Annotated in this window: 39 protein-coding genes and 1 tRNA gene; 32 read left to right on the top strand and 8 right to left on the bottom strand. The window is 40.8% G+C overall.

All coding sequences use genetic code 11. From position 1 onward, the window contains the following. Positions 1-174: 174 nt before the first annotated feature. A complete protein-coding gene (locus TT13_RS08575) occupies positions 175-939 on the top strand; it encodes a hypothetical protein (RefSeq protein WP_027699602.1) in 765 nt (254 codons plus the stop codon). Between the two features lie 43 nt (positions 940-982). On the opposite strand, the gene TT13_RS08570 is transcribed toward TT13_RS08575, so the two are convergent. After that, positions 983-1,873, bottom strand: coding sequence for a choloylglycine hydrolase family protein (locus TT13_RS08570; RefSeq protein WP_027699601.1), 891 nt, complete (start codon positions 1,871-1,873; stop codon positions 983-985). Positions 1,874-2,008: 135 nt separating this feature from the next. Between TT13_RS08570 and TT13_RS08565 the strand changes: the two genes are divergently transcribed. The 8 genes from TT13_RS08565 to TT13_RS08530 all read left to right on the top strand — a co-directional run bounded on the left by TT13_RS08565 (position 2,009) and on the right by TT13_RS08530 (position 15,375). After that, positions 2,009-3,316, top strand: coding sequence for a Y-family DNA polymerase (locus tag TT13_RS08565; RefSeq protein ID WP_027699600.1), 1,308 nt, complete (start codon positions 2,009-2,011; stop codon positions 3,314-3,316). After that, positions 3,309-3,701 (top strand): hypothetical protein, encoded by a 393-nt coding sequence (locus TT13_RS08560; protein ID WP_045477039.1) that lies wholly within the window; start codon positions 3,309-3,311, stop codon positions 3,699-3,701. Before TT13_RS08565 ends, TT13_RS08560 begins: the two co-directional genes overlap by 8 nt. Before the next feature lie 45 nt (positions 3,702-3,746). Beyond that, positions 3,747-7,292, top strand: coding sequence for a PD-(D/E)XK nuclease family protein (locus tag TT13_RS08555; protein WP_027699598.1), 3,546 nt, complete (start codon positions 3,747-3,749; stop codon positions 7,290-7,292). Beyond that, complete coding sequence (gene addA / locus TT13_RS08550) at positions 7,292-11,074, top strand: helicase-exonuclease AddAB subunit AddA (protein ID WP_242868531.1); 3,783 nt, start codon at positions 7,292-7,294, stop codon at positions 11,072-11,074. Before TT13_RS08555 ends, addA begins: the two co-directional genes overlap by 1 nt. Positions 11,075-11,205: 131 nt before the next feature. Further along, the gene (adhP, locus tag TT13_RS08545) at positions 11,206-12,252 is read left to right on the top strand and encodes an alcohol dehydrogenase AdhP (protein WP_027699596.1); all 1,047 of its coding nucleotides are present in this window, start codon (positions 11,206-11,208) and stop codon (positions 12,250-12,252) included. Between the two features lie 434 nt (positions 12,253-12,686). After that, on the top strand, positions 12,687-13,133 hold the full coding sequence (locus tag TT13_RS08540; RefSeq protein ID WP_027699595.1) for a MarR family winged helix-turn-helix transcriptional regulator: 447 nt from the start codon (positions 12,687-12,689) through the stop codon (positions 13,131-13,133). Further along, positions 13,133-14,665 (top strand): MDR family MFS transporter, encoded by a 1,533-nt coding sequence (locus TT13_RS08535; protein WP_045477036.1) that lies wholly within the window; start codon positions 13,133-13,135, stop codon positions 14,663-14,665. Before TT13_RS08540 ends, TT13_RS08535 begins: the two co-directional genes overlap by 1 nt. Further along, positions 14,665-15,375 (top strand): DUF4811 domain-containing protein, encoded by a 711-nt coding sequence (locus tag TT13_RS08530; RefSeq protein WP_027699593.1) that lies wholly within the window; start codon positions 14,665-14,667, stop codon positions 15,373-15,375. The genes TT13_RS08535 and TT13_RS08530 overlap by 1 nt, the downstream gene beginning before the upstream one ends. An 82-nt stretch (positions 15,376-15,457) precedes the next feature. Here the strand turns inward: TT13_RS08530 and TT13_RS08525 are convergent, their stop codons facing one another. Further along, complete coding sequence (locus TT13_RS08525) at positions 15,458-16,609, bottom strand: MFS transporter (RefSeq protein WP_052348606.1); 1,152 nt, start codon at positions 16,607-16,609, stop codon at positions 15,458-15,460. A 139-nt stretch (positions 16,610-16,748) separates the two neighbouring features. Between TT13_RS08525 and glpK the strand changes: the two genes are divergently transcribed. Both glpK and zwf read left to right on the top strand, forming a co-directional pair. Next, positions 16,749-18,269 (top strand): glycerol kinase GlpK, encoded by a 1,521-nt coding sequence (gene glpK / locus TT13_RS08520; protein ID WP_027699591.1) that lies wholly within the window; start codon positions 16,749-16,751, stop codon positions 18,267-18,269. 121 nt (positions 18,270-18,390) lie between these two features. Further along, positions 18,391-19,854, top strand: coding sequence for a glucose-6-phosphate dehydrogenase (gene zwf, locus TT13_RS08515; protein WP_027699590.1), 1,464 nt, complete (start codon positions 18,391-18,393; stop codon positions 19,852-19,854). A gap of 53 nt (positions 19,855-19,907) precedes the next feature. Here zwf and TT13_RS08510 read toward each other — a convergent pair whose 3' ends face one another. The 3 genes from TT13_RS08510 to TT13_RS08500 form a co-directional block, all read right to left on the bottom strand. Beyond that, positions 19,908-20,627, bottom strand: a complete 720-nt coding sequence (locus tag TT13_RS08510) for a M15 family metallopeptidase (protein WP_027699589.1) — start codon at positions 20,625-20,627, stop codon at positions 19,908-19,910. A 16-nt stretch (positions 20,628-20,643) separates the two neighbouring features. Further along, on the bottom strand, positions 20,644-21,438 hold the full coding sequence (locus TT13_RS08505) for an alpha/beta fold hydrolase (protein ID WP_027699588.1): 795 nt from the start codon (positions 21,436-21,438) through the stop codon (positions 20,644-20,646). Positions 21,439-21,590: 152 nt separating this feature from the next. Beyond that, positions 21,591-22,964 carry a UDP-N-acetylmuramoyl-tripeptide--D-alanyl-D-alanine ligase gene (locus TT13_RS08500; protein ID WP_027699587.1) on the bottom strand — a complete coding sequence of 458 codons (1,374 nt, stop codon included), beginning with the start codon at positions 22,962-22,964 and terminating at the stop codon, positions 21,591-21,593. A 171-nt stretch (positions 22,965-23,135) separates the two neighbouring features. Here TT13_RS08500 and mreB point away from each other — a divergent pair, with 171 nt between their 5' ends. From mreB to TT13_RS08440, 12 genes are all read left to right on the top strand, one after another. Beyond that, positions 23,136-24,134, top strand: coding sequence for a rod shape-determining protein (mreB, locus tag TT13_RS08495; RefSeq protein WP_027699586.1), 999 nt, complete (start codon positions 23,136-23,138; stop codon positions 24,132-24,134). A gap of 2 nt (positions 24,135-24,136) precedes the next feature. Further along, on the top strand, positions 24,137-24,346 hold the full coding sequence (locus TT13_RS08490) for a DUF2969 family protein (protein WP_027699585.1): 210 nt from the start codon (positions 24,137-24,139) through the stop codon (positions 24,344-24,346). 18 nt (positions 24,347-24,364) lie between these two features. Continuing rightward, the gene (locus TT13_RS08485; protein WP_027699584.1) at positions 24,365-25,558 is read left to right on the top strand and encodes an FtsW/RodA/SpoVE family cell cycle protein; all 1,194 of its coding nucleotides are present in this window, start codon (positions 24,365-24,367) and stop codon (positions 25,556-25,558) included. A gap of 43 nt (positions 25,559-25,601) precedes the next feature. Next, positions 25,602-26,399, top strand: coding sequence for a pyrroline-5-carboxylate reductase (gene proC, locus TT13_RS08480; RefSeq protein WP_027699583.1), 798 nt, complete (start codon positions 25,602-25,604; stop codon positions 26,397-26,399). Positions 26,400-26,505: 106 nt separating this feature from the next. Next, positions 26,506-26,577: transfer RNA gene (locus tag TT13_RS08475), tRNA-Glu, on the top strand. A 129-nt stretch (positions 26,578-26,706) separates the two neighbouring features. Further along, positions 26,707-27,405 (top strand): hypothetical protein, encoded by a 699-nt coding sequence (locus TT13_RS08470; protein WP_027699582.1) that lies wholly within the window; start codon positions 26,707-26,709, stop codon positions 27,403-27,405. A gap of 143 nt (positions 27,406-27,548) precedes the next feature. Then, positions 27,549-29,504, top strand: coding sequence for an ABC transporter ATP-binding protein/permease (locus tag TT13_RS08465; protein WP_027699581.1), 1,956 nt, complete (start codon positions 27,549-27,551; stop codon positions 29,502-29,504). Between the two features lie 37 nt (positions 29,505-29,541). After that, positions 29,542-30,105, top strand: coding sequence for an NUDIX hydrolase (locus TT13_RS08460; protein ID WP_027699580.1), 564 nt, complete (start codon positions 29,542-29,544; stop codon positions 30,103-30,105). Positions 30,106-30,234: 129 nt separating this feature from the next. Beyond that, positions 30,235-31,407 (top strand): N-acetylglucosamine-6-phosphate deacetylase, encoded by a 1,173-nt coding sequence (nagA, locus tag TT13_RS08455; protein ID WP_027699579.1) that lies wholly within the window; start codon positions 30,235-30,237, stop codon positions 31,405-31,407. A 1-nt stretch (position 31,408) separates the two neighbouring features. Further along, complete coding sequence (locus tag TT13_RS08450; RefSeq protein ID WP_027699578.1) at positions 31,409-32,110, top strand: GntR family transcriptional regulator; 702 nt, start codon at positions 31,409-31,411, stop codon at positions 32,108-32,110. Positions 32,111-32,348: 238 nt separating this feature from the next. Continuing rightward, complete coding sequence (gene rpsD / locus TT13_RS08445) at positions 32,349-32,960, top strand: 30S ribosomal protein S4 (RefSeq protein ID WP_027699577.1); 612 nt, start codon at positions 32,349-32,351, stop codon at positions 32,958-32,960. A 300-nt stretch (positions 32,961-33,260) separates the two neighbouring features. Continuing rightward, the gene (locus TT13_RS08440) at positions 33,261-34,997 is read left to right on the top strand and encodes a septation ring formation regulator EzrA (RefSeq protein WP_052348605.1); all 1,737 of its coding nucleotides are present in this window, start codon (positions 33,261-33,263) and stop codon (positions 34,995-34,997) included. A 106-nt stretch (positions 34,998-35,103) separates the two neighbouring features. Here the strand turns inward: TT13_RS08440 and TT13_RS08435 are convergent, their stop codons facing one another. Continuing rightward, positions 35,104-35,706: a TetR/AcrR family transcriptional regulator gene (locus TT13_RS08435; RefSeq protein ID WP_027699575.1), complete on the bottom strand. Its 603-nt coding sequence runs from the start codon at positions 35,704-35,706 to the stop codon at positions 35,104-35,106. 128 nt (positions 35,707-35,834) lie between these two features. On the opposite strand from TT13_RS08435, the gene TT13_RS08430 reads away from it, so the two are divergent. Next, complete coding sequence (locus TT13_RS08430) at positions 35,835-37,424, top strand: MDR family MFS transporter (RefSeq protein ID WP_027699574.1); 1,590 nt, start codon at positions 35,835-35,837, stop codon at positions 37,422-37,424. Between the two features lie 62 nt (positions 37,425-37,486). Here TT13_RS08430 and TT13_RS08425 read toward each other — a convergent pair whose 3' ends face one another. Next, positions 37,487-38,797, bottom strand: a complete 1,311-nt coding sequence (locus TT13_RS08425) for an NCS2 family permease (protein WP_027699573.1) — start codon at positions 38,795-38,797, stop codon at positions 37,487-37,489. Between the two features lie 243 nt (positions 38,798-39,040). On the opposite strand from TT13_RS08425, the gene TT13_RS08420 reads away from it, so the two are divergent. Together TT13_RS08420 and TT13_RS08415 are read left to right on the top strand one after the other, a co-directional pair. Then, positions 39,041-40,330 (top strand): adenylosuccinate synthase, encoded by a 1,290-nt coding sequence (locus TT13_RS08420; RefSeq protein WP_027699572.1) that lies wholly within the window; start codon positions 39,041-39,043, stop codon positions 40,328-40,330. A gap of 19 nt (positions 40,331-40,349) precedes the next feature. Next, a complete protein-coding gene (locus TT13_RS08415; protein ID WP_027699571.1) occupies positions 40,350-40,886 on the top strand; it encodes a phosphoribosyltransferase in 537 nt (178 codons plus the stop codon). Positions 40,887-40,955: 69 nt separating this feature from the next. Here TT13_RS08415 and TT13_RS08410 read toward each other — a convergent pair whose 3' ends face one another. Then, positions 40,956-41,765 (bottom strand): hypothetical protein, encoded by an 810-nt coding sequence (locus tag TT13_RS08410; protein ID WP_045477033.1) that lies wholly within the window; start codon positions 41,763-41,765, stop codon positions 40,956-40,958. A gap of 397 nt (positions 41,766-42,162) precedes the next feature. Between TT13_RS08410 and TT13_RS08405 the strand changes: the two genes are divergently transcribed. From TT13_RS08405 to TT13_RS08380, 6 genes are all read left to right on the top strand, one after another. Next, a complete protein-coding gene (locus TT13_RS08405; RefSeq protein ID WP_027699569.1) occupies positions 42,163-42,993 on the top strand; it encodes a Cof-type HAD-IIB family hydrolase in 831 nt (276 codons plus the stop codon). Between the two features lie 241 nt (positions 42,994-43,234). Continuing rightward, positions 43,235-44,023, top strand: a complete 789-nt coding sequence (locus TT13_RS08400; protein ID WP_027699568.1) for an isoprenyl transferase — start codon at positions 43,235-43,237, stop codon at positions 44,021-44,023. A 16-nt stretch (positions 44,024-44,039) separates the two neighbouring features. After that, positions 44,040-44,825 (top strand): phosphatidate cytidylyltransferase, encoded by a 786-nt coding sequence (locus TT13_RS08395; RefSeq protein ID WP_027699567.1) that lies wholly within the window; start codon positions 44,040-44,042, stop codon positions 44,823-44,825. Between the two features lie 60 nt (positions 44,826-44,885). Further along, a complete protein-coding gene (gene rseP / locus TT13_RS08390) occupies positions 44,886-46,148 on the top strand; it encodes an RIP metalloprotease RseP (protein WP_027699566.1) in 1,263 nt (420 codons plus the stop codon). Between the two features lie 64 nt (positions 46,149-46,212). Further along, entirely contained in the window at positions 46,213-47,937 is a 1,725-nt protein-coding gene (locus TT13_RS08385; protein ID WP_027699565.1) for a proline--tRNA ligase, read from the top strand. A gap of 127 nt (positions 47,938-48,064) precedes the next feature. Further along, positions 48,065-52,378, top strand: a complete 4,314-nt coding sequence (locus TT13_RS08380; protein ID WP_027699564.1) for a PolC-type DNA polymerase III — start codon at positions 48,065-48,067, stop codon at positions 52,376-52,378. Positions 52,379-52,687 lie beyond the last annotated feature (309 nt).

Below are 52,687 nucleotides of genomic sequence, written 5' to 3'. Positions count from 1 at the left end.
TTAAGCTCAGTAGCGCCAAAAGTAGTTGGAGGATCGCCTCCTGCGAGGATAGGACATCGCGATGCAAAGTAAAGGCACCCGCAAGGGTGTCTTTTTGTTCTAATTATTATAGACTTTACCCAGCTGCCTGTTAAAATAGGCTATATGCTACTCGAATGGAAAGGGGGCAGTTAAATGGGAAAATATACTAATGAATATAAGCAAATGATTATTAAAGAGTATTTATCCGGAACAGAGTGGTCGACCATGGAAGCCATTTTTGAGCCAGCCAGAAGCACCATGCAAACTTGGGTTCATGAGTATTTATTAGCTAACCCGGAAGAAACCATTCAACTATATGAAGCGGAACGGGCTGATAAGCAACAATTACTTGAAAGTTCAATACTGCAACTAACGGAGTCATCTGAAGAAGCAGTAGAGCAATTACCTGGTCTTGAAACTACGGAAACTGAGTTGGGTGTCGTAACTGATGATGAAATGTTAGCCGCTCTTAAAAATCATGAGCCTAATGCGACAGTCTATTATCAAGTAATTATGAGTAAGGCTGATCAGCGTTACTTAGGAATATCAGATGATCAAGTGGCTCATTTAGCAAATCTACCAGTAGCTGATACTTTTACCTATTTCCATGATACGGTGGTTGCATCAGCCGAGCAGGTGGTTGAGCTTGAATTACTGGAGCATAATGCATCTGGAACTGTAATTTTGCAAGGCTATCAAGCAAGTGACGAGGATTCACTTGATACTGCTGTGCATATTGATTGGTTATTGGATCAATTTACAAACGATGGACAAGTTGATATACCAGAAAATAATGTCCGGCTAGTCTATAATGTTTTAGATAATTATGCGATTGAAAAATTGAAGCAGAGCTATCTAAAGCGGAAAGCAAAGATATTAGCACATTACCAGGCAACTGGTGAACTAGTTTGGTTTTGAAAAATGCCCCTTTCATTCATCAGAAAGGAGCATTTTTTTATGTCTAATTAAAAGTGTAAGAACTGACATTCAAATCATCATATGCTTGATAGTAGAGACTTCTATTATTTAAGGAATATGCGCAACGATAGATAGTATAGGTCGTTGAACGTTGTGCACTTCGCGGAACAGTTACCGAATTTAAAATGTGCCAGGTCTCAATTAAATTAGCGGCTTCATCTGCCGGGGTGATAGCATATTCCTTTAGCAGCGTTGCACGGATAAACCGTGCCGTCGGTGTAAAACCGCCTGGGAGGCCCAATTTACCACTGAAATTACCACTTGAAATTTGATTGAGATTATTAGCCGGACTCGAAAAATCCATGTATTGGTTTAGCTTAGAAATTTCACGCTCAAAATTAGGTGCATTGGTAAGGAGGCCAATTTGGTTAACCTTAACTTCTAAACGGCCAGCAAGAGGCTCAATATTAATCATGGCACCAGTTTTATCAGCAAAAGCAAAGTGTAAATCATTACGGCCAAATTTAAAAGTTGCATTTGTGTCGGTCATTAGTTGGATTTGAGCAATATTTTCAATGATTTCGGCGACGGATTTAAAATTACCTAAAACCCAAAGGACAAATTCAAAGGGAGCGAGTTGTTTTAACTGGGGATTAATCGTTTGGCTATAAACTGAGGCATTTGAGAAGGTTAATTTTTGCCCAGCCAAGCCAAATTCATTGATACCATCTGAGAGGTCAGCGTGAATATTTTCAATGTCATGTCCAACGCCAAGGATAGCATATTTATTTGTAAATACTTGGTTCTGACAGACACCCAACCATTGATAATTGCGGGGCAAAATGATTGGCCTAGCTGGAAAGGTATGCCAATCCATGGTGCGGGCTAAGAGCAGACTACCATCCACGGCTTGCATTTTGATACTGGTACACATAGGCGCTCCTCATAAAGTTAAAATTTACTTATCATAAGTATAGAGGATATGCGAGAAGGTTAAAAGCCACTTGAAAGGAATTAATTTTCGCGTTATATTAGCTTTAACTTAATTTTCAAAAGGCAGGCTCCACTTATGCGATTATTTCCCGCAGAAGAACGTAGAAAAATTTTAGCAATTGATTCAAAAAGCTTTTATGCCAGTGTTGAAGCAATTGAGGCTGGCTTGAATCCATTAACTGCGGTGCTTGTAGTTATGTCAACAGCAGAAAATGCCGGCAAAGGCTTGATTTTAGCAGCATCGCCGATGGCTAAAAAGTTATTTGGTATTTCTAATGTATCAAGAGCATATGAGGTACCAGTCAATGATCCTCGCCTGGTAATTAAGGAACCAAGGATGAACTATTATATTGCCGTGAATAAGCGGGTAAATGATATTTTCCGTGCCTATGTTGCAGATGAAGATTTACACATTTATTCGATTGATGAATCCTTTTTAGATGTAACGGATTCTTGGACCTATCTATGTTCACAATATGGTGCTGATTTGACTTTAAAAAAATTAGCTAGAATTATTCAGCAACGATTACGTCAAGAAATTGGGTTATACCTATCAGTCGGTGTAGGCGATAATTTAACAATGGCTAAACTAGCGCTAGATTTAGAGGCCAAGGGAGCCCATGATTTATTTGCTGAATGGCATTTTGAGGATGTCCCTAAAAAATTATGGCCGATAAAAAACTTAGATCAGGTATGGAGTATTGGTAGTCGAACAGCTAAAAGGTTACATCGATTAGGCCTTATGTCAATGAGGGACTTGGCTTTAGCTGACCCCACAACTTTGCAGGCTGAATTTGGCGTGAAGGGCGAGGCTCTGTTTGCACTAGCATGGGGAATTGACCGCAGTCGGATTACTGAAAAACACGGGGTTAAACAGCGCTCTTTATCAAATGGTCAAGTATTACCCAGAAATTATCAAGATCCTTTGGAAATAAAAAATGTAATTCGTGAAATGGCTGAACAAATAGCTGCGCGGCTAAGAGCAGAGCACCTAATTTCTGGGCAAGTGACATTGACTTTGGGTGGTAGTTGGCAAAATTCGACTAGTGTTAGGGGACAATTTGGCTTATCACCAACTAATCAAACAAGTAAACTTGTGGTTGCTTTTGAAACGATTTTTGAGCAAATCTATCAAGGTCAAAGTATTCGAAATATCTATGTAGCCGCCCAAAAAGTTCAGGCAAATAAGCGTGAACAACTTGATTTATTTGTTGATTATCGACAAGATGATAAGCAAAAACGTTTAGATCAAGTTGTTGATATGCTTAGAAAGCAATATGGTGTAACTGCAATCATTAAATCTAATTCATTAGGTGCCGGGGGAACGATGCTTTCAAGGGCCGGCCTGGTTGGCGGCCATCGAGGTGGAAACGCATATGGATAAGCAGCATCAGCAAAACATAAGTGCTTATCAGAAAGCGCAAACTTTTTTTGAAGAAAGATACTATGACCGCGGTATGGTCAAATGGTTAGGCTACTATTTATCAGATCATACGGAGCAAATTGCTAAAGAACAAGCTTACAATACACAGATTAAGGCGCGTAGTTGGCAAACAGCAATGACAGAAATTGAGATTACTGCCCTATTATTTAAGGCATATCGGCAGCGGTTAAAGGTTGACCTTCAAGTTAAGCTACAGAGTATTGATGGCACTTTGCCGGCATTAGTTAGTGGTATTGTACAGGGGTACGATGAAAATAACTTCGTTTTTATTGGTACAGACGCTATAAAGATTGATGATATTCAATGGGTCGGTTTTCATAAGTGATTTTTGATAAAATTAAAGTAATTAATTTGAAACGAGGAAGGAACATTGGCACTATCATTACTCTTTGGACAAGCAAGTGTTGATCATGAGCTTGCCTTATTAAAAGAAATGCAAGCATTAAGGCAACAAGATGCCCAGGCAGAGCTCTTTTATATTGTTCCTAACCATATTAAATTTGAATCAGAAATCAAAGTATTAGCACGCCTTGCAGAACTTGATGGGCGACATGGTGCTGCTTTAGTGACACCCAAGGTTCAGGTTTTTTCATTAAGCCGGTTATCTTGGTATTATATGAAAAATGACCCACTCTATCAGCAGGCAAACCTTTCAAGTAATGGTATGGTCATGCTAGTGCAGCGTTTACTAGTTGAGCGAGCAGATCAGTTAGAGCAGTATGCCGGTCTACTAGGCAAACAAGGGTTTATTAAACAATTTGCTAAACAATTATTAGAGTTAAAGGAATCTGGTTTAAGTTGGGACGAAGTAACAGCAATGACTGCGGCGTTAGATGGGCAGGTGGTACTTCAACATAAATTAAATGATTTAGCTTTAATTGGTCGAGCACTTGATCAAGAATTAAAGGAGCGAAATCAATATCTTTCAAGTGAATTATTGACCGCACTAGGACTTTTTCTTAAAACTGACCAGATTGATTTGAGCCAGCAGCATTTCTTTATTAATGGTTATTCGCAGATGACGACAAGCGAACGCGGTGTCGTTGAAGCGTTGATTGCCAATGCAGGTAGCGTAACCATTGCGCTGCCCTCGGATGAGGGAGCTGCTAGTTTGCTACAAAAGGAGCTTGTAGATTACGATTTATTTTATAAGCCAAAACGTTTGGCACAAAAGTTACAAAATTTTGCGCAAAGCAACAATATTAGCGTTCGCGCTAAAAGTATTACCGATAAGCGTAAAATGTCTGATACTTACTTGGCACTTGAAGATTTTTGGATTAACTATGTTCAACATGGTATTGAAAAGACTCAGGCAAATCAACAGGTACCGGATTTAGAAATTCTAGAATTAACATCACGTTACCATGAAGTCGAACAAATGGCCCGTATAATCCGCCGAGAAGTGGCAATGGGTCGGGCGCGTTATCGGGATTATATTTTATTGACGCGTGATTTAGGTCAGTATGAGAATATTATTCCAGCTGTTTTTGCTAAATACGACTTACCGATTTTTATGGACTTAGACCGGCCGATGGCCCTGCATCCTTTAGTTGCCTTTATTCGTCAATTACTTAGTTTGGCACCAAACTACGCTTTGACCGATATTATGGCCTTATTAAAGACAGAATTATTGATACCAGCAGAAGTAAATATTGATGATTATCGAGCTGCCTTGGCCTTGACCGAAAATTATGCCCTGGCGAAAAATTACTCTGGTTGGCGTTGGACAGATGCAAAGCCATGGCAATATGATTATCGGGTTACTGAGGATGATGATGAAACGGTGCGCTTAAGAGCGGCAGCCCAAGATGCACAATTAGCGATGATACATGAACAGATTAGTACACTCGTAAAGCCCTTTTTAGACCAATTAAAAGCAGCCACTGATGCCCGTGAGATTGCTCGCCTTTTGTATGCGTTTTTGATTAGAGCTGGGGTTGATAAACGGATATTAGCTTGGCGTGATTTGGCAATTGAACAGGGGGATTTGTGGTCAGCTCAGCAACCAGAGCAAGTTTGGCGTAACTTAATCGCTATTTTAGATGATTTCGTGGCAGTCTTTGACCATGAGCAGATTGACTTAGCCGAATTTAATGACCTACTAGGAGCTGCCTTCGACAATGCCAAATATAGTGGTATTCCAGCAACAATGGATCAGGTAAGAATCTCTGAAAGTGGTATTGTGCAAAATAAAGGTTATTGCACCGTGATGATTTTTGGGGCAACAAGTGCAAATATGCCGGCAACGATGAAGCAACATGCTTTATTGCATGACAGTGACCGAGTTCATTTACAAGCTGTTTTACCAAACGAAATCGCACTTCAAGATACTGTTGATCAAACCATGGCAGATGAAGAACTGTTAATTTACAATGCGATGATGATTGGGACTAAACACCTTATTTGGTTATACGCAACAAGTGATGGCGAGAGTGCGCAGCAGGCTTCTACATATATTCTGCGTTTGAAGCGAGCTTTCTTTGTTGAAAGCAAAGTTTTGCCAAGCTTGCCCAATTTTAATGCCGATGCAAAAACAGTTGATATTTGGGTTGGGTCACCAGCAGCAAGTGCCGCTAATGCACTGGTTGCTGCTAGACTAGCACAAGTGAACCATGGAGTTTTGAGCCCTGCCTGGCAATCCTTGATAGGTTTAGTTCGACAAAATGACTCAGCCTTAATGGAACGCTTATTTGCAGCTTTAGACTACCGCAATCAGCCGCAAAAATTGAAAAATGATTTAGTTAAAGCGTTATTTGGTGATAATTTAAAAACTTCTATCTCTAGGTTGGAGAGTTATGCGCGCAATCCATACGAGTTTTTCTTGAAATATGGACTACGGTTAAATGAACGCCAAGTTTTAGCATTAACCCCAGCTGAAAAGGGTACGTTAATGCACGGATTACTTGAACGTTCCTTTAGAGGAGTGATTAGTCGGGCGGAACCTCTAGGAAAGCTAACGCAAGCCGAAGTTTCAGCGACCGTTAAAGCAGCTTTAGCAAATCTATTAGCATCAGATGATCCAACCTATGATATTTTTAAATCAACTGCACGCATGAAATTTTTGACTGGTTTGCTTAGTCAAACTGTTGAACAAGCACTTTTGAGTATGCAGCGCGGTCAAACAATTGATGGATTGACACAGAGTTTAGCAGTTGAAACTGGTTTTGGATTAGGGCAACAGAGTTTAAAGCCACTTGTACAACATTTACCATTAGGTGAAGTTACTGTGCGTGGAAAGATTGATCGTTATGACCAGGTTGGTCAAGATTATTTAGTCGTTGTTGACTATAAATCAGGTAATAAGTTGTTTGATTATAATCAAACCTTAGCAGGCTTAGAACTACAATTACTGACATATTGGGATGCGATGGTAAAGAATGCGCAAAGTTTGGCTAATAAACAAATGGCTGCAGCTATGTTTTGGTCACTAAGTACAACGGTGATTAAAGCTGAGGACTTAAATGCAAACTCTTTTGTAGATTTGCAGACGCAGGCACTAGCAAGTACCTATGAACAAGGTAAGTATCGTGGCTTGATTTTGAATCAAGACGATTTTATTGAACAACTAGCTGGTTCAGATGAAGAAAATAGTCCTTTTGCAATCAAGCGCAAAAAGTCAGGTGAATTTGCGGCCAGCGCTGATGTTATCGATCAAGAAGAACGTGATTTGTTATTAGACTTCGTTGCAGCTAAAACGGCGTCAATTGCTGGTCAAATTTTACGTGGTGAATTCCCGCTTGCACCATACCGGATGGGAAATAAGAGTGCCTTACAATATTCTGAATATAAGGCAATTATGCGTTTTGATGCAATGATGGGTGACCACTATCATGATTTAAATGGTGGTTTAAAGAAAGCTGATGCTTTAGCTGAAATGCAGCGATTAATTGATCAAGTAAAAGGGGCAGAGAACTAATGGCAATGGATTTTACTGAAACGCAGAAAGCTGCGATTGAAACCAATGACAAAAATATTTTAGTATCGGCTTCGGCTGGTTCTGGTAAAACTCGTGTCTTGGTTGAACGGGTTATCCAAAAGTTACTTGCAGGGCAAGATATTGATCGTTTTTTGATTGTTACCTTTACTGAAGCTGCTGCTGCTGAGATGAAAGACCGGTTAGAACGTACCCTGACCAATGCATTGCATACTAGCGATGAGGGTATGAAACCTCACTTACGACGCCAGTTAAGGCTGTTAAAAGTGGCCAATATCTCAACATTACATGCTTTTGCTTTACGGTTAATTGAGCAATATCATTACGCAATTAATTTAGATCCACAATTTAGGTTAGCTGATGATGCCGAGTCAACTTTATTAATGTTAGAGGTATACCAAGATGTCTTAGAGCAAGCCTATGAGAATGATTCAGATGGTCACTTTAAGCGCTTTGTACGTCAATTTGCGACTAGTAGTCAAGAAGACCGCCCATTACAGGATGCTGTTTTTAAACTCTTTAATTTTGCAATGGCGCGATCAGATACTGATGAATGGCTTGCTAGTTTATCAAGCAGTTATCAAATTAATGGTGATTTTGGGCAAAGCCAATTTTTCAAAAATCAATTAGCACCGGAAATCACTAAAAAGTTAGATAGCCTAATCATTCAAAACCAAAGCTTACAAGCAGAAGCGATTGTTGATGAAGCCGATGCGGGAACCAAAAATCGTTTTGAAAATTTGTTACATGATGGACAGTTATTGGATCAGATTCGGCAACAGTTTAATTTACAGACCGATTTGACTTGGAATCAATTAGTAACGGTGATTCAAGCACAAAGTTTTGATGGTTGGGGCAAAATTGATGGTAAAGGTAAGAATTTCAAAAAAGATACCGATACAAGCATCAAAAGTAGTTGGGCCGCAATCAAAGAACGCCGAGATGTAATTATTAGCGAATTTAATCAACTTAAAAAAGCTTATTTTTTACTGGATACTGAAGGTTTAGCTGTTACATTAATAGGTGCAAGGCAGGTTATAGAGGATTTAGTTGCTTTAGTACAAACATTCCGGCAGCAATTTTTAGCAGAAAAACTACGGCGGAAAGTTCTAGATTTTAACGATTTGGAACATTTTGCTTTAGCAATTGTTGAGCAAGCACCAATCGCAACTGAATTACGTGAACAATATACAGAGATTATGGTTGATGAGTATCAAGATACTAATCAGCTACAAGAGGCAATTTTACAGGCATTTGCACGATCAAATAATGTTTTTCAAGTTGGTGATATTAAGCAATCAATTTATAAATTTCGGCAGGCTGACCCAACCCTTTTTAGAGAGAAGCTACAGGCTTATCCGCAAACAGAAGCTAGTACGGTGATAACACTGCAAGAAAATTTCCGGTCACGACCAAATGTAACTAACTTTATTAATTACTTATTTACACAGCTAATGAGTGAGGATTTAGGCGATGTTGACTACGCTGGTTCGCATAAGCTAGTTGCTGGAGCCGATTATTATCCAACTGAATTACCCAAACATGCCGAATTGTTGGTTTATCTAAATAACAAAGCTGATCAAGATGAAGCTAATCAAGAGGACTTTGTCGATGATGAAGGTTATACGGCAACGACCGGGCAGATTACTTTGATGGGTTTGAAAATTAAAGAACTAATGGCAGAGGGGATGTTGATTTATGATCGTGAACAACAAAAGCAACGCCCATTAACTTATGGCGATATTACAATTCTAGTTCCTGCTCGTGGACAAAACCTAGATGTTCTATCCGTTTTTCGCGGTTTAGCAATCCCAATTACGATTAGTGGGGCTGAAAATTTCTTCCAAACGATGGAAGTATCAATTATGTTAAGCTTGCTACAAATAATTGATAATCCCCAGCAGGATATTCCTTTGGCTGCGGTACTTCGTTCACCTATCTATAATTTAGCGGAAAATGCCTTAGCGTTTATTCGGGCACAAAAAATTGATGGTGATTTCTTTACAGCGGTAAAGCAAACGGCAGCTGAAAATACAATTTTATTGGCAACAGATGCGCTATCAACAGCGGACGTTGAAACAATTATCACAACCCTAAGGCGCTTTTTAAATGATTTGGCTGCATTCAGGCAATTAGCTGTGCAAAACCAAATTGTTAGCTTAATTTGGGAGATTTACCGGCGAACAAATTGGTTAGATTATGTTGGCGGGCTACCAGCTGGTGAACAGCGACAAGCGAACCTACATGCCTTGTATGAACGAGCAGCGGCTTATCAGCGGTCCTCTTTTGTTGGTTTATATCAATTTATTAATTATGTTCAACAAATTCAGGCGCAAGATAAAGATTTGGGTGTCGCAGATGCAAATGTGCTAAGTGATGCCGTGCAATTAATGACGATTCATCATTCCAAGGGCTTGGAATTCCCAGTTGTTTTCATGCTTAATACAAGTCGTAAAATGATTTCTGGCCAAGACACAGCTGGAAGCATCATTTTAGATGCAAAAGCGGGGGTAGGCATTGATTTTACTGATGTTGAGCATAATTTACGTTTGCCAACGCCGGAAAAAGCTTACGTAAAAGAGGCGATTCGACGAGATGCCTTTGCTGAACAATTAAGAGTGCTCTATGTAGCCTTAACGCGGGCTGAACAGCATATTTTTATGGTTGGGACATATAAATCAACTGAAGAAGTATGGAAGAAATGGTCAGTTGCAAAATATGGGAGCCAAACAATGTTACCTGACTGGGCACGTTTACAAGGTAACTCATATTTAGATTTAGCGGGGATGGCCTTACTAAGGCATCCTGACAGTCAGACCAAATTAATGGCGAATGATGATTTTGATTTTTCTGAATTTACACCACTTGCACCAATCAATGATTTTGACTTTGATTTTACAATTGCAAATAGCAGTGATTTGGCTAAGCTGGCTACACAGATTAGCGCTAATGATATGCGTCAAGCTTCAAACGATTTAGATTCAATAAAAGATGGGGAACTTGAAAAATTAGTTGGGGAATGGCAGCAAATTTTCAAGTACAATTACCAGTTTGCTAATGTGACTCGGGCAAGTAATTATCAATCTGTTTCCGAATTAAAACGTCTATTTGAAGATCCAGATATTGTTGATGGTCAGCCAGGTGTTGACCGGCGTTTAGTTGGTGATGACTATGCTGGCTTAAGATTTAAGACAACTGACTTGCCCGAACCAAGTTTTATGCAAGTAGATACAAATCAAGTTAGTGCGGCTGCAGTTGGTACGGCTACGCATCTACTGATGCAGCAAATTGATTTGACGCAGTCCGGTGATTTGATGCAGCGGCTACAAACATTATTGAATAAATTAGTTATTGATGGAATTATTGAGCCTGCAGTTGGTCAAAAAATTAATCTTACGCAAGTCGTTGAATTTTTCCAAGATTCAGAGCTGGGCTTAAAGATGCAGGCCAATCTTGCGACCTTAGAGCGGGAAGTTCCTTTTTCCTTGTTATTACAAGCCGATCGCTTATACCAAGGAGTTGATGCAGATGAAAAAGTTTTAGTTCATGGAATCATGGATGGCTATTTTCTGGTTGGTGATGAAACGTGGCTTTTTGATTATAAGACAGATTATATTGCGGCAAACGAAGATGCAAAAGCAATTTTAAAACAACGGTATCAAGCTCAACTGCGGATTTATGCGCAAGCATTAACAGCAATGGGGAAAGTCAACGTGCGAACCTTCATTTATTCATTAAATCAAAATCAATTAATAGAATTGTAAAAAGAGCTTAAGCAAAGAGATTGTAAGTTAATCACTTATAATCTTTTTTTTGCTTGTTTTTGTTTGTGAATTGTTTTACAATTTATCCGATAGAGAAAAACAAATTTCTAATTCCATGAAGGAGAAAAATGATGAAAGCAGCTGTTGTACGCGAGAACTTGGATGGATATGTAGACTTAATCGATAACTGGGAGCCCCGCGCATTAAGTTTCGGAGAAGCTTTGGTTGATGTTGAGTATAGTGGTCTATGTCACACAGACTTACACGTTGCTGGGGGCGATTTTGGTGATCCATCAACAATCAACCCACGACCTTTCCGTCGTGTAATTGGTCACGAAGGTGTTGGTCGGGTTACTAAGTTGGCAGAAGGGGCTGATGACTATTTGAAGATTGGTGATCGCGTTTCAATTGCTTGGTTCTATGATGCCTGTGGTAATTGTGAGTATTGTAATTCTGGAAATGAAACTTTCTGCCGTAAGGTTCGTAATGCCGGCTTTTCAGTTGACGGTGCTATGGCACAACAAGTCGTTGTAAATGCTAAGTATGCTGTTAAGGTACCAGAGGGCTTGGACCCAATGGAAGCTTCATCAATTACTTGTGCTGGTGTAACGATGTATAAGTCATTAAAGGTTGGTGAAACTAAGCCTGGTCAGTGGGTCTCAGTTGTTGGTGCTGGTGGTCTTGGAAACTTGGCAGTCCAATATGCTCACAATGTCTTCGGTGCTCACGTTGTTGCAGTTGATGGAAACCCTGATAAGCTGGCTGCTGCCAAGGAAATGGGCGCTGAATTGCTAATTAACCGTAAGACTGAGGATGTACCAGCTGTAATCCAAGAAAAAGTTGGTGGCGTGCATAATGCGCAAGTTACAGCTGTTAATACAACTGCTTTTAACCAATCAATCGCTTCTTTGCGCCCAATGGGTAAGTTGGTAGCTGTTGCTTTACCATCAGGTGATATGGGCTTGAATGTTGTTAAGACTGTTTTGGACGGAATTGAAGTACGTGGTTCTTTGGTTGGAACTCGTGAAGATTTGAAGGAAGCCTTCCAGTTTGGTGCTGAAGGTAAAGTTAAGCCAATCGTAACACGTGCCGATATTCGTGATATTAATGACGTAATTGATGAAATGAAGAATGGTAAAATTACTGGTCGCATGGTCTTTGATTTTACTAAAATGTAAAAATAGCAAGGTTAAATTGGTCTGCAATTTAACTTAGCACGAAAAAAGGTCTACCAAGTTGGTAGGCCTTTTTTGTATAGCTTGCTTTATATGGTAGTAATTAAAAAGCCTCTCAGATGTAGCTGCTTTGATTTTACAAATTTATAAAACTTAGCATCTTTGATTACCATAGCAAGAACAATAGCAGTGGGCTTATCATCATGCCAGGATAATAAGCTCAAAATCATGTATGATTTGTTGATTTTTGAAAAGTTTAGAACGCTGAGGAATGCTTCGACGTTTTTTGTTAGTACTACTTAAGTAGTACTAACAAATTAGCACCAAAAACACAATAAAAACGTTTACATTAAAAAAAGCTATTGACCTTATAAAGGTAACCCCCTACAATAGCTAACAGTGTTAATTAATTTGGGGAGCAGATGAAAGGAGCGGACATGGAATATCAAGAACTAGCAGAACGTTTTTTTGCTTGTGTTAAGAACAAGCAGACTAAAGGGGTAATGATGCGCCTGAGTGAATACGCGCATGGTGAGCAAATGATTTTAACTTATTTGTACAAGCATGCTAATGAAGCAGTCGTACCAAGTGATTTAGCTGCACATGCACGGTTAAGTAGTGCGCGAATTGCCACAGTTTTGAATGGACTTGAAGAACGAAACATGATTAAACGCGAAATTTCTAAAACTGATCGCCGTAAAATCCTGGTTACTTTGACACCATTGGGGCAAGTTGAAGTGAAAAAGGCAATTGAAGTGGCTCTTAGTCGGGCAGCGCATATCTTTGAACAAATGGGTCCAGAGAAAGCAGCAGCCTTTGTTGAAGGTCTTGAATTGTTTTTAAAACTAGGAATTGAAGTAGAAGAAGGAAAAGAGGAAGTCTGATGGCAGAAGTAGAAAAGGCTCAAATGCTAGACACACATGGTAAGCCTTTTAATCGTGGTGCAATGGTACTACTGATTTTGATTGCTACCTTTGCTGGTATGTTGATGCAAACGGTTCTAGGAACCACATTACCTGCTTTGATGAAGGACTATAACATCACAATGGCAACCGCCCAACAAGCAACAACTTGGTTCTTGCTTGCCAACGGTGTGATGGTGCCCGTCTCAGCATATTTAGCAACAAAGTTTTCAACTCGTAAGTTGTACATGGTTGCATTTTTAGCATTATTTATTGGAATTTTAATTTCATTTTCAGCACCAGATCCTAAGCCATCAACTTGGTGGATTTTCTTGGCCGGACGGATTATCCAAGCTAGCGCGGTTGGTATCTCAATGCCTTTGATGCAAGTTGTTTTCGTTAACATCTACACGCCAAAGGAAATGGGAAAGGCGATGGGAATGGCCGGCTTAGTTGTTGGCTTGGCACCAGCCGTTGGACCTACCTTTGCTGGTTGGATTTTAAACCAAAACCACGTTATTTTGGGTTTGACGCTTTCAAATTCATGGCGCACGATTTTCTTGTTGCCTTTGGTTGTTTTGGGCTTGGCTTTGTTGGCTAGTCCATTTATCTTGCACGATGTTTTGCCTAACAGGAATGTTAAGCTAGACATCATCTCATTTGTTGAAACAATTTTAGGCTTCGGTCTATTCTTGCTTGGCTTTACTAATGTTGCCTCAGACGGTTGGGGTAACCTGACAACAGTTATTGCACCAATTGTTGCTGGTATTGTAATTATCATCTTATTTGCCTACCGACAATTGCATATGGAGAAGCCTTTCTTGGATTTGCGCGTCTTCAAGATTAAGCAATTTACTTTGACCACAATCGTGACCGCCTTGATTATGATGGCCATGATGGGTGTCGAAATGATGCTACCTTTGTACATGCAAGAAGTGCATGGGTTGACAGCCCTTCAATCAGGCTTGGCTCTATTGCCCGGTGCTTTGATGATGGGAATCATGTCACCAATTTCTGGTATGGCCTATGATAAAGTTGGTGCCCGTCGCTTGGCCTTAGTCGGAGCTACAATTTTGACCATTGGAACGCTACCATTTATGTTCCTAACGGCTGAAACATCAAATATCTACATTACCGTGCTATATGCGGTTCGGATGTTCGGAGTTGCCATGGTCTTCATGCCAATGACTGCTTCGGCGATGAATGCTTTGCCACGTGAGAGTGCAGCTGATGGTACGGCTTCAAATAACACGGCACGTCAAGTAGCGTCAGCTGTTGTGGTGGCATTATTATCATCAGTTGCGCAAAATATTATCACAAATTCAGAACCAGCCAAGCATTTGAAGGTAACCAACCCATTGCAATACGCTGATAAGATGATTACGGCAATGTTGAATGGTTATCATGCATCATTTATGTTGGGAACCGTCTTTGCGCTCTTAGCATTGATTATTGCAATGTTCTTACAAGGTAAGCACAAGCCTCGTGATTTGGCAAAGGAGGATGTTGCATAATGATTATTTTATTAATTGTTCTATTTGCGATTGCAACCTATGTAAGTTTAGTGGTTGTTAAACCACTAAGCGGCCGTATTATTGCAGGAACTATCTCATTGTTGCTACTCTCCGGCTCAGTTTTAATACTGACGATGCATATCTCTCAAAACTGGGGTATGAAGGAAGTTACAACAACGACAACTAAAAATATTTACACTGCTGGTGAGACATCAGCACCATACGGTATGATGATTAAGGCTGAAATTGGTCAGGGCACTAATAATTACGTGCTAATTTATCGAACATCAGCTAACGAAAAGAAACCATCAGTTAATTTCAAACCTAATGCTAGTTCAATTGATAAGATTGTGACTGCGGTTAAGAAATCAGCTACCTATAAGTTGACAGATACAACGACGGCGAAGGCGGTTACCAAAACGACCAGATTGACTTATTCATCAGCAATGACGAAAGCCTTATTCGATTGGGGAACTGAAAATCATCGTTTGGTTAAGCAAGCAACTGTAGTTGAAGTACCAAAAGACACTTGGCTCGTTTTGACAGCCGGACAAGTTGCTAAGTTACAAAAGCTTGCTCCACAGATGCAAGCACAAGCAGCGGCTGACCCAGCGAAGGCTGCGCAAATGCAAGCACTAGCTAAATCAGATCCAACTGCATATGCTAAGTTGCAAGTTTCAGCAATTAAGCAAGCTTTGGGAATTAATTAATTTATCAAAAGTCCACCAGATAGGTGGGCTTTTTTGTAAACAAAAAAAGCCAAATCCGTGGACTTGGCTGAAACTTGCTGGGCTAATTTAGTTTTGGCTTGGATAGAAGCCAGGCCAAACCAATGAAGGCAGTAATAATAACAAAAATTGAAGCAAAGAGGATGTTGTAAGAACCGTGGTCAATCATCAAGCCACCATAGACTGGGCCAAGCGCGCGTCCAAGTGAAATAAACATGGTGATTAAACCTTGGGCTTGCCCCCGAGCTTCCGGACTACTAATTCGATCAATCCAAGCGGGAACTTGTGGCGAAACAAACATCTCACCAATGGTTAAGATAACAAAGGCGAAAATAAAGTCCCAATAACTGTGGGCAAAAATTAGCCCGATAAAAGAGATTGCGAACAGAAAACTACCACCTAAAACGGAAACTTTGAATGGAATTTTAACAATCACACGGTCAAGTAAAATACCACCAGCAATAATAATTAAACCATTTAGGGTCCATAGGAAGGAATATTGTTCAGTTGAAAGCCCCATTGCCACCATATGACTAGCAACGACGGTTTCCCAAAGGACATAACCCATATAAATAGCGAAAACCAAGCCCAATAAAGCATACACTAGACGTGGCCAGTGCAATTTAAGTCGTTTGGTGTGTGCTGTTAAATTGGCACGCCGTTGAAGTCCTTCAATTTTGAAATAACGGATAACCATATATAGAAATCCAATGTACATTAAGCTAGCCGCTGCAAAGACAAAGGCAATACCATGGTTGAAGATAAAGCCGACCCCAGCCGTACCGACTACCACACCTACGTTCAAGAAAAGGTACTGCATGTTGAAAACTCGGCGCAAATCAGTTGATTTGATACTAGCAGCAAAGGCGTTTAGGAGAGCATAAATAATACCGTCGGTAAAGCCAAGCAAACTAAGTAAAATGGCAAAAATGGGCCAGTCATGGAAAAAGGTTAAGGCAATTAAATCAAGTAAAGAAATAGAAACAGCAAACACCATTGAAAGATAGGGGTTCCAGCGGTCAAATAAACGGCCCCCCAACCAGGAACCAAGCATCATTAATAATGACATAGCCATTAAAACGATACCGGCATTGGTCATGCTTTCGCCTAACTCATTGTGCATATAAAGGGTTGTGATTGGCCAAAGTAGCGAAGCACCTGTGCTTTGAATTAAATTTGCAATGTATAGAACAGGGGCTTTAATTTCGCTTTGCATTTTGGGCGATCTATCAGCTTCCGATAATTGAGACATAAATCCTCCGATTTTTAGTTAAGATTATAAATTTGAGTTTAGCATAGTTTTACTTCTTGTTATACTTAAAAAGTGAGCATGTTGAGTAGGAAGGTAATTGAGGATGGCAATAAAGAAACCTGAGTATATTTTGGCAATTGACCAAGGCACCACCGGAACGCGGGCAGTGGTTTTCAACCATAACGCCCGGCGAGTTACGACGCAAACAACGCCGTTGACATCGCTTATTTCACAGACTGGTTGGTTAGAACAACGTCCCTTAGATATTTGGAGTTCTGTCCAAACAGCGATTGCAGATGCGTTAATCCAAGCTGGAGTACGTGGTGATGAAATTCGAGCAGTTGGGATTGCTAATCAACGTGAAACAACGATTATTTGGGATAAACGTACTGGACAGCCTATTTATAATGCAGTTGTCTGGTCTTCGATTCAATCACAAGAAGTTGCAGAAGCTCTTGCTGATCAAGCACATATGGATTTGATTCGCGAAAAAACGGGGTTACCACTATCAACATATTTTTCAGCAACCAAGATTCGATGGATTCTTGACCACGTAGAAGGTGCACAAGCACTGGCTGAAGCCGGTGACTTACTCTTTGGTACGGTAGATACTTGGCTAATTTGGAATTTAACAGATGGCGAAATCCATGCTACTGATATTTCAAACGCTTCAAGGACGATGCTGTTTAATATTAATACGCTTGAATGGGATGACGAGCTATTGGCATTATTTAATATTCCTAAAAGTATGCTACCTATTGTTAAGCCGAGTGGCCAAATTTTTGGCAATACTAATCCGATGCGCTTCTTTGGTGGTAGTGTACCAATTGCCGGTGTTATTGGTGATCAAAACGCATCGCTAGTTGGTCAATTAGCTGTTAAACCGGGGATGATAAAAAGTACTTATGGTGCTGGTGCTTTCATGATGCTTAATACTGGTAGTAAACCTGTAACCTCAAAGCGGAATTTGGTTACAACAATTGCTTATCAAATAGGTGATCGGCCGGTTTATGCTTTAGAAGGGTCTGTTTTTGCGGCTGGGACGGCACTACAATGGCTGCATGATGAATTGGATATTATTGATACTCAATTAGATGCTTGGGAGGCCGCGGAGGCTTCGACAAACGAAGATGAAGTTTACGTTGTTCCGGCATTTAATGGTTTAGGTGCACCTTACTGGGATCCGAATGCGCGTGGTGCTGTCTTTGGGATGACTAGAGGAACTAACCGGAATGATTTTATCAAAGCAACCTTACAGTCAGTGGCCTACCAAACGGCTGATATTTTGGAAATTATGGCCGATGAGTACACAGGAAATATTCATACAATTATGGCTGATGGTTCAGTTGCACGTAATCCATATCTAATGCAATTTCAGGCTGATGTAACTGGAGTGACGATTAAGCGTGCGACAGACGAAGATACAACGCCTCTAGGGGTTGCCTTTCTAGCTGGTTTAGCGATTGGCTATTGGTCATCACTTGAAAATCTACAACATTTGATTGATGATGGTCGTAAGTTTTATCCAGCAATGCCGATTCAACATCGGGATAATTTAATTGATGGTTGGCAACGGGCAATCCGGGCAACCCAATATTTTGGGAATAATGATAGTAATCGATGAAAAATATTTACATGGATATAGCTTATTTTTGAAAAAAGTTTTATAATATAGCTGTTGAACGGAAACGTTTACATTTACTTAATGATTTAGATTTTGCATAAACGCACAGAGGAGAAGTAACATGCCCGCAGAGATTACGACGTTGTTGACATTTTTCGGTGGAACAGGTGATTTAGCTAAACGTAAGCTATACCCTTCAACCTATAACCTTTTTAAAAAGGGCTTTTTGCAAGAGCACTTTGCGGTAGTTGGAACATCACGTGCAGACTTGACTAAAGAAGAATTTCATCAGGTTGTCCGTGAGTCAATCGCCAGCTTTGTTGAAGATGAGGCTAATGCTGAGGAATTTATTTCACACTTCACTTATATTAAGCAAGATATTACCGATCAAAGTTCATATGCAGCAATGAAAGCTTTAAATGATGAGCTAGATGCTAAGTATGAATTACAAGGTAACCGTATTTACTATATGTCAGTTGCACCACGCTTCTTTGGAACGGTTGCTAAATTCTTGAAGTCAGAGGGCTTGATTACTGAGAACGGTCAATTTAACCGCTTGATGATTGAGAAGCCATTTGGTTCATCTTATGCAACTGCCGAAGATCTACAAAATGAATTGTCACAAGCCTTTGATGAGGCGCAAATTTTCCGAATCGATCATTATCTTGGTAAAGAGATGGTTCAAAACATTGCAGCGGTCCGTTTTGGTAATCCACTATTTGATGCAGCCTGGAATAAGGATTACATCCAAAATGTACAGGTTACTTTAGCTGAAGTTTTGGGTGTTGAAGAGCGGGCTGGTTACTATGACACAATTGGTGCTTTGCGGGATATGATTCAAAACCACACTATGCAAATCATTGGTTGGTTAGCAATGGAGAAGCCCAGTGAATTTACTGACACGGCAATTCGGGCAGCTAAGAATGCAGCTTTCAATTCATTAAAGATTTATGATGCTGCTGGCGTTGAAGAGAACTTTGTTCGCGGTCAGTATGGTGAAAGCGCTGATGGTAGTCAAAAAAAGTATCTTGATGAATTGGATGTACCAGCTGACTCACAAAATGATACTTTTGTAGCTGGAAAACTACAATTTGCTATGCCTCGTTGGGAGGGCGTACCATTTTATATCCGCTCAGGTAAGCGTCTAGCTGCTAAGCAAACACGTGTAGATATTGTTTTTAAGCAAGGCTTGAATATCTTTGGTGGTGATGTTAAATTAGGTAACCCAGTCCTATCAATTTTGATTGATCCTAAGGGTAAGATTGAATTTAAGCTTAATGCTAAGGATGTAACTTCAGAGTTCTTGACGCGTATGATTAATTTGCAGTGGCAAGTTTCTGAAGAAGACCAACGAGTTACACCAGAACCATACGAGCGTATGATTCATGATGCCATGGATGGTAATGGTTCTAACTTTGCTGATTGGAATGGTGTGGCAATTGCTTGGAAGTTTGTCGATGCAATTCAAGAAGCTTGGGATGCAAAGCATGAAGATTTCCCTAACTACGTTTCAGGTTCAATGGGACCTGATGCAGCAGATGAACTTTTGGCGCGTGACGGAAATGCTTGGGTCTTTAAAGGCTAATCAATAATAAGAAGAAAGGTCAACCACTTGATATAGTGGTTGACCTTTTTAATTTACCAAGGGAAGTTAGGTTGCGTTGCACCATAAATTGCCTGATTTTGTTGACTTTGATAGGCCCAATTTTGATTACCAAAATCATAGTGCCACCATTCTTCAGGATAATTAGTAAAACCCGCAGCAAGCATTATCTGGTAGAGCCAGCGCCGATTATTGCGGGCTGTCACTTCACTTGGGCTGGTTGGTTGATTTTCTTCAAAATAACTCGTTTTGGCATAGTTGCTAGTATCATCAAAAGGTGAGGCCATCTCCAACAAACGGCCTTGTGGGTCGACAATTGATAGGTCAATTGAACCACCGGTATTATGCGGGGAAGGCTTGGTGGCTAAGGTTGATGGTAAGGCGACAATGCGCAAGGTTGCTACTTCAAGTTGACTAGCTGACCAAGTTGGATTAGCTTTGGCAAGTTGCTGTTGATAGCTGTCAAATAAAGCTTGTTGTGTAGCAATCGAGCGCCAAGCATCAAAAACGACCAGTTTATAACCAGTAGGCAGGCTATGTGCGGCCTTGACCAAGTGTTTAAAAGCACCAGAACGTAAGAAAATTTCAGGTAAAGCGCCTGCAATGCCTTGAATAAAATACTGCGGACTAACGATAATCTTTTCTGGTAAATAACTGACGGAAACTAATGACTCTGCTTGTTCATTAATCGGTAATGAAAAAATTGTCTGACGATTCCAAATAGTTTGCACTGGAATAGCTTGCTTAATATCCATGGTTGCCTCCTACATTTTATAATTTTGCTAAAAAGTTGAGTAGCGTGGTATTAAATAAGTCAACATTTTCTAAATGGGGGATGTGACCAACATCGGGGATGATTTTAACTTCTGATAAGCTATTTTTTTGTAATTGGCAGGCGGCGTTAGCATGTTCAGCTGGGTAAAGCGGTGATTTTGCCCCCGCAATAAAGAGGTGTGGGATGCGTTCTTGTGACAGCGTAGCCCGCCAGTCTGCTGCAATGGTATCTAATAGGAGCGTTTGACCCACTTGAAAATTAAAAGGCATATTGTAGGGCTGCATTGTTAGCTTCATAGCCTGTGATAGGGGGTGGGCCATTAAATGTAATTGTGGGAGGCGTTGCATGAAATCGGGGATTTCAGCAAAGGTTAAGCCAGTTTGACCATCGAGCCAATTGGTCTTTTGCAAAATGGTTGGTGTTTGGTCTTCTGTGATAACAGCCCGTAAACGTTGGTCGGTGAATAGCGTTTCATAAGTCATGGCAATGACAGCACCCATTGAATGGCCAACTAAAGTTACTGTTTCTAAATCAAGTACATTCATTAATTCATGTAAGTCGACGGCTAGGCGAGCAGCCGTTAGTCCATAAGTTACCTGAGAGCTATGGCCATGACTACGATGATCATAGGTAATCACCCGATAATCAGCAGCTAGCAAGGGTTCGATTTGATAATACCAGGTAACTTCGCTTGATGAATATCCAGTCAGCAAAATAACTGCAGGTTTAAGTTGACCGCCATAATCATGATAATGGATTGTGACCTGATCGCTGGTTATAAATTCTGGCATGCTGGGGCTCCTTTATTTTTATCTAAGTGCCTCTATTCTAGCGCAGTTGGGTATAATTAGCAGTAAAAAAAGACCGACACAAGCCTTGTGTCAGTCTTTTGATTGAATCGTATTTTATTAAAATTTTTGTTATCAAGGTTACGCGATACAACTTAGCGTTCGATGATTTCACGCAGAACTTCTTCTAAATGAATTCCGTGGCTAGCTTTAAGTAGTAGCATATCATCACGGGTCAAGACCGCCTTTAATTCGCTTACCAAGGCAGATTTTTCATCATTTGCATACAATTTAACTCGGTCAGCTGGATACTTATCGGCTAGCTGTTCGGCCAAAGCTTTAATAATGTCACCAACTAAGTAAACTCTTTGGATACGTTGTGGATCAAGTGAATCAGCCAAGCTTGCGTGAAGTTTAGGCCCCACACTACCTAGTTCGAGCATATCACCTAGGACAACAACGTGGTCGCCATCAGTTGGCACTTCGGTAAAGAAATTGAGGACCTCTTTGGCAGCAGTTGGATTTGAGTTATAGACATCAGACAAAATTTTCCCACCAAAACTACCATCAACCCATTCGGTGCGGTTTTCAGTAATCGGAGCATGTTGGAGGCCCAATGCAATCTGGTCGTAATCAATTGCTAGCTGGCGACCAACTGCGATTGCAGCTAGAGCATTAGCGACGTTATAGCGACCAGTAAGTGGAATCGAGAAACGACGGTCACTTTGGTTAGTTTGGAAAGTTGTTTGGACGGGTGACATATCCATTTCGCTAGCAAAAAAATCATCGTGGTCATTCAGACCAAAGGTAACGCTTTGTAGGTCTGGATGTTGATTAACCCGCTCTTGAAGCAGTGGCTCATCCCCGTTATAGATTAAGACCCCATTGGGCTTCATGCCATTAATAATTTCCATTTTTCCATCGGCAATATGGGCCCGGGTTTTGAAAAATTCGATATGAGCTTCACCAATCATAGTCAAAACGGTAATGTCAGGATGGACTAACTCTGATAAGTGGGTTAAATCACCTGGTCGGTCCATACCAAATTCAATAACTAAAAGCTCAGTATCAGTAGGCATTGATAGAATCGTCTTAGGGACACCAATTTCGTTATTGAAATTAGCCGGGGTTTTAAATGTTTTGTAGGTGGTGGCACCAATAGCGGCTACTAAATCTTTGGTAGTCGTTTTACCGTTAGAACCAGAAATTGCTACAACTTTAGGTGCGACTTTAGTCAGATAGTAAGCGGCTAAAGTTTGATAGGCAACCAATGTGTCGCTAACAATAATGGTGGGTACATTTTTAGGTGCTTGAGCCAAATGATCACTTTGCCATAAGGTTGCTATGGCACCTTCAGCTACAGCAGCTTGAATGTAATTATGCCCGTCATGGTCAGCAACCAACGGTACGAAAAGACTACCGCTTGTTGCTTTACGGGAGTCAAAAGTTGTGTTGGTTATTTCAACAGGCTTTTCATTAAGTACTTTAGCATGTAGGACATCTTTAATTTCAGCTAGGCTTAATTTGATCATGGTATGCTTCCTTAATTATCTTTGATTAGTTTAATTTTACGGGTTTATGCTAGTTTGAGCAAATGAAAGGTTAAAATATGACAAGGCTCTGCTATAATTGAAAATAGCGGCCACTCTGCATTGTGACCAGATATGAAGTTATTAAATAAATTTAGGGGTGAGTAGATCATGGCCAAGGAAATCGGCATTGATTTAGGAACGGCAAATGTCCTTGTTTACGTCGAGGATAAAGGTGTTGTTTTAAATGAGCCATCAGTGGTGGCAGTTGATACAAAGACGGAAAAAGTTTTAGCAGTTGGAACCGAGGCCTATCAAATGGTTGGTCGAACACCTGATAATATTCGGGCCGTTCGTCCATTAAAGGATGGAGTTATCTCTGATTTTGACATGACTGAGGCAATGTTAAATTATTTTATTGGTAAGCTTGGAGTTAAGAGTGCGCTATCACGGCCAAACATCATGGTTGCTGCACCAACAAATATTACCGAAATTGAGCGCAAAGCAATTATGGAGGCCGCTGAAAAAGCCGGCGCAGCTAAGGTTTATCTAGAATATGAGCCAAAAGTTGCTGCGATTGGTGCCGGTCTTGATATTTTTGCACCAATTGCCTCAATGGTGATTGATATGGGTGGTGGTACATCAGATATTGCAGTACTATCACTTGGTGATATTGTCTCATCACGGTCAATTCGGGTTGCTGGTGATCGACTAAATCATGATATTGCTTCTTATGTGAAGAATGAACATGGGTTGCAAGTTGGTGAACGGACGGCTGAACAAATTAAGATTGAGATTGGTACAGCGATTCCTGAAGAGGAACCGCAGAAGATGGAAGTTCGTGGCCGTGATAATTTCACTGGTATGCCACGTTCGATTGAACTTGATGCAAATGAGATTGAGTTAGCAATGCACGACACTTTAGCGCAAATTATTAAAGCATCACACGATGTTTTGGCTGAAATTCAACCAGAACTAGCCTCAGATATTATTGATCGCGGAATTGTGATGACTGGTGGTGGTGCGCTTTTGAAGGGGATTGATACTTTGATTGCCGGAAAGCTTGGCGTTCCAGTAATGATTGCTGATCATCCTTTGGATAATGTTGCCCGGGGTGCCGGCGAACTTCTTGAGAATATGAAACAGATGAAAGAGAGCAAGCGGAGGTAATCATGGCAAGAAATAATAAACCAGTAGCCGTTGAAATCAACGAGTTAAGTAATGATTTAAGCGAAGTAATGGTCAATAAGGTACGCTTAGGAACAATTAACGAAGCTAAGACACCCTTGCAAGTAGAGTACGCTGACAAACGCCTAGCAACTGCTAAGTCTTTCGATGAAGCGGTTAGTTTGCTGATTGCCGAGTACAACTTGCACCATTAATTGATAAGGTGGGGCATTATGTTTAAACGCTTTTTTAAAGCAGAAGGTGAGATTGATTGGGGGATTATCTTCGTCGTAATGATGTTGGCCTTAATCGGTTTAACCTCCTTGTTTGTTGCTGCTTCGCATGATTCACAAGTTGTGAGTGTTGCGCGGATGGTGGCGATGCAGGGGATTTGGTATGTATTAGGAATTATTGCCATTTTGGTAATTATGCGTTTTGATTCAGAACAGCTCTGGCGAATTGCACCATATATTTTCGGCTTTGGTATCTTTTTAATGTTGGCGGTCTTAGTCTTTTATTCAAGAGCTTATTACGCTACAACTGGTGGTAAATCGTGGTTTGCGATTGGTTCGCTAACCTTTCAACCATCCGAAATTATGAAGCCGGCGCTAATTGTAATGCTAGCGCGGGTAATTGCTAAGCATAATACTCAGTATGCAGAGCATACTGTTCAATCAGACCGTAAGTTGCTTCTTAAAATTATTTACTGGGTGCTCCCAGTGATAATTTTGATTTTGGCGCAACATGATTTTGGAACGATGTTGGTTTTCTTAGCAATTACTGCTGGGATGGTCTTAGTTTCGGGAATCACTTGGAAGATTTTAGGACCAATTTTTGGTGCAGCCGGTGTCTTAGGGACAGTCGTGATTTTGTTGGTTACGCAAAATTGGGGTCGCCGGATTCTTGGTGGCCTTGGTTTTCAAGCCTATCAATTTGCGCGTGTGGATGCTTGGATGAATCCAAGTGCTGACACCTCAAATTCAGGTTATCAATTATGGCAAGCCATGAAAGCAATTGGTTCAGGTGGTGTTTACGGGACGGGCTTTAACGTATCGCATGTCAATGTGCCGGTCCGCGAGTCAGATATGATTTTCTCGGTAATTGGTGAAAATTATGGCTTTATTGGGTCAGCTTTATTGTTGCTACTATATATGCTGTTGTTTTACCAAATTTATCGGGTGGTACGTGATACATCAAATCAGTACTATGCCTACATTGCAGCTGGAGTAATTATGATGTTACTCTTCCATATTTTTGAAAATATTGGTATGAACATCGGGTTAGTACCGTTGACGGGAATCCCATTGCCATTTATTTCACAAGGTGGTTCAGCTTTAATTGGTAATATGATTGGAATTGGCCTGATTATGTCAATGCGCTATCATCATCGAACGTATAGTTTGTCAAACCAAAATGGTTTTGCTTAACTAAATACAATTTAACAATGGGGAATAAGCAGGAGGAGTTAGCATGTTAACAATTGGTTTTATTGGTGCGGGAAACATGGCACAAGCAATGATGCGTGGATGGAGTTCAGTTGGTGAAGAACTAAGCCAATTAGTTTATTCACCAAGGTCAGCACAAAAAGTGGCCGCTGAGCTTGAAGGGGTAGAAGCAGTTGCTAGTCCAGCTGATTTGGTGGCAAAGGCTGATATGTTGGTCTTAGCAACACCAGTTGAGGCATTAGAGAGCGTTGCTGCTGAGATTAAGCCACTGTTGGCGAACAAGCCGGGTCTTATCATTGCCTCGGTTTTGGGCGGTGTACCATTGAATAAGTTACATGCTGCTTTGGGACAGCAAGCCCTAATTGTCCGCACTTTGCCAAATGTTAATGTTGCCGTTGGCGGTGGTTATACGGCCCTAGCTTTTGGTTCGGCTTTTGATGATGAGACTCGTGGTGCAATTGCAGGACTATTCTTGACTTTAGGCCGAGCTGAGGAATTACCAGAAGCTCAATTTGGGGCAGTTTCCGCCTTAGCTGGTTCAGGGCCTGCTTTTGTAGCTGGCTTTGTTGATGCTTTAGCCCAAGCAGGGGTAGCGAATGGTTTAGCCAGTCAGACGGCATTAAATTTGGCTAAGCAAACCATCTTAGGAACCGTTGAACACTTAAATACTTTGCAGATGACACCAACGCAACTAGCGGATTCAGTTATGACACCTGGTGGCTCAACGGCAGCTGGTTGGGATGCAATGCAAGCTGGTAATTTCAACGAATTAATCTTGCAAACTATCCAAGCAACGATGCAAAAAAACGCGGCAGCTGAATAAAAAAACTTTTATTAAAATAAAATCAATAAAAAGCTTGCCAAGGCTAAAAATAGCTGGTATTATAGATTTTGTTGTTACGGCGCAAGTCGTTAACACAAAACCTAATGGCCCTTTCGTCTAGTGGTTAGGACACAGGATTTTCATTCCTGCAACAAGAGTTCGATTCTCTTAAGGGCTATGACTAAAATCTTCTAAGTACTTTAATTAAGTATTTAGAAGATTTTTTTGTATTTAATTTGAGTCTAAGGTATAGCGCTAAATATGTTAGAATTAGGCCATTAAACTAATGAATTATGAGGTTGGACTGATGCGGAGTGAAAAGAATCAGCAACGTAAGCACAAACGATTGATTATTTGGTTGAGCATCTTAGCGATAGGTTTAGTAATTATCGTGAGCGCAGTGTTGCTTAATCAGCATCAGACCGCTGAAAAAAGCCGAGAAGCGGCATCTGCTAAGCGCAGCTCGCAACGTGCTAGTGAGAAGCAAGTTAGTGAACGTTCTAAGGCTAAATCAGAATCAAGTGCTAGAGCCAGTAGCAAAAAGGCCGAGCAGCAGGTGAAAGCTAGTAGTTCAAAAAGCAGTGCTACATCAAATAATTCGGCTTTTGAGAAGCTAGGGCAGCGGAGTCAGTTGGCAATTTTAACTCAGTGGGCTTGGGGCGGCAATGCAGATCCAGCCGCAACTTTTGCCGTTGCTGAGGGACAAAGTGGTGGCGTTATCTATATTCGGACGACGCATGGCGCAGGTACAGCTAGTCTTGGTGGCTGGATTAATGATACACGTAAGATTATTGATAATGGTGATGAGACCTTTACGATTTATACACCACAATATAACGGGACGCTTGATGGTAGTCCGATTCCTCTAAGTGCTGTTACTTGGGTAATGGGCGGGACAATTAGTGCTGAACAATTGTTGGCAAATTATCAAACTAGTGGCGCTCAACTAACTAATAGTATGGACTTATCACAACTATCAACTGCAGACCCAACCTTGTTAAAGTAGCTACCGTAATGGTGGCTTTTTTAGTATTCAGATAAATTACAAATATTATTAGCTTTTGTTTGCTTTGCCTTATCAGAATGGTATAATCACTCCAAGCTATTAGCTATATTAAATAAAAAACGAGTTTGATCTGGAGGCAGGAAATGGCTTTTTTGACTTTACGAGATATTCAAAAGTCTTATTTTTTGGGGAAAGAAGAGTTCCCAGTTTTAAAAGGTATTAACCTAGAATTTGAATTGGGTGAGTTTGTTTCGATTTTGGGTGAGTCAGGTGGTGGAAAATCCACTTTGATGAACATCATTGGTGGTCTGGACCGTGAATTTGATGGTGAGGTAACTTTTGAAGGAACCTTGTTAGATCATAAAAAAGAGAAGCAACTTGATGAGTATCGTCGTGGAACGATTGGTTATATTTATCAAGCCTATAACTTGATTAGTCATCTTACAGTTTTGGATAATGTATTGGTTTCTCTGGAAATGACTAACCTAAGTCAAAAGGAACGAATCAATCGAGCAACTGAGTTGCTTGAAAGAGTCGGTCTAGGCGACCAGATGAAGAAGCATCCAAATCAACTATCAGGTGGACAAAAGCAACGTGTGGCGATTGCCCGTGCACTCGCAGCTGATCCCAAGATTATTATTGCTGATGAGCCAACTGGAGCCCTAGATTCACAAAACACAGCTGAAGTTTTGACCCTATTAGAAGAAATTGCTAAAGAAGGCAAGTTGGTAATTGCGGTTACGCATTCCCAAGAGGTTGCTAATCATGGAACAAGGATTGTGCATTTAGCCGATGGTAAGATTGATGGTGACCAACGCTTAAAGCCAGCCTACCCAGTACCAACCGATAATGTGCAAATTGCTGATCGACCATTAAAGGCTAGCGCTTCATATAGTAATGCATTTAAGCATCTGCGGTATACTTTCTGGCGCAATTCTTTAATTATGTTGGGGACCGCAATTGGTTTGTTCGCTGTAATGCTCTTCTCTGGACTAGGTAATGGAATTAAAGCCTATATTGCCGACCAAGTTAATTCATTGGCTAACCCAACGGCGGTAACGGTTCAACGTTATAGTAAAAATGCAAATAGCCAACGTCCTGGTCAAGGTGAAGGTAGTTTAACAATTTCGAATAGTCAAGTTAAGCAGTTGGCAGACCTAACCCATGTAAAGCAAGCTGAACCAGGCTATGTTTTGGCAAATGGTCAGTTCCGCCTTGGAACAACGACCTATGCTTTGAATAACATGTCAACTTGGTCAGCCTCATATCAAACTAAAATCATTAAGGCTGGAACTAAACCTGGTAAAGATGAAATGGTTGTTGATAAAAATACTGTGGCTAAGCAGTATTCAAGCAAGGATTGGAAGTCAATTGTTGGTAAAAAGGTTACAGTTACCTGGGTCGCTGCTAAAGCTGACGGTACTCCAGTGCCTGTATCACGTGAATTGACTATCTCAGGGGTTGCTGATTTTGGACACAACCAAGTTACTAATTTGACGACCTATCAAACGGTCCAAGCAGCTAATAAGTCCGTTGGTGCAAGTACAGATGCAGCAATGGTGACCGTTAAGGTTAATGATGCTAAGAATGTTGATAGTGTTGCAAAGAAAATTAATGCAATCAAACAGGATGGTAAGCGACAATTTAATGCAATTACGATTGGTGATATCTTAGGAACAATTAACACGATTGTGACACTAGCAACGACCGTTCTTGCAGCAATTGCTGGAATCTCATTGGTTGTTTCAGCTTTGATGATTATCGTAACTATGTTTATGTCAGTTTCAGAACGAACTAAAGAAATTGGTATCCTACGTGCCCTTGGCGAAAGCAAGAAGGATGTGCGACGTCTATTTACAGCTGAGTCACTTTTGATTGGCTTCTTCTCATATATTTTGGCTTTGATTTTGGCCTTTGGTTTGGGTGCAATTTTGAATAATGTTTTGTACAAAATTGCTAAGTTTGATATGATTCAGCTTTCACTAACTAATATTATTACAACGTTAATACTAGCGATTGTAATTGCCTATGTTGCGGCACTTTTGCCAGCACGACGGGCAGCCAAGTTGAATCCTATTGATGCACTTTCAGCCGACTAAAACCTTAGAATATAGGCAAATAAAGGGGTGGATTTTGATGACAAATGATGACTTGCAGAGCTTATTGGTGAATTATCAGCCACAATCAGAACAAGAGCAGGCTGATTACCCATTTTTTCTAAAAGCAGCGCAAGATAAACAGAGTTTGACACGGAATAGCTTGGCTCATTTTACAGCCAGTGCCTTTGTTTTAAATCAAGCGCACGATCATGTGCTAGCCGTTTTTCATAAAATTTATCAAAGTTGGGGTTGGCTGGGCGGTCATGCTGACGGGAATCCAGATTTGTTAGCAGTAGCAAAAAAGGAGCTCTATGAAGAAAGTGGTTTAGTGGCTGTTCGACCATTACAAACAACTCCAATTTCTTTGGAAATGATTACAGTAGCAGCACATCGGCATCGGAGTCGTGGTTATGTATCGGCTCATTTACATTTGAATGCTACTTTCCTTTTTGAAGCTGATGATAGTAATTCACTGAAATTGAATGCAGATGAAACGGCAGGAATTGCTTGGCTGAGTTTGGAAGAATTTTTGACCAAAACAACTGAGCCTGAGATGCAAGTAATCTACACTAAAATTATTGAGCGAATAAAAAACAATTAGTTGTATAGATAAGTTCTTCTTAAATAAGAAGGACTTATTTTTTATGCGAATTAGGTGGGATAACTTGATAAAATTGGACTAGACCATTACAATTAAGAGTATAAAATCTTTAAAAAAGAGGCAAATGAAATGACAACGGTTTTAACACATGCAACGTTCTATACCGGTGAAGCTGATCCAGCCGTAATTAAAGATGGGTACGTACGATTCAATCAACAAATTGAAGCAATCGGTACCATGGCTGACTATGTGCCAGCTGCGGGGGATGAAGTCATTAACCTAACGGGGAAGGTAATTGTACCTGGGTTTATTGATGTACATACACATGGGGCGTATGGGTTTGACACTATGGATGGTAATCAAGACGACCTAGTTAAAATGGTGCGCAGTCAGATTACTGAAGGAATTACAACCGTTTTTCCAACAACAATGACGCAATCAACAGAATCAATCAGTCAAGCAATGCGGGCGATTAACGCAGCAGCGGCTGAAGAGCCCGCAATTGTCGGGGTTCATTTGGAGGGTCCTTTTGTTAGCCCGCACTATAAAGGAGCACAACCAGAACAATATATTATTGCACCTAGTGCCGACTTGGTTGCACAATGGAATGAATTATCTGGTAATCGGGTGCGCTTAATCACCTACGCACCTGAGGAGGCAGATGATTTGGCGGGCTTTGAAGAATACCTATTAGCGCATAATATTATTGGTTCAATCGGTCATTCAAATGCTAGTCGCGAGTTTTTACAGAACAATTCAAAGGCAAATCACATTACTCATTTGTATAATGCGCAACGGCCAATGAAACATCGTGATCCTGGTGTAACTGGGCATGCAATGTTGGAGGATAGTATCCGGACCGAATTAATCGTTGATGGGTTCCATGTAGCCCCTGATATGGTGAAGCTAGCTTATAAGTTGAAGTCGGCAAAGCGGATTGATTTAATCACTGATTCAATGCGGGCCAAAGGCCTGGGTGATGGTGTATCTGAATTGGGTGGCCAGACGGTTTATGTGAAAGATAAGCAGGCACGTTTGGAAGATGGTACTTTGGCTGGGTCAGTGTTAGAATTTGATGATGCCTTTAGAAATATAATTAACTTTACAGGTGCTTCGATACAAGAAGCAGTAGAAATGGCGGCAGTAAACCAAGCGGTTGAGTTTGGTTTGACACAAAAAGGGACTTTGCGGATTGGTAAAGATGCTGATATGAATGTATTTGATGGGAATCTAAGTTTACTGGCGACCTATTCAATGGGACGGCATTTTTCAAAGCAGGACCTGGTAATAAAGGAGGCCTAAAATGGCAGCACCCATTTACATTTCGATTCATGATGAGATTCGTGAAGCGATTGATGCCGGACGTTGGGCACCAGGTGATAAGATTCCAGCGGAACGTGAATTAGCGGAACAATTTGACGTATCACGGATGACTTTGCGCCAAGCAATTATGCTATTGGTTGAGGAAGGTGTTTTAGATCGTCGTGTGGGTTCAGGGACTTACGTTGCGGAACAAAAAGTACAAGACCGTTTGAATGGTGTGATGTCTTTTACAGAACTGATGAAAGTAGCCGGTAAAAAAGCCAGTTCAAAGACAATTACTTATCATATTGGGAAAGCCTCTGCTTCTGAAGTTGCCCATTTAAATTTAGCTGAAAACGCTGATGTATTAAGAATGGAAAGAGTTCGGTATGGTGACAATGAAGCAATTGCATTTGAAGTTGCCTCAATTCCGGCTGCCTTGGTAGAGGGGCTGACCCGTGAAGAGTTGACCAGCTCTTTGTATGAAACCTTGGGACAAGAACGCAATATTCATGTAGCTCGGGCGCAACAAACCGTGACGGCGGCGGCAGTTAATGAGCGAGTGGCCGAATTACTTGATATAAAGCGAGCCGATCCGGTTTTAATCATGCGACAAGTTTCTTTTGATGGTAATAATCAACCTTTTGAGTACGTGCGGACACAATACGTTGGTTCAAGATTCGAATTTTATTTTGAACATTAAACGTAAATTGACGAAAAGCTTGCGTAAGAGTTTACTTGCGTAAGCTTTTTTGTTACCATAGTAAAAGTGTTGAAAACTGCAGCGGGGTAACCGTAAGCTCGTCAACAATTTATCATCAATGTTTAAAAGCATTAATAGGTACTAGTACCCGCGCTGCAGCGGTGAACGTTCGATAAATTGCACGAATACGAGTTAGCTCTCTAGAACTCAACAAAATAAATTCTGGAGGACATTTTATATGTCACGTTATACTGGACCTAAGTTCCGTATCTCACGTCGTTTAGGCGTATCATTGTCAGGTACGGGTAAAGAAATTGCTCGTCGTAACTATGCACCTGGAGACCACGGTGCCGGCCGTCGTGCAAAGATTTCAGATTATGGAACACAATTGCGTGAGAAGCAAAAGGTACGTTTCTCATACGGTTTGACTGAGCGTCAATTCCACAATTTATTCAACAAAGCTGGTAAGATCCGTAAGGGAACTCATGGTGAGAACTTCTTGGCTTTGTTGGAGCGTCGTTTGGATAATATTGTTTACCGTTTGGGCTTGGCCTCAACGCGTCAACAAGCACGTCAATTGGTTAACCACGGTCACATTTTGGTCGATGGTAAGCGCGTTGATATTCCTTCATACGAAGTAAAGGTTGGACAAGAAGTTTCTGTTCGCGAGAAGTCAGCTAAGAATGTTTACATTCTTGCTTCTGTTGAAGCACAAGCTGGTGTATTGCCATTCTTGTCAATGGACAAAGAGAACCTTAAGGGTTCATTGGTACGCTTGCCAGAGCGTTCTGAAATCGATGGTGACTTTAACGAAAGTCTTATCGTTGAATACTACAACAAGTTGGGATAATTCTTTATCACTACTTGCTTGTTAAAAAAGGCCATAACTACTTAGGTAGCTATGGCCTTTTTTTAACATACATACAATATTTGGGTCATTCTATCGGACAATGAAGTCGTAAAAGATGATTTTTATGCCTAGTGTTCAAATTGTTGCGTTTAGTATTATTAAGTAAATATTAAACTCCCAAAGCAAGCACTAAGAATTTTTAGAAAATAACGCAGTAAGTGGCAGGCGTGATAGGCTGTATTTAGTATTATTCCGAAGTAAAAGGAGTTGTGGTCAGGGGACACCACTAGAAAAATGTATATGACACAAATAGGACATATTGTGATTGGCGTCATCGTGATCGCGGCGGCAATTTACTTAGCAATTTTTATATCACAGCGTTTGACTGCCCGTAAGGTAGCTAAATGGTTGGCACATAAAGCTGAACTAGCGGAAATTCCAATGCGTGACCGCTTAGTTGAAGGTCGTAAGATGAGCTTGACCGGACAAACGCTTAAACAATTTCAGACATTAGAAGACCGTTATAATAAATTAGAATCTGCTGGTTTCAATGCAATTGATAATCAAGCGAATGAAGTTTTATATGAATCACAAGGCTTAAATTTTGTAAAAACCCGTCGTGAAATGCGGACATTACAGGACTTGTTGGCTAATGCTGAGTCAACTATTGCAACTGTTACCCAAGGCTTGCAAGATTTAGCTGAATTGGATCAAGCGCATAAAGAAGCTGTTAAGGAGCTTGAAAGTAAGTATCAAGCACTTCGTAAGACACTGCTGTCACAGAATTTTAATTTTGGCCCAGCGGTTGAAAAACTAGAAGAAATCTTAGGTTCGTTGGAAGATGATTTTGCTGATTTCTCACGTTTGACCGAAGAAGGGGATCATGCGACCGCTTCTGGCATCTATGAAACGTTGGGGATGGAAACGACCCAATTGGAAGAGCGGATTGAGAGTATTCCACCACTTTTCGAAGTGTTGGATCAAAAGATTCCAGCCCAACTTGATGAAATCCAGAATAGCTATGAAGCTATGCTTGCAGCTGGCTTCCGTTTTGTAGAAGATATTTCAGATGAAATTGCGGCGATAAAAAAAGACCGCGACCAAAATTTGGACTTACTTGCCGAGTTGACTTTAAAGAAAGTTGCCGAGCGTAACAATCAGCTTGAAGCACGAATTGAAGATCTCTATGAAATTCTTGAACGTGAAGGCAACGCCCAACGCGAAGTTTTGGCTAATCAAGAAAATTTGCGCGCTTATTGGCACCATAATAAGCGGCAAAATCATGATTTATATATTGAGCTAGATCGCTTAAATCAAGATTTTGTTTTTTCTAAAGATGAAGCTGGTTTGGTCCGTTCTTGGGATATTCAACTGACAAATGTTGATAAGCAATTAACGCAGATTGAAAAGGCAATTAAGAAGCACGATGCAATTTATTCTGAGATGTTAGCCCCACAAAATGAAGCAAATGAGCGCTTAACAACGATTGAGCAAGAACAGCTTGAGATGTGGCAAACCATGCAGGAGTTGCCAAACTTGTTAAAGCAGACCCGAAATCGAGTGATGGTCTTAACTGATAAGTTGCGACAGATTCAGCGTAATGTTGAGCGTCAAAGCTTACCTGGTGTACCAGATAGTTATTTAAGTGCTTTTTATGCCGCTAACGATGAGTTGCAACGTTTGAAGCAACAGTTAGCATTGACACGGGTTAATGTTGATGACGCCCAGCGTCAACTAAGCATTGTGACTGCTGATATGGATACTTTGAAGGAAAAAACGGATAAGCTAATTGAGGATGCAGCGGTTACGGAACGTTTGGTAAGACGTGCTTTGGATTACCGAAATCATTCTGAAGTTGTACAGGCAACGCAACAGGCTCGTTATTTTTATGAAAAGCAATATGAATATGATCGTGCCTTGGCTACTTTGGGAACGGTGTTAGAAAACTTTGAGCCTGGAATTGTTGATACAACAATTAAGATTTATCGTCAAGAACAACAAGCATTAGTCGCTGGTTTTCAAGAACGTGATCAATAAAGTAGAAAATAATTGAATCAAATAAAACCCCATAAGTTGTTTTTTCCAACTTATGGGGTTTTAATTTGCTTTCAAAAAACATTTACCGAAACTATGGAAGCGATTTTTAATCTACTTTTTGGTAGAGGGGTAGAAGGATTTCATCAACTAAATTTTTAGTTTCATCATCTGTCATGGCCTGCCCTTCAAACATAATGAAATAGCGGGCTTGCTGGAAGGGTAGCAGTTTGGCACTTTGCGGAATGTCTTCACGTGCTTCGCCGCGTTCCTGGGCCCGAGCAAGGATGCGTTCGATAATAATAATATTACCGGTAGTGATGCCACCAATCTGTTCAGCTAAGGCTTTTCGGCCTTGCGTTTGTTGCCAAGCGATAAAGGGTAAGAAACCCTTAGGGAAACGATGGGCGTTTTTTCGAGTAAAGGTGAGCATATCAATTAAATCCTGCCGTAAGCTACCAGAATTAAAGGTAGCGTCCATAACAGTTCCTTGCCAGTCAGGGCTTTGCTGCGCATACCAGTGAGCAGCTTCATAGATTAAAGTATAAACATCGTCCCAATAACGATAAAGGACACTTCGAGTTGTGTGCGCACGGCGCGCTACATTTTGGAAGGTAACCTTTTCATAACCTTCATTTTCTAGTAGCCAGGTGGCAGCTTCATAAATGGCGGCTTTTAAGTCTTCGCCGCGTCTTCTTTGATTGTTTGTCATAAGTCTATTTTAGCCTAGCTTTTAAGGTAAATCAAATTAAAAGATACATAATGTCCTTTAATTAGTTGACCTGCCTTGTTTCTTGATATAAAATACATTTTGTATCTAAACGGAAGAAGGAAAAAATAATGGCAAAGCAAGTAGCGGCAACAAAGGAAAAGCTACCTAAGGATTTAATGACATCGGCTTGGATTCTCGCCTTAGGGGCGATTCCACCGATGCTTGATTCAACCATGGTTAATATTGCAATTAATAAGCTACAATTTGACCTTAATACTAGTCTTAATATGATTCAATGGGCAATTACTGGTTACGTCCTAGCACTGGCGGTAGCGGTACCAATTTGTGGTTACTTGGTTAACCGCTTTAATGGTAAAAAGATTTTTCAATGGTCTTTACTAGCTTTTGGGTTGTTTAGTTTTCTATCTGGCATCTCTTGGGACATCACGAGCTTTATTGTTTTCCGTGCGGTTCAAGGTTTCTCGGCCGGGTTTATTACGTTATTGATGACGACCTTACTAATGAAGATTGCACCAGCTGACAAACTTGGTCAATTGATGGCAATCATTGGTACGCCAATTATCATCGGACCGATTATTGGCCCAATCATTGGTGGTGCAATTGTTCAGTATGCCAACTGGCATTGGATTTTTTATGTTAATGTGCCAATTGTGTTAGTTTCGGTTATTTTAAACATTAAGTTCTTACAAGATTTTGCTCCTTTCAACCCTAAAGCTAGACTGGATTGGTTTGGTACTTTGTTACTTGCTGCTGGATCAGTTGGTTTAATTTATGGCTTGATGAAGGGGTCCGATAATGCGCGTCACTTCTTTAACGGTCAAATGATTACCTTTGTGGCACTTGGATTAGCAAGTTTTGTAGGCTATGCAATTTACAATGCAGTTCGGCATAATGATACTGTCTTACCACTAAGGTTCTTCAAATCGAAGCACTTTACCGCTGCTAATGTTGGTATTTTTATGGCCGGGATTGCTTCAAATGGTCCAATGTTACTCCTACCACTTTATTTTCAAAATACGCGGCAATTCTCAGTGATTCAGGCAGCATTAATGTTGATTCCACAAGGCCTTGGTCTACTAATTGCTCGCCCAATTTTGGGACGGTTGATTGATCGCTTAGGCGCGCGACCAGTTGTTTTGGTCAGTGTCTTAATCTCATTGGTTGGTACCTTGCCATTTGTTTGGATTCACTTGGACAGTAATTTATATTATATTGAGCTCTTACTCTTTGTTCGGGGAATTGGGATTGGTGGTTTGCAAATGCCAATGATGACGGATATTTTTATCGGCTTAGCCAAGCAAGATATTCCAGGCGCTTCAGTTGGTCAACGAATTATTCAAAATGTTGGTGCCAGTTTTGGTTCAGCTGTTGTGAGTGCGATTGTCACAGCAATAATTATTAGTCAAAATGTTTCCGATAAGGTGCGCACGCACGCAACCCATTATGCTGCGCATTTGATGGCGCAAATGCAAGCTCATGTGGCAGCAACGCATACGGCGCCAAATGCTTCAGCCATTGCGGGCCTTAAACAAAACGTCAGTACGAACGCTAGTCAATATGCGGAACACGTATTGCGCCTTGCTCAGCTACAAGGTTATCAAGTTGCCTTTTTAGTTAGTTCGGTAATGTTATTGGTAATTGCCATCTGTGCTTTGTTTATGAGTAGTAAGCTTGGCCATAAGACTGTAATGGCATAAATTATAAAAAAGCCAACCCTTTGGGATTTACTCCTAAAGGGTTGGCTTTTTTAGCTTGATATTTATTGACGTGTAATTACAAATAAGAAGAAGAGGAAAATTGCAGCTAGGGCCCACATGAATGGGTGAACTTCTCGCGAACGCTTATTTGAAATCATCATGATTGGATAGAGAATAAATCCAAGGGCAATTCCATCAGAAATTGAATATGTCAGTGGCATACCAATTACGATTAGGAAGGCTGGGGCAGCAATTGAAAAATCATCCCAGTGAATGTGACGTAGATTCTCAGCCATCAAAACACCAACCACAATCAAAGCTGGGGCCGTAACTTGTGAAGTAATCATCCCAAGGAGGGGTGAAAAGAATAGACCGAAGATAAATAGCACACCAGTTACGACAGAAGTGAAGCCTGAGCGACCTCCAACGGCGATTCCGGCTGATGATTCAACATAGGCTGAAGTTGGTGAAGTTCCAATAATGGCTCCGATGGTCATACCAATTGCATCGGCAGATAGGGCTCGACCGGCACGAGGAAGCTCACCATTCTTCATGAAGCCAGCTTGCGTTGCCAAACCAATCATTGTACCGGCTGTATCAAAGAAAGTGACGATTAAAAATACTAAGACAACTGTAAATAGTTGGAAGGAGTTAATATCCCCTAGATGAGCAATACTTTTACCAAAGGTTGGGGCTAATGATGGAACTGCAGAAACGACTGTAGTTGGTAATTTGATTAGGCCGGCAAAAAGGCCAACAATTGTTGTCAAAATCATTCCGATGAAGATGGCAGCCGGAACACGACGAGAAATTAGAATGAAAGTTACGATCAACCCAAAGACGGCTAACAAAACGGTTGGCGTTGTAAGTTGGCCGAGCGACACCATTGTGTCTGGATTTTTAACAATGATGCCGGCATTGGCTAGTCCGATAAAGGCGATGAACAAACCAATCCCGGCTGAAATGGCGATTTTTAAATCTTGGGGGATTAGATTAATGATTTTTTCACGAACCTTAAAGAGGGTCAAAACTAAAAAGATGATTGCGGCAATCAAGACACCGGCCATGGCAGTTTCCCATGGGACCTTCATGGCGATTACTACTGAGTAGGTAAAGAAGGCATTAACTCCTAAACCAGGTGCGATAGCCATAGGGTACTTAGCGACAAGGCCCATAAAGATGGTTGCAACGGCGGATGAAATTCCAGTGGCAACGAAGACGGCACCTTTATCCATTCCAGCGGCCCCGAGGACGGTTGGATTGACAAAGAGGATATAACACATTGAAACGAAGGTGGTTAAACCAGCGATGATTTCTGTGCGAAAGTTCGTCTTTAACTCATCAAATCGAAAATATCTGGCGATACTGTTCATGAAAATAATTCCTCGCAAAAATATAGACTTTTAAAAACAAAGATAATTATAAGCTATAAATTGAATAAATCAAACGTAAAAACGAACTAAATATCCAAATTAAAAATAAAACATCTCAAAAAACGAACTTTTAACTTGTTTGGGTAATGATATTTAGCTATAATACTAATTGTTGAAAAAGTTGATTAAAGTTCGGCTTTACCAAAAAATATCTACACCTTAATAGGTAGAGAGGTTGCAAACATGTCAGGAATTGTAGTAGTCGGAAGTCAATGGGGTGATGAAGGCAAGGGGAAGATTACGAATTTCATTGCTCAAGAAGCGGATGTTGTTGTTCGTTATCAAGGCGGGAATAACGCTGGCCATACAATTTATGTTGATGGTAAAAAATTTGAATTATCATCAATTCCATCAGGAATTTTTAATCCGAATAAATTGGCGGTCATTGGAAATGGTTCAGTGGTCAATCCTAAAGCTTTACTTGAAGAGCTACACGCCATCCAAGCCCAAGGAATTCCAGCTAAAAACTTGCGCATTTCAGACCGGGCTCATGTAATTTTTCCCTACCATATTTTATTAGATAAATTGGCTGATCAACGTAAAGGTGCCGGCAAAATTGGCACAACGGGCCGTGGGATTGGCCCAGCCTACATGGATAAAGCAGCGCGAACGGGGATCCGCGTTGTTGACTTGCTAGATAAAGCAGTTCTACATGAGCGTTTGAGTACTGTTTTAGCCGAGAAAAATGAACTGTTAGTTAAAATTTACGAACAAGCGCCTTTGGAGCTTGAAAGTTTAGTTGATGAATTTTACGGTTATGGTCAGGCATTAAAAGATTATGTGGCTGATACAGCTGTTTTAGTTAATGATTTTTTGGATCAGAATCGCCGGGTATTACTTGAAGGTGCGCAAGGTGCAATGCTAGATATTGACCATGGTACTTATCCATATGTCACATCTTCTTCACCGGTTGGTGGCGGTGCAACAATTGGTGCTGGTATTGGACCAACCAAGATTAGCCGCGTGATTGGGGTTGCTAAGGCCTACACTTCACGGGTTGGTGATGGACCTTTCCCAACGGAATTATTTGATGCCGTTGGTGACCGAATCCGCGAAATTGGGCATGAATATGGAGTGGTTACCAAGCGCCCACGCCGGATTGGTTGGCTTGACACCGTTGTTTTGCGCCATGCCGCACGGATTGGTGGCTTTACGCATTTGTCATTAAATTCATTAGATGTTTTATCAGGACTTAAGACCGTTAAAATTGCGGTTGCTTATGAATTAGATGGTAGCCGGATTGAGCATTATCCAGCATCATTGAGTGATGTACGGCGGGCAGTACCAGTTTATGAAGAATTGCCTGGCTGGGAAGAGGATATTACGCAAGTTAAAAACCGGGCTGACCTGCCAGTAAATGCGCAAAATTATCTAAAGCGACTAGAAGAATTAATTGGGGTTCCTCTATATACCTTTGCGGTTGGACCATCAAATGAACAAACAAATATCCTTTTTGATATTTGGGCTAACTAAGTTATTGGAGATTGATTAAATGGCGATGACATTGGACCGAGTAGTGGTTACCACTGAGGAAATTAATGCGATGGTTGCCCGGGTCGCTGATGAACTACGGGTCAAGCTCACTGGTGTAGAGCGACCTTTGTTTGTGGGTGTAATGGCCGGTTCTTATATTTGGATGGCCGATTTACTACGTAATTTGGCCTTTGACTTTGATATTGATTCGGATTACATTGACGTTTCTTCTTATTCAGGTGATGCCTCAACGGGAGAAATTAAAATCGTGCAAGATGTCCAACGCGATTTGGCTGGGCGGACGGTTGTGATTTTAGATGAGGTTATTGATACTGGTTTAACTTTGCAGTACTTAAAAGACAACTTCTTAGCTCGTGGCGCAGCCAAGGTATATATTGCGGTGGCAGCTGATAAGGGACTTAAGACCGATTTTATGGATTTTGAGCCGGATTTTGTAGGAACAAAGGTACCAAATGAATTTTTAGTTGGCTATGGTATGGATTATAATGATCATTACCGTAATCTACCAACAATATCAGTACTTAAATTGGATTAAAGGTTCTTCCTTTAGCACTTTAAAGTTAAGTTGTTAAAAATTAAAAGACCACCCAAAAATGGGTGGTCTTTATTTTTGTTGTAAAAAGATTAACATCACGGTAATCATTTGTAAGACAGCGTAAACTCCAAAGCGATAGCGACGCTTTAAATTAAGGTTAATTAGCACCATCCAAGTAAACAAGATAATCAATGTTGCTAAAATTGTCCAGACATTCCAAGGCAGTGAAAGAACATTTAATAGGAGCATAATCCCGAAAACTAGGGCGGTTAAACGCATCGAACGGCCTTGGGTAATAAATAAACTACTCATATAGAAAAGATATGATAAAAATAAGGGCAATAGACTGAGTAGAAAGGGAATCGTCAAATAAGTGTTTTGCTGGTAAAAAATTGTTACTGGGAAGGCTACGGTCGCAATTGCCGAGAACATAATCAACCCTAGAATGTTTTGCAAATTTAGCCAGCGGACTTGAATTAAAACCATTGCGATTGGCAAGAGGGCAACCAAGGAAACTTGTTGCCCGGACATACGTTGATAGAGAAAATATAGCGATAGAGCTGGAATTAGCAGGACAAGATAGTTTTTCCAATCTTCAAATCCATGTCGGAAAGTCCAAAAAATTACCAGGGCACAAAGTAAACTGTAAGCTAGTAATACCGGATTTTCTTGCCAACGTCCGCCCTCTAGATTTTTAGAATAGATTAATGGGTAAACCCACCAAATTACTAACTGGGCGATGGTTGCCAAAAACATTGAGATATAAGGGAAATCGCGCCAGGTAAATCTGACTTTAGGATTTTGCAAGTCAGGCTGATTATTTTGTTTGTGAGGTATATTGTTACGCTGCGTATTAGGAATGCTAAAATTATTATCCATATGAACTGCCCTTCTCTTGAAACTACTTATGACATTTTAGCAAAAATAGCCAGGTTTACCTTAAATTTGCTATAATACTTTATTGAATTATATAGAAAAGTGTTCTGAATACAAAAATCTAGGTTGATTTAAAGACTATCTTCTTATTAAATTAATAAAGTGATTGAAATACTAGTTATTATATTTTAGTAGGCGCACTTAATATTTCTGACTGTGGTCGTTGAGTTTGGCTAAATGGTCAGTTGCTTTACGGGCATTTTAGGGAAGTAGTGGCCTTTGGCAAGTAAATAGGCACCTTATCTTTGATATTAAGATATATGTTTTGCGATAAAGGTGGCATGTGTGACTGGTTATGTTTGGCGAAGCGACGGATTTTTCGTAGCTGGAAGGGGGAAAAATGACATTAAAATTAATTGCAACGGATATGGATGGAACTTTATTGCGCGATGACCGTACCTTTGATTACGACCGGATGCGCCGTTTGTTAGATGAAATGGACGCGCGGGGGATTCGCTTTGTTGCTGCTTCAGGTAATCAATTGGGACAGTTAAAGAGTTACTTTGCTGAAGTTGGTGAAGAGCGGGTAACTTATGTGTCTGATAATGGCGCCTTAGTAACTGATCATGGTGAAACTCTAGCCGAAGCTACGTTGACTCGGGCCCAATTGGCACGCGTGATTAACTGGAACAATGAGCATTATGCTAAAATGGAAAACTTGATTATTTTATCTGGAAATAAAGGAGCTTATATTTCTAATAATGTACCAGCAGAACTTAAGGCGGGAACAGCTAAGTTCTTTACGAATTTACATCAAGTTGAAAAGTTACTGGAAATTGATGATGAGATTTTCAAATTGTCTTTGGTCTGGCCACCAACCGTTTCTGTCTATGAGTCTGTGCGTTCTTTACGACAAGTTTTTGAAGGCGAACTACATGCAACTGGTTCAGGTTTTGGTTCGGTTGACATTTTAGCAGCAGGGATTAACAAGCAGACCGGTTTAGCCGAATTAGGTAAGACTTTTCAAATTCGACCAGATGAAATGGCAGCTTTCGGTGATAATGCCAATGACCTTGAAATGTTACGCTTTGTTAAGTATCCTTTTGTCATGCCAAATGCCGAGGCTTTCATGCATGAACGAATCAAACAAGATGCGTTAGCTGATAACAATGATAATGGTGTTTTAGCAACCATTGAGGCTCTACTTGATGGGCGTTTATTAGACAGATAAAGGTATGGAACCTAACATTTTAGGAGTTTAATCAGGTTGGATGTTTTTTTGATAAAAAAACCTAAATACTACGGATAAAATTAAGTCCTTTTAATAAAAATGTTATAATATGGTAACGATGAACATGTGATTCTACGGTCGCATGTTTTTTTTATGATAAATGGCGTTAATGCTAACACTAACAGTAAAAATCAACCTAGAAAGCTAAAGCGTTAAGTAGAGAAAGGTGGAGGGCCTATCCGTGTTCTTTAAAAAGCGAATCAAAAAGGAGACTCCGGTCACAACTAATTTGGATCGGACACAATTACCAAAACATGTTGCGATAATTATGGATGGTAATGGTCGTTGGGCCAAACAACAGGGCTTACCGCGGGTTGCTGGTCATCAGCGTGGTATGGAAGTCGTTAAGGATATTACAAAAGCAGCCAGTGACTTGGGTATCAAGGCATTAACCTTGTATGCGTTTTCGACAGAAAATTGGAAACGACCAAGTAATGAGGTGTCATTTTTGATGAAATTACCAGGACGGTTCTTCGATACCTTTGTACCAGAATTAAATGCAAATAATGTTAAAGTTCAAGTGATGGGATATATTGATCAGCTACCAGCAGATACGCAACGAGCGGTCAATGACGCGATTGCACAGACTGCCCAAAATACTGGCATGATTTTGAACTTTGCCTTAAACTATGGAGGACGAGCCGAGATAATTACTGGGGTGCAAGCCTTGGCAAATCAAGTAGCTCAGGGTGATTTAGCACCTGAACAAATTGATGAAGCGGCATTAGCTAAGCAACTAATGACTGCGCCTTTAGGCGAATTGGCGGACCCAGACTTATTAATCCGGACTAGTGGTGAAGAGCGCCTGTCTAACTTCATGTTATGGCAATTAGCCTATGCGGAATTTGTCTTTATTGATGCGCATTGGCCGGCCGTAACGCCAGAAATTTTTGAACAGGCACTACTAACTTACCAAGGAAGACACCGACGCTTTGGTGGCTTAAAAGAAAATAATAGTGATGTAAAGTAGGCAGATAGGGGGTTTTATGAAACAGCGTGTTATTACGGCGGTTGTCGCCTTAGTTCTATTTATACCAACGATTCTTTATGGTGGTTGGTTACTGCAGTTGGTGATGGCATTATTGGCCGCCATTGCGGTTGGTGAAGTTGCGCAAATGCGCCGCATGTTATTGGTGTCTTTTGGTGCGATTTTAGCCATGTTAGGTGCAATGTTGGCGACCTTTCCAGCACATTTTTTTGCTGGTTTACCTAATATCTTGCATCCAGCCGGACTACTATATGTCTTTGTCCTATTAATGCTTTTCCATACAGTTTTAGCTAAAAATGCTTTCTCTTTTGAGGATGCTGGTGTCTTCACCCTAGCGATGCTTTATATTGGTTTAGGATTCCATTTCTTTATCAGCGCCCGCAATACTGGTTTGGATACACTTTTCTATATGTTATTAATTGTTTGGATTACCGATTCAGCTGCCTACCTCGTTGGGCGTAAGTTTGGTAAGCATCCGCTGACAAAGATTTCACCCAAGAAGACTTGGGAAGGTTCAATTGGGGGTACTGTGATTGCTACGGTTATTTTGGCAATTTATTTAGTGTTCTTCCCACAGGCCTATGATTGGCCTTTGATGGTACTGATTACGGTGATTTTGTCAATTGCTGGTCAGTTTGGTGATTTGATTGAATCAGCACTAAAGCGTTTTTATAAAGTTAAAGATTCTGGCACGATTTTGCCAGGACACGGTGGTATTTTGGATCGCTTTGATTCGATGTTAATTGTCTTACCGTTGATGTTTTTGCTAGGTTTATTGAATTAATTGAAGGGGTTAGCCATGGCGTAAAACTATGACTAACCTTTTTGCGCAAAAGGAGGAGTTATGACAGGAATAATTGCCTTTATTATTGTTTTTGGCGTATTGGTGGTTGTACATGAATTTGGTCACTTTTGGGTGGCTAAGCGTGCGGGGGTACGGATTCGCGAGTTTGCAATTGGCATGGGGCCTAAATTGTACCAAGGACATAAAAATGGGACGGCCTATACTTTACGAGCCTTGCCAGTTGGGGGTTACGTTCGAATGGCTGGCCGTGGTGATATTGAGCCTGATGAGCTACCAGCAGGTTTAGCGGTAAATTTACAAGTCCAAGATCAACAGGTCTTGCGTATTAACCTATCTGATCAACCAGATTTGCTTGCTGACCGAACCTTTATTATTGACCGGGCTGATTTAGTTGATGATTTAGTGCTGTCAGGCTACTGGGAAGAAGACGATCAAACCTATGTGACCTTAGCCGTTAATCATGATGCAGTTAAGGTTGAAGCAGATGGAACCGCAGTTTTGATTGCACCAAGGGATACACACTTTGAGTCGGTAAAATTATGGCAACGTGCTTTGATTTCAATTGCTGGACCGGTGATGAATTTTGTTTTAGCTTTGGTTGTTTTTATTGGCTTGGCCTTTACACTACCTGGTGTTGCAACCACTACAATTGGCACGGTTCAAACTCATTCACCAGCCGCGGTCAGTGGTTTGCGGGTTGGTGATCGGATTCAAGCCGTTGATGGTAAGCAAATCAATTCTTGGAATCGATTACAAGAAGTAATTCAGAGTAAACCAGACCAAAAAATTACGGTAACCTTAGCTCGGCAGAAAACGACAAAGACCATTACTTTATTGACTAAGTCAGTGTCAGAAGGTGGACAAAGTTATGGGCAAATCGGAATTGTGCCTAAAGAATCTGGTGCTTTAACTGATCGACTAGCTTATGGCTGGTCCTCAACTGGACGCGCCTTTACGACGATAATTGATGCGATTAGAAATCTTGGTCAGGGTGGTTTTAGCTTGAATAAATTAGGTGGCCCAGTATCAATTTATAAAAATACCGCTACGGTTGCTAGCTATGGGTTGTTTTCATTGTTAGCCTTTATGGCTTGGTTATCGGTCAACTTAGGTTTAATGAATCTTTTGCCGATTCCAGGTTTAGATGGCGGAAAGTTACTCCTAAATCTAGTTGAGGCAATTATTCGTCGGCCAATTCCAGCTAAAATTGAGACGACAATCACTGTAGCTGGTGGTGTTTGCCTAGTTTTGTTGATGCTAGCTGTTACGGGAAATGACATCTTGCGATATTTCATTCGCTAGGCGCTGGCAATGTGGTAGTATTAAAGTTAACGAAAATTTTTACAAGAACAAATGAGGTTTAATCATGAAGCAGTCCAAAGTCTTTATTCCAACCTTACGTGAGACACCAGCTGATGCGGAAGTTATCTCGCATCAAATGATGTTACGGGCAGGGTATATCCGGCAGGTTACAGCCGGCGTCTACGCTTATTTGCCTTTGGCACAACGGGTATTGAATAAAATTAGTAATATTATGCGGGAAGAAATGGAACGAGTTGACGCCATTGAGATGACAACTCCTGTCCTTTTGCCAGCTGAATTGTGGCAAGAGTCTGGTCGTTACGAATCTTACGGACCTGATTTGTTTAAGCTACGTAACCGGCATGAGCGCGATATGATTTTGGGACCAACGCATGAAGAAACGATGACCGCTTTGATTCGTGATGATATTAAGTCATATAAGCGACTACCATTGACGGTTTATCAAATTCAAACGAAGTTACGTGATGAGCGCCGCCCGCGTTTTGGTTTGCTCCGTGGCCGTGAGTTTATCATGAAGGATGCCTATTCATTTTCAATTAATGAAGCTGGCCTTGACCAGAGTTACCGCAATATGGAAGCAGCCTACATCAATATTTTTGACCGGGTTGGTTTAAACTACCGGGTTATTGTTGGTGATGCTGGGGCAATGGGTGGCTCTGATTCTAAGGAGTTTTCAGCACCAGCTGAGGCCGGTGAAGACATCATTGCCTATTCTGATGAATCTGAGTATGCAGCTAACTTGGAAATGGCACGTGATTTATACACAGCCAATAAGTCACACGCTCCATTGGCAGAGTTAGAAAAGATTGCGACGCCAGAAGTTAAGACAATTGATGAATTGGCAGCTTATATCGAAACAACAGCTGATAACTTGGTTAAGACAATTTTGATGGTTGCTGATGATGCACCAATCATGCTGTTGGTTCGTGGCGATTATGAAGTTAATGAAGTTAAGGTGCAAAACTTACTACAAGCAACTGAATTACGCATGGCAACTGATGAAGAAGCTCAAACGATTCTTGGGGCACCATTTGGTTCTCTAGGACCAGTTGGAGTTGGTCCCGAAGTTAAAATCATTGCTGATGAATGGGTTACTGACATGGTTAATGTTAGTGTTGGCGCTAATGAAGCTGGCTTCCATTTCCTAAATGCCAATGTAGACCGTGATTTCAGAATCGATCAAGTAGCCGATATTCGGACTGCGCGTGAGGGCGATTTGGCAATTGATGGTAAGGGACATTTGAAGTTTACCAAGGGGATTGAAATTGGCCATATCTTCAAGTTGGGAACCCGCTACTCAAAGGCAATGGGTGCACAAGTATTAGATGCCAATGGACGGCAAGCTGATATTATCATGGGTTCTTATGGTATTGGAGTTTCTCGTTTGCTATCAGCGATTGCTGAACAAAATGCTGACGAAAATGGTTTGGCTTGGCCGACCGCTGTTGCCCCTTGGGATGTCCATTTAGTACCAATGAAATATAAGGATGAAATCCAAGGTGCTTTAACTGATCAATTGGTGCAACAATTAGAAACGGCTGGTTTCGAAGTTTTGCTAGATGACCGTAATGAACGACCTGGTGTTAAATTTGCTGATTCAGATTTGATTGGCCTACCAGTTCGTGTAACAATCGGTAAGAAAGCTGCTGAAGGAATCGTGGAAGTAAAGATGCGCAAAGCCGATGAAGCGATTGAAGTACGTGCCGAAGAATTGGCCAGTGTGCTAGAAATTCTATTGCACAGTCAAAATGAGGCAAGTCAAAACTAATAAAATAAGCAACTCTGGTCATGATTAATCGCCAGGGTTGCTTTTTAGTTTGAGAAAAATTTAGGGATTTACGCAAGTTGACGTTTTATCGGTATAATAGAGCGAGATATAAAAATAGGAGGACGCTATGGCGATAACAGCGCAGGAACAATTTCAAATCCTAATGCAACAAATTGGCGCAAAAGAAGTGCCAACTTCGATGCAGGGGGCAGCAATTAACAAGCTGACGGTGCACGAAACAAGTAAAATCTGGCAGTTTCATTTTGCGATGAATACACTACCTGCGGTTAATGAGTTAGCGGCCTTATTGCAAGCAATGCAAACAACCTTTGCTGGTTTAGCTCAGATTGACTTTACTTTAACGCTTGCAACAAAGCCAACGGCTAGTTTAGCGCAGGCTTACTGGCCATGGGTTTTGCAACAACATCAAAATGAGCCAGGAGCCTTTCGAAATGCCTTTACCAATGTTTCCTTGGAACTGGTCGACGAGCAAATTGTACTAGCCTTTACTTCGCAAGCTTGGCAAAGTTTTGCCAAGCGAACGGGGCTAGCCGTTATTTGTGAAACATATAAAAAATTGGGTTTCGAAACTGATGGCCTATTTACAACCCGGGTTGATGACCAATTGGCCGCTGAATCAATGGCGCAAATTCAGGAAGCACGGGCACAACAAGATCGCGAACTGGCTCAACAAGCGGCGACACAAATCGAACAAAGTCAAAAGCGCCGCGAGCAGACAACAAATGTCGGTAACGGCCTAGACCGTTTGGGTAAAAAGATTGCTGACAATGTCGAGATTACTAAAATGATTGACATTGAAAGCGAAGAACGTTCAGTTGTGATTGAAGGTTTTGTCTTTGATGTTGAGGTTCGGACTTTGCGTTCAGAACGTAAAATAATGACAATGAAGGTAACTGATTATAGTTCATCATTCATTTTAAAGAAGTTTTCACGAGATGAAGAAGATGAGGCCTTCTTTGATAATATGCAGGCAGGTATGTGGATTCGTGCCCGTGGTGCTATTCAAGAAGATACTTACGTTCGCGATTTGACGATGAATGTTTATGACATGATGGTCGTTAAACATGCTGAGCGGATGGACCAGTATGACGGTGAAGAGCAGCGGGTTGAATTGCATACTCATTCAATTATGTCGACGATGGATGCGACCAATCATATTGGTGATTATGTAAAAACGGCCAAACGTTGGGGAATGGATGCAATTGCCATTACTGATACAGCTGGTGCGCAAGGCTTTCCTGAGGCAACCTCAGCAGCTGAAAAGCAAGGGCTTAAGATGATTTATGGGATTGAAATCAACTTGGTCGAAGATGGTGAGCCGATTGCTTTCAATCCAGCCCATGTAAACTTGAAAGATGCCGAATATGTTATTTTTGATTTAGAAACGACGGGGTTATCAGCCGCCTATGATCGAATTATCGAATTATCAGCGGTTAAAATGAGCAAGGGAAATGTAATTGAGGAGTTCTCGGAATTTATTGACCCTGGTTTCCCGCTTAGTCAGACAATTATTAACCTAACGTCCATTACTGACGAGATGTTAAGGGGTTCTAAGCCTGAGGTTGAGGTATTAAAAGCCTTTAGGGAATTCTATGGTGATGCAATTCTAGTTGGGCACAATGTAACTTTTGATATGGGCTTCATGCGAGAGGCATATTTGCGTTATGACCTGCCAGACATTAGTAACCCGGTGATTGATACCTTGACTTTAGCGCGGTTCTTACATCCCAATCAGCGTTCTTATCGATTGAATACATTAGCTAAACAATTTGGGGTTGTTTTGGAGCAGCATCACCGAGCAATTTTTGATTCAGAAACAACTGGGCATTTGAATAACATTTTTTTGCAAGATGCAGAAGAGCGTTATGATATTGCCTATCATGATCAACTTAATGCCCATATGACCGAGAATGATGCCTGGAAGCATGCACGACCTAATAAGGCTTTGCTTTTAGTTAAGTCACAGGTTGGTGTCAAAAATTTGTATAAGTTGATTTCAGCCTCCAATACGAAGTATCTTTATCGTGTTCCGCGCGTACCAAGGTCTTTATTAAATAAATATCGTGAGGGGCTTTTAGTTGGTACCGGTGATAATACTGGCGAGTTCTGGGAAGCTTTGATGCAAAAGGGCGTGGAGTTAGCCACGCAAAAGGCACGCTATTATGACTTTATTGAGATTCAACCGCGCGCCAACTATGCGCCCCTAATTGAAGCTGAATTAATCAAGAGTGAAAGTCAGTTACAAGAACTATTAAAACAAGCGAGCGAAATTGGTTCAAAGCTAGATAAACCAGTTGTCGTAACTGGGGATGTACATTATTTAAACCCAGAAGATTATATTTATCGTAAGGTTCTAGTATCTTCACAGGGTGGTGCTAATCCGCTCAACCGTTATCAGTTACCAGAATTGCATTTCCGGACAACTCAGGAGTTATTGGATGATTATGAATTTATGGGAACGGACTTGGCCTATCAATTAGTTGTGACTAATAGTCGGTTAATTGCTGATAAGATTGCAGATGATATTGTGGCAATTAAAAAGGGTAATTATCCACCTAATATGCCAACTGCTAACCAAGAAATTCGAGATAAGACTTACGAAACAGCCCATAAAATGTATGGTAATCCGCTTCCTTTGATAATCGAAGCACGTATTGAGCGTGAGTTAAAGTCAATTATCGATAACGGTTTTGCGGTCATCTACTTGGTGGCGCAACGATTGGTGTTTAAATCTAACAAGGATGGTTATCTGGTTGGTTCACGTGGTTCGGTTGGTTCATCATTGGTCGCAATGTTGGCCGGAATTACTGAAGTTAATGCCTTACCACCACATTATCGGTCTGAAAGTGGTGATTATGTTGAGTTTGTTAATCCACGTGAATTTGAATCAGGTTATGATTTACCCGAAAAATTCAGTCCAATTGATGGTAGTAAGTTAATTGGGGATGGGCACAATATCCCCTTTGAAACCTTCTTGGGCTTCTTAGGTAATAAGGTTCCCGATATTGATCTTAATTTCTCCGGTGATTATCAACCCTTTGCGCATAATTACATGAAATCTCTTTTCGGTGAAAATAATGTCTTTAGAGCGGGGACCATCGCGACAGTTGCTGATAAGACGGCTTTTGGTTATGTCAAAGCTTATGAGCGTGATCACGAACTAAGCCTGCGGGGAGCAGAAGTTGAACGCTTAGCTAAGGGAGCAACTGGAGTTAAACGGACGACTGGTCAGCATCCTGCTGGAATTTTGATTGTGCCAGATGATATGGAAATCTATGATTTCACGCCAATTCAGTTTCCAGCTGATGATATTAATGCAACTTGGCGGACGACCCACTTTGACTTCCATTCAATTCACGATAATATCCTTAAAATGGATATTCTAGGGCATGATGACCCAACGATGATTCGTTCATTGCAAGATCTTTCCGGCATTGATCCAACGACCATTCCCATGAATGATCCCGGTGTGATGAGCCTATTTTCTGGTACGGATGCCCTAAATGTCGAACCCGACCAAATTTATTCTAAGACCGGAACCCTGGGCGTTCCTGAATTTGGAACGAGCTTTGTACGGGGGATGTTAGAAAAGACTAACCCTAAGACTTACACCGATTTACTACAAATTTCCGGCCTTTCACATGGAACCGACGTTTGGCTAGGCAATGCCGAGAAACTAATCGAAAATGGGCAAGCAACAATTTCGACGGTGATTGGAACGCGTGATAAGATTATGACCGATTTGATTAACTGGGGGGTGAATCCTGAATCCGCCTTTCAGATTATGGAAAAGGTGCGTAAGGGTAAGGGCGTTTCTGACGAATACCAAGCTGAAATGCGTGAAGCAGGTGTGCCGGAATGGTATATTGAATCTAGTCAAATGATTAAATATATGTTTCCCAGAGCCCATGCGGCGGCTTATGTTTTGATGGCCTTACGGATTGCTTATTTCAAAGTACATTTTCCAATGTTCTACTACAAAGCTTATTTTTCTGTGCGTGCAAGTAATTTTGATATTGTAGCCATGTCACGTGGTTTAAGTGCACTAAAGGCCCGAATTGAAGAGATTCGCCGACAGGGTAACGATGCAAGTGCTAAAGATAAAGACTTATTGACCGTTCTAGAACTAGCTAACGAAGCAATGGAACGGGGTATTAACTTTTCAATGGTTGATTTATATAAGTCGGATTCAGAAGAATGGATTATTGACGGTAATACATTGATTGCACCCTTTAATGCCGTACCTGGTCTTGGTGATAATGTTGCTAAAAGAATTATTGCCGCTCGTGGTGAAGGTGAATTTTTGTCAAAAGAAGACCTTTCACAACGAGGCGGTATCTCACAGACGCTAATGGCCTACTTGGATGACAACGGGGTACTTAGTGATATGCCAGATGAAAATCAATTAGCTTTATTCTAAAAAATAACCGATTAAAAGGCGGATTAGGCAACTAATCTGCTTTTTTTATTGTTCGGGAAAAAATTAAAAAACTAAGTTATTGACGAACAATTATAAAAAGTGGTATATTATTTAAGTCGTAAGGCAATGACATATATTACTTAAAGCCAGTTGATACCTTATAAAAATAAGTTGTTGACATAATGGGTTACTTAGCGTAGTATATATCAAGTTGTCAAACGACAAGTAGATCATTGAAAACTGAATAACGTTTCGATAAAACAAATGTGTAGGGTCATCAAGTTTACTTGATGCAAAAACATTTGCGAA

It is taken from the genome of Weissella oryzae SG25 (assembly GCF_000691805.2).
Taxonomy (GTDB): Bacteria; Bacillota; Bacilli; order Lactobacillales; family Lactobacillaceae; genus Weissella; species Weissella oryzae.
The sequence above is the reverse complement of the archived record's forward strand: the minus strand, read 5'-3'. Positions and strand labels throughout refer to the sequence as shown.

Excerpts from the sequence above, each read along its gene's own strand:
- TT13_RS08410 (WP_045477033.1), bottom strand. The coding sequence starts at position 41,765 with ATGGATAATAATTTTAGCATTCCTAATACGCAGCGTAACAATATACCT.
- TT13_RS08415 (WP_027699571.1), top strand. The coding sequence starts at position 40,350 with ATGGCGATGACATTGGACCGAGTAGTGGTTACCACTGAGGAAATTAAT.
- glpK (WP_027699591.1), top strand. The coding sequence starts at position 16,749 with ATGGCAATAAAGAAACCTGAGTATATTTTGGCAATTGACCAAGGCACC.
- nagA (WP_027699579.1), top strand. The coding sequence starts at position 30,235 with ATGACAACGGTTTTAACACATGCAACGTTCTATACCGGTGAAGCTGAT.
- TT13_RS08440 (WP_052348605.1), top strand. The coding sequence starts at position 33,261 with ATGACACAAATAGGACATATTGTGATTGGCGTCATCGTGATCGCGGCG.
- TT13_RS08510 (WP_027699589.1), bottom strand. The coding sequence starts at position 20,627 with ATGGATATTAAGCAAGCTATTCCAGTGCAAACTATTTGGAATCGTCAG.
- TT13_RS08380 (WP_027699564.1), top strand. The coding sequence starts at position 48,065 with ATGGCGATAACAGCGCAGGAACAATTTCAAATCCTAATGCAACAAATT.
- TT13_RS08435 (WP_027699575.1), bottom strand. The coding sequence starts at position 35,706 with ATGACAAACAATCAAAGAAGACGCGGCGAAGACTTAAAAGCCGCCATT.
- adhP (WP_027699596.1), top strand. The coding sequence starts at position 11,206 with ATGAAAGCAGCTGTTGTACGCGAGAACTTGGATGGATATGTAGACTTA.
- TT13_RS08405 (WP_027699569.1), top strand. The coding sequence starts at position 42,163 with ATGACATTAAAATTAATTGCAACGGATATGGATGGAACTTTATTGCGC.
- TT13_RS08470 (WP_027699582.1), top strand. The coding sequence starts at position 26,707 with ATGCGGAGTGAAAAGAATCAGCAACGTAAGCACAAACGATTGATTATT.
- addA (WP_242868531.1), top strand. The coding sequence starts at position 7,292 with ATGGCAATGGATTTTACTGAAACGCAGAAAGCTGCGATTGAAACCAAT.
- TT13_RS08525 (WP_052348606.1), bottom strand. The coding sequence starts at position 16,609 with ATGCAAAGCGAAATTAAAGCCCCTGTTCTATACATTGCAAATTTAATT.
- TT13_RS08430 (WP_027699574.1), top strand. The coding sequence starts at position 35,835 with ATGGCAAAGCAAGTAGCGGCAACAAAGGAAAAGCTACCTAAGGATTTA.
- TT13_RS08535 (WP_045477036.1), top strand. The coding sequence starts at position 13,133 with ATGGCAGAAGTAGAAAAGGCTCAAATGCTAGACACACATGGTAAGCCT.
- mreB (WP_027699586.1), top strand. The coding sequence starts at position 23,136 with ATGGCCAAGGAAATCGGCATTGATTTAGGAACGGCAAATGTCCTTGTT.
- TT13_RS08485 (WP_027699584.1), top strand. The coding sequence starts at position 24,365 with ATGTTTAAACGCTTTTTTAAAGCAGAAGGTGAGATTGATTGGGGGATT.
- TT13_RS08565 (WP_027699600.1), top strand. The coding sequence starts at position 2,009 with ATGCGATTATTTCCCGCAGAAGAACGTAGAAAAATTTTAGCAATTGAT.
- TT13_RS08540 (WP_027699595.1), top strand. The coding sequence starts at position 12,687 with ATGGAATATCAAGAACTAGCAGAACGTTTTTTTGCTTGTGTTAAGAAC.
- TT13_RS08560 (WP_045477039.1), top strand. The coding sequence starts at position 3,309 with ATGGATAAGCAGCATCAGCAAAACATAAGTGCTTATCAGAAAGCGCAA.
- TT13_RS08530 (WP_027699593.1), top strand. The coding sequence starts at position 14,665 with ATGATTATTTTATTAATTGTTCTATTTGCGATTGCAACCTATGTAAGT.
- proC (WP_027699583.1), top strand. The coding sequence starts at position 25,602 with ATGTTAACAATTGGTTTTATTGGTGCGGGAAACATGGCACAAGCAATG.
- TT13_RS08460 (WP_027699580.1), top strand. The coding sequence starts at position 29,542 with ATGACAAATGATGACTTGCAGAGCTTATTGGTGAATTATCAGCCACAA.
- TT13_RS08425 (WP_027699573.1), bottom strand. The coding sequence starts at position 38,797 with ATGAACAGTATCGCCAGATATTTTCGATTTGATGAGTTAAAGACGAAC.
- TT13_RS08385 (WP_027699565.1), top strand. The coding sequence starts at position 46,213 with ATGAAGCAGTCCAAAGTCTTTATTCCAACCTTACGTGAGACACCAGCT.
- TT13_RS08490 (WP_027699585.1), top strand. The coding sequence starts at position 24,137 with ATGGCAAGAAATAATAAACCAGTAGCCGTTGAAATCAACGAGTTAAGT.
- TT13_RS08465 (WP_027699581.1), top strand. The coding sequence starts at position 27,549 with ATGGCTTTTTTGACTTTACGAGATATTCAAAAGTCTTATTTTTTGGGG.
- TT13_RS08570 (WP_027699601.1), bottom strand. The coding sequence starts at position 1,873 with ATGTGTACCAGTATCAAAATGCAAGCCGTGGATGGTAGTCTGCTCTTA.
- TT13_RS08450 (WP_027699578.1), top strand. The coding sequence starts at position 31,409 with ATGGCAGCACCCATTTACATTTCGATTCATGATGAGATTCGTGAAGCG.
- TT13_RS08395 (WP_027699567.1), top strand. The coding sequence starts at position 44,040 with ATGAAACAGCGTGTTATTACGGCGGTTGTCGCCTTAGTTCTATTTATA.
- TT13_RS08575 (WP_027699602.1), top strand. The coding sequence starts at position 175 with ATGGGAAAATATACTAATGAATATAAGCAAATGATTATTAAAGAGTAT.
- TT13_RS08505 (WP_027699588.1), bottom strand. The coding sequence starts at position 21,438 with ATGCCAGAATTTATAACCAGCGATCAGGTCACAATCCATTATCATGAT.
- rpsD (WP_027699577.1), top strand. The coding sequence starts at position 32,349 with ATGTCACGTTATACTGGACCTAAGTTCCGTATCTCACGTCGTTTAGGC.
- TT13_RS08420 (WP_027699572.1), top strand. The coding sequence starts at position 39,041 with ATGTCAGGAATTGTAGTAGTCGGAAGTCAATGGGGTGATGAAGGCAAG.
- rseP (WP_027699566.1), top strand. The coding sequence starts at position 44,886 with ATGACAGGAATAATTGCCTTTATTATTGTTTTTGGCGTATTGGTGGTT.
- zwf (WP_027699590.1), top strand. The coding sequence starts at position 18,391 with ATGCCCGCAGAGATTACGACGTTGTTGACATTTTTCGGTGGAACAGGT.